This is a genomic window from Campylobacter sp. RM12637 (assembly GCF_020137645.1).
GTDB lineage: Bacteria > Campylobacterota > Campylobacteria > Campylobacterales > Campylobacteraceae > Campylobacter_E.
The window spans coordinates 1-41,064 of sequence record NZ_JACGAV010000015.1 but is presented as its reverse complement, the minus strand read 5'-3'; the positions used below and the strand labels follow the sequence as shown (position 1 = coordinate 41,064).

The following is a 41,064-nucleotide window of genomic DNA, read 5'->3' as shown; positions in this document are numbered from 1 at the left end:
AAAAAAAATAAATTTACATTGCTATTTTGTTTTTAGCAATGTAAATTAACTATTTTTAAATACTAGCTAGGCGTTTTGAAGTGCTAATAACGCTATCAGGATTAAGTGACATTGAGCTAATGCCTTTTTGTTTTAGCCAAACAGCTAAATCTATATGATCACTTGGACCTTGACCACAAATTCCTACATATTTATTTGCTTTTTTACAAGCTGTAATTGCTCTTTCTAACATAAATAAAACCGCTTCATCTCTTTCATCAAAATCAGCCACTAAAATATCCATTCCACTATCTCTATCAAGTCCTAAAGTAAGCTGGGTTAAATCATTGCTGCCTATACTAAAACCATCAAAATATTCTAAAAACTCATCGCATAAAATAGCATTACTAGGCACTTCACACATCATAATCACTCTTAAGCCATTTACACCACGCTTTAAGCCATTTTTCGCTAATAAATTTATAACTGAATTTGCTTGTGATAAAGTCCTTACAAAAGGCACCATAATTTCAATATTATTTAGCCCCATTTCATCTCTTGCTATTTTTAAAGCTTCACATTCAAGCTTAAAGCATTCCGCAAAACTAGGAGCTAAATATCTACTTGCACCACGAAATCCTAGCATAGGGTTTTCTTCGTGCATTTCGTAAAATTCTCCACCTAATAATTTTCTATATTCATTAGTCTTAAAATCACTAAGCCTAATAATCACAGGCTTAGGATAAAAAGCAGCTGCAATTGTAGCTATACCTTCGGCTAATTTTGATACAAAAAATTCTCTTGCATTAGCATAGCCTTTGCTAGCTTCATTTATTTTATTTCTTAAATCATCATTTATATTTTCGTAATCTAAAATAGCATTAGGATGAATGCCTATGTGATTATTTATAATAAACTCAAGTCTAGCAAGTCCTACACCATCATTTGGCATTTGTGCGAATTTGAATGCTAATGCAGGATTTCCCACATTCATCATTATTTTTACACCGCAATTTTGCATTTCAAATTCTTCATTTTCAATTACTTCGTATTTTAATGCCCCTTCATAAACCCTACCTTCATCTCCATGAACACAACTAACGCTTACTAAATCTCCATCTTTTAATATAGTTGTAGCATTACTAGTGCCAACTACTGCACCAATTCCTAGCTCTCTTGCAATAATTGCTGCATGACAAGTCCTACCACCCCTATTTGTAACTATTGCTGCGGCTTTTTTCATAACAGGCTCCCAGTTTGGATCTGTCATATCAGTAACTATTACATCTCCAGCATTTACACGAGAAATCTCATTAATATCATTTATAACCTTAACTACCCCAACGCTTATTTTTTGTCCTATTGCTCTACCTGTTATTAGGACTTTTGATTCTTCTTTTAATTTATAGCTTATATCTTTTTTCTTTTGAGATTGAACGGTTTCAGGTCTTGCTTGAAGTATATAAATCTTACCATCTAATCCATCTAATCCCCATTCTATATCCATAGGTCTTTTATAATGCTCTTCTATAATTAAAGCATATCTTGCAAGTTCGTTTATTTGCTCATCATTTAGGCTAAATTTATCTTGCATATTCTTAGCTACATCTACTACTTTTACAGCGTTTTCTCCTGCTTTTCTTTCTTCTTTAAATTCCATTTTAATTAGCTTTGAGCCGATTTTTCTTGAGATTATTGCTTTATTATTGTTTTTTAGGCAAGTTTTTGATACATAAAACTCATCAGGATTCACCGAGCCTTGAACCACACATTCGCCTAATCCATAAGATGAAGTGATAAATACAACATCTTTAAATCCACTTTCAGTATCAAGGCTAAACATAACCCCGCTACTTCCTTTATCGCTTCTTACCATACGCTGAATACCAGCACTAAGTGATACTTCAAAATGTGAAAAACCCTTATGCACTCTATAAGAAATCGCCCTATCATTATAAAGCGATGCAAAAACCAAACGGATTTTATCCAATATATCATCAATTCCACTAACATTCAAAAAAGTTTCTTGCTGACCAGCAAAAGAAGCATCAGGCAAGTCTTCTGCGGTAGCTGATGAACGAACAGCAAAAGTGCCTAACCCATCGCTATCTAATTCTTTATAAAACTTAATGATTTGCTCTAAAAATAAAGGCTGAAAATTAGCTTTAGTTATTAAGCTTCTAATTTTTGCACCACACTTAGCAAGTGCATCTAAATCATCAGGATTTAAATTCTTTAACTCATTAGTAATTATTTCATCTAAATTATTGTATTTTAAAAAATCTCTAAAAGCTTGTGCTGTAGTTGCAAAACCATCAGGCACTCTAACCCCACTACTAGCAAGATTTGAAATCATCTCGCCTAAACTAGCATTTTTACCACCAACTATTTCTACATCGCTCATTCTAAGTTTTGAAAAAGCTAAAACATATTCCATTTTCACACTCCTTTTTGATAGAATTATTTTATTTTAACAAGCAAGGATAACTTAAATGAAACAATTAAATAAAAAAATTGTGTTTTTTATAAGTGATGGAACAGGAATAACCGCTGAAACATTTGCTCACTCGGTATTAGCTCAATTTGAAGATGAATATGTTTTCACACAAATTAGAGAACCTTTTATAAATACTGAAGAAAAGGCGATTAAGGTTGCAAATAAAATTAATGAATTAGCAAAAACTGATATTCCACTAGCATTTAGCACTTTAATTAATGTAAATATTGCTAATCATATTAAGAATTCTAATTGTGTTTTTATAGATTTATTAGAGCCTTTTGTTAGCTTAATTTCAAATAAATTAAATGTAAAACCAAGCATAAAACAAGGTCTATCTCACTCAAACACTCATAATAAAAATTATCAAAATAGAATAGAAGCTATTAATTTTACTTTAGAACACGATGATGGGCAATTCATCTACGCACTTGATAATGCTCAAATAATTTTAATAGGGGTTTCAAGATCAGCAAAAACACCAACTAGCCTTTATCTTGCTATGCAATATGGAATTAAGGTAGCTAATTATCCACTAACTCCTGATGATTTTAAGGCTTGTGCTTTGCCTAATGCTTTAAAACCTTATAAAAACAAGCTTTTTGGTCTTAGCATAGACCCATATCGCCTAAGTGAAATACGTAACGAAAGGCTGCCTAATTCTGAATACGCAAGTATAATTAATTGTAAAAATGAAGTAAAAAATGCAGAATTTTTAATGAAGATAAACAATATCCCATTTTTAAATATCACAAATAAAAGCATAGAAGAAGTAACTTCTACTTTATTAGATATATTTGATATACATAATTAAATAAAATAATGATTTTTAGCTATAGACAATAAGCTAAAGGGATTTTAGAATTTGAAATATTAATTTCAAATTCTAATTATTTTAAGAGTTTATATATTTCATTAAAGTTACATAGCACAAATACGCCATAGCAATGGTAATTAACCAACCTATTAAAGCTAGTAATTTAGAGTGTTTATAATCTCCTACTATGTTTTTCTTATAAGCTGCAATTAATATCACACATAAAGCAATAGGCAATATAAAACCATTTAAAGTCCCTACTAAAATTAATACTGCAGTTGGTTTTCCTATAGTTGAAAATACTAAAGTAGAAAATATAATAAAAGCTATTATTATATTGTTTTCATTCTTTTTAAGCCAAGGACTAAAGCTTGATATAAAACTAACTGATGTATAAGCACAACCAACCACTGAAGTAATAGAAGCAGCCCAAATTACAATACCAAAAACAACACTACCAAAATTACCCAAAATATATTCAAAAGGAGTAAGAGCTGGATTGTTAGGATTTAAACTAACGCCTAAAGAAATAACCCCTAAAACTGCTAAAAATAAAAATACCCTAATAATACTAGCTATAATTATTCCTGAAACCGAACTTTTACTAACTTCTTTTAGATTTTCAACACCACAAATCCCCGCATCAAGTAAGCGATGAGCACCTGAAAAAGTAATATATCCGCCAACCGTTCCGCCTATTAAAGTAACTAAGCTTAAAGCATCAAATTTTGATGGAGCAAATGTCTCAATAGCCACTTCTTTTAAAGGTGGATTTGATTTAAACACAATATAAATTATTATAAGTATTAATATAGCACCTAAAATCTTAGCAAATCTATCCATATGTGCACCTGCGTCTTTATTAATGAAAATACCTATAGCAATTACTGCACTAATACAAGCTCCTAAAATAGGATTTATCCCAAAAATAGTCTCAAATCCAAGTCCAGCACCTGCAATATTACCTATATTAAATGCAAGTCCACCTAAAATTATCAAAAATGATAATAAATATCCTACACCTGGAAAGACCTTATTAGCAATATCTTGAGCTTTTAATTTACTAACTGCAATAATTCTCCATACATTAAATTGAACCCCAATATCCATTAAAACCGACATTAAAATAATAAAAGCAAAACTAGCCCCTAAGCTTTGCGTAAAAGTAGCAGTTTGAGTTAAAAATCCAGGTCCAACTGCTGAAGTAGCCATTAAAAATGCAGCACCTAATATAGCTTTATTATTTTTCATTAATTACTCCTTATGCTTATATTGTTTTCTTCTAAAGTTTTTTTGATTTTTTGTGCAAATAAAAGTGCTTTTTTGCTATCTCCATGAACACATAAACTATCAGCTTTTATATTGATTTTTTTACCATTTTCACTGATTACATATGAATGTTTTATCATATTTAATACTTGATTTATTGCTTCATCTTCATTTTCAATTAAAGCATTTTCTTTAGTTCTTGATACTAATAAACCATCATCTGTATATCTTCTATCAGCAAAAACTTCACTAATACTATTAATACCTACATCATTTGCTGCACTAATTAAACAAGAATTGCTAAGCCCCATTAATGCTATATCTTTGCCTAATTTTGCAACTTCTATTGCAATATTTTTTGCTAAGTCTAAATCAACACAAGCCATATTATATAAAGCTCCGTGTGGTTTAACATAGCTTAATTTTACACCTACCAATTCACACATTTGCTTAATCGCACCAAATTGATAAGCAAGTAGTGCTTGTAATAATTCTTTATTTAAATTCTCATTAGTTCTTCCAAAATTTGCCCTATCATTAAAGCTTGGGTGAGCTCCTATTCTTAGGTTATATTCTTTAGCTTTAATTAAGGTATTATATATTTCTTTATATCCGCCAGCGTGAAGCCCACAGCATACATTAACAGAGCTTATTAAAGCTAATATCTCATCATCATTTTGCATACCTTCAGCTAAATCTGAATTAAAATCAATTCTCACTTGCATACTCCTTTATTTGATTTATATGTGAAATTCTTTCTTTTTTTGCCATTAGAGCTTCTTCAATGCTTACTAATTCAAAACTAATCTTAGAATTAATTCTACTTTGAGCAAAAAGCCCTAAATCAGCTTCAATTACTTGAGCAATTTTTGGATAACCGCCTGTTGTTTGTGCGTCTTTTAATAAAACTATAGGCTCTCCACTACTTGGCACTTGAATAGTTCCTGCACTAACTCCGTGAGATGGCAAGCTTAATTCATTGATTAAATTAAGTTTAAAATCACTATTTAGCCTATATCCCATTCTATTGCTTGAACTTGATATATTAAATTCTTGATTTAATAAATTATGCTTTGCTTCATCGCTAAAAAGCTCCCATTCAGCACCTTTAATTATTCTTATTTTATCTCTTGGTTTTATCCTAGATACTGCTATTTGAGATAAATTCATTCTTGAACCTATGCTTAATTCATCGCCTATTTTTAATGCTCTACCATTAAATCCACCAAAAGATGCGCTAAGATTTGTAGAAGCTGAATTAAGAACAAAATCAGCACTAAAACCACCATAAGCACAAATATAAGCACACATTCCTGACATAGCTCTTATTAATCTAAGAGTTTTTCCTGCTTCAATTCTAATTCTATAATTATTATGAATTGGCTTTTCATCTATGAATGCTTCATAATTTGCCCCTGTGATACAAAAAGTCATTGCCTTATTACAATATATTTCTATCCCACCTAAAATCACTTCAATTGCAGGTGCATTTAAGTCATTTCCTAATAAAGCATTACCTAACATAAAGCTCCACTTATCTAAAGCCCCACTCTCATTTACCCCATAACTTTTATACGAAAACCTACCTAAATCTTGAATAGTTGCAATTGATGATATTTTTGTAATTTTCATAATCTCTCCTTAATGCTATTGATTACAAATTTTAATCTATCACCTGCTTTTAAAAGGCTCGGATTTTCGCTATTTACATCAAATAATTTTGCCTTTGTATTTCCTATGATATTCCATCCACCTGGACTTTGATAAGGATATATTCCTGTTTGAGCTCCACCTATACCAACCGAACCTGCTGGAATTTTAAGTCTTGGGGTGCTAAGCCTTGGAGTGTGTAAAATCTCATTTAATCCACCCAAATATGCAAATCCTGGTTGAAAACCTATAAAATAAACATCATAAATAGGCTCGGCGTGTAATTTAGCAAACTCACTCATACTCATACCTTTAGCCTTTGCAATTACCTTTAAATCAAGTCCTAAATCCCCACCATAATCAACAGGAATTTCAATCAATCTTCCTGATAGCTCTAGTGGTTTAGTGCTAGTAATTAACTCATTTAATTTACTTTGTAAATCTAATAAATCTTTATAATTTAAATCACTTGTTAAAACATAAAGAGTATTCATTCCGACCACTACTTCTTTTATATAAGGCATATCTTTAATTACTAAATTAAGTGCATAGCATAGGCGTTGTTTTTCTATGCTTATTGGAGGCTCAAGATATAAAAGCAATGAAGTTTCGCTTGTAATTTTAAATTTGTTATACATAATCATCCTTTAAATTTATTTTTTTAATACTAAAACACACTATATTCGCTATCTTTTCTATCCGTTACAAACATATATCCAGGAGAATGAGTTATCATAATATCAGGCTTACTAGTAAGTGCTATGCTTTGCGGAGTTACCCCACAAGCCCAAAATACGCATTCTTCATCAGGATAAATAGTAGATGCGTCTCCAAAATCAGGATTATTAATATCTTTAATACCTATTACACTAGGATTTCCTATATGAACAGGTGCTCCATGCACGCTAGGATAAAGAGCTGTTGCGGTTGTAGCTTTGATTAAATCTTTATGTTTAATTGGTCGCATCGAAACAACCATTTTTCCATAAAACTTACCAGCACTTACACAATCAATATTTGTAATATACATAGGCACATTATGATCTTCTTCAATATGTCTTAAAGGTATATTGTGATTTAATAAAGCTGCTTCAAATGAAAACGAACAACCTATTAAAAAACTCACATAATCATCTTTAAAATGATTAATAATATCACTTGTCTCTTCTACTAATTCGCCTTTTTTGTATATTCTATATTTAGGAATACTTGTTCTAATATCTGCATTATTTGCACTTGTTTTTGTAAGGTATTCTCCCGCATCTAAAACTTCAATTAAAGGGCAAGGTTTAGAGTTTCTTTGACAAAATAATAAAAAATCATAAGCATCACTTTTAGGCAAAATCGCAAGATTAGCTTGAACATAACCTTTACAAACCCCTGCTGTAGGTTTATTGAATTCATTTTTAGAAATTAAAGCTCTTAACTCTTCTGGTCTCATTTTTTCTCCTTTTTGAAATTGTAGTGTGAAAAAATGTGAAGAAAAGTAAAAATATAAAAAACTTAACTAAAATTGTTACAAAATTACACAATTAATTATATGTAAAATAAGTATTAAATATATTGATTATTTATATTAATAATTAAGAAATTATTACAATATAACAAATAATTATTGTAATATTTTATATATCTATTTCATAACTAATTTTAATTAGAATAATGATTTTAGGGGAGCGAAAGCTGAGAGTAGGCGTAATAGTCTTGACCCTTTGAACCTGTTTGGGTAATGCCAGCGTAGGGAGATGCAAAATTTTTCTAATCCTTTCTTAGCATTCCCATAAATTGATTTTATGGAGAGTTGTATGAGTAATTTTTTCTTGTGGCTTGGAGCTAGTATTTCGCTAGCTGAAATTGAAGCCGGTAGTTTATTTTCAGGTCTTATTTTAAGTGATTCTTTATTTGCTATATTTTTTGGATATTTTTTAGGTGGAATTTTATTTTTTGCTATGATGTATATTAGCACTAAACTAAAATGCAATGCTATGGGTAGTCTTAAATATTTTTACTCACAAAATGGCAAAATATTCTTTTCATTTTGCAATTTTCTAGCTTTAATTTGCTGGAGTGCAGTTATGATTATGAGTGCAGCAATACTACTAAATGGACTATATCCAAATACAAATTTTAACTTAGTAGCAATTTTATTATCATCACTTTTAATAATATGGCTATTCTTAAAACAAAATTTATTAATGTTAATAAATAATTTTATAGTTTGCATACTTTTTTTGATAGTAATTTATATTTTTTATAACTTAATTAATCTTAATTTAAACCAAATAGAAGTTAATAAAATAAACTTGATAAATGCTATTGAACTAAGTATTGCTATGCCAATTTCTTGGCTTGCATTAGTTGGTGATTATACAAAATATTTTAAAAATCCAATAAAAGATAGTTTAGTAGCTTCAGTTGCGTATTTTCTAGGAAGTTCGCTTATGTATATAATTGGATATTTAACTATGAAATACTATAGCGACCTTTCTAGTTTTTTAATCACTTTAAAATTATCAATGTTAATAATATTTTTGATTATTTTTTCAACAATAACAACAACATATTTAGACATTTTTTCAGCTAATGAAAGTATTAAAAACATAAATAATAAATTTGGTAATAAAATTACAATTTTATTAATAATCTTTATTGCTTTATTAATAGCTATTTTTATACCTTTTTCTTTATATGAAAATTTTTTATATACATTAAGTTCAGTATTTTTACCTATGGCATCGGTTATAGTATGTGTATATTGTTTTAAACTAAAAAATTCAGCTAAATTAAATTTTTTAATTTGGTTTATTGGATTTTTAATTTATCAAATACTGATTTATTTTGATTTTTTAGCATCAATTTTAACTTTTTTAATCATTTTAATTTTAACCTTAGGAGGAGAATATGTATCAAAACATTATGCAAAAAACAAGAAATCATAAAACTTTAGTAGAAAGTATTACAAATTATGTAACGATAAATGACTCAGCTAACGCTATTTTAGCTGTTGGTGGCTCACCTATTATGGGAGATTTTTATGAAGAAGTTGGCGAAATTGTTACAATTAGTAATGCGGTTTTGCTAAATATCGGGCAGTTAAACGAAAATCTAATAAAAGCCCATAAAAACGCAGCCTTAAAGGCAAATGAATTAAATATTCCTATTGTTTTTGACCCCGTTGCAGCAGGAGTTAGTAATGCAAGAAATAATTTATGTAAATATTTAATGCAAAATATAAAGTTTTGTGTAATTAAAGGCAATGCAAGCGAGATAAATTATCTAGTAAATAAGACATTAAATACAAGTGGCTGCGATAGTAGTGATGAAATAAATCAAAATGATTTAGAAAAATACATTGATTTTGCTAAAAAACATAAAACTATTTTGGTAATCACAGGTAAAAATGATTTTATTATCAGCAAAACAAATGTTTTTATGCTAAGCAATGGTTCGGCAATGCAGACAAAAATCACAGGTGCAGGTTGTATGCTAGGCAATATCTTAGCCGTTTTTGTAGGGGCAAATGATGATAAATTAAATTCTGTAATCACAGGTATAAGTGCATTTAACATAAGTGCTGAAATAGCCGAAACTAAAGCAAATGGCACTATGTCGTTTAAAATGCACTTAATTGATGAGTTAAGCAAAATTGATGGAACTACCATAAAAGAAAGGATAAAAATTGAAAAACTTAGATGAAATTTTAAGATTTTATGCAATTAGTGATGATATATACACTAAAGAAGATGAATTATTAGATATTTGTGAGATTTTATTTGCAAATTATGTAACTTGCTTTCAAGTAAGAAATAAAGCGAATAATTATAGCCTTAATACACTTTTAAAATTAAAAAATCTTTGTGAAATAAAAAAAGTAGCTTTAATAATAAACGATGATTTAGACCTTGCAATTAAGCTAAATGCTGATGGTATTCATCTAGGACAAAGCGATATAAACAAAAATCTAAAAATACCAAAAAATATATTTTTAGGAATAAGTGCAAGTAATTATGAAGAAGCGTTAAAAGGCTTACAATTAGGAGCGAATTATCTAGGCATTGGAGCAATTTATGAGAGCAATACTAAAAAAGATGCAAAAATGCTAAGCAAAAATGACCTAATAAAAATAGTGCAAGAAATAAACATTCCTAAAGTGGCAATAGGAGGATTAAATTATCAAAATATAGACAATTTAAAAGAATTTAAAATAAAAAATATAGCTTGTATAAGTGCGATTTATGAAAATCAAAATTATAAAGCAAATTGCGAAAAATTATGGAAAAAGATTTCTCTTTTATAATTGACCTTGATGGCGTAATCATTGATAGCGTTGGCTTTTGGCAAGAATTAGCTAATGGATATAATTTAGATGATTTAAGTTTTTATGATGGGCTTAAAAAAATTGATGAATTAAACAAAACTAAATTAAGTAAAAAAATCATTAAAACTTGCATTGATTTTTATAGTAAAGAAGCTAATTTATGTATAGGTGTAAATGAGTTTTTAGCCAAATTTAAAGCTTATAAAAAGTGTATTTATACAGCTAGTCCATTTGCAAAACTTGTTTTAAAAAGATTTGATATTTTAGATGAATTTGTTTTCATTCAAGATGAAAGAAAATATTTAAAAACTACTCAAATAGCTTTAAAAACTTGTATGAATAAGCTAAATACTAATAAATTTATTTTAATTGATGATAGCTTTAAAATAATTGATTTAGCTAATAAAAACGACATTTTTAGCGTTGGAATCAATTGCGAAAATGCAACAATAAATATTAAAAACATAGGAGAATTAAATGAAAAAGATATTAAGTATAGCTGGAAGTGACCCATCTGGTGGGGCTGGGTTGCAAGCTGATATAAAGACAATTCAAGCTCATAAAATGTATGCAATGAGTGTAATTACAGCTCTAACTGCTCAAAATACTAGCGGAGTTTTTGGCGTTTTAAGGGTTGATGCAGATTTTATAAAAGCTCAAATAAAAGCTTGTTTTGATGAATGCGAAATAGATTTTATAAAAATCGGAATGCTTTATGATGAAGAAATTATAAATTGTGTTAAAAATACTCTAAATGGATATAGTAAAATCGTATTAGATCCAGTAATGGTATCTACAAGTGGTGCAAGATTGCTTGATGAAAGGGCGATTAATGTTATAAAAGATTTTGCAAAAAATGTTTATTTGATTACTCCAAATTTATATGAAGCTGAAGTTTTGTTAGGCGAAAAAATCACAAATGAAAAAGATGCAATAAATGCAGCAAAAAGTTTAGAAAAAACTCTAAATTGTAAGGTTTTGTTAAAAGGTGGGCATTTAAATGCGAGTGATTTTTTAAGCGAAAATGGTGAAATTACTATTTTTAAAGGCGAAAAAATAAAAAATATTGTAACTCACGGCACGGGTTGTACTCTAAGCTCTGCAATTGCTTGTAATTTAGCTTTAAACGAAAATATTAAAACAGCTTGTAAAAATGCAAAAGATTATGTAAGTAATGCTTTAAAAAATAGCTTTAATTTTAATTACAAAGTAAAATTATTAAATCATTTTTAGCATTATAGTTTTAAGCTTTAATTTTAAAATATGTTTTTTGAAATTAAAGCTCTTAACTCTTCTGGTCTCATTTTTTCTCCTTTTTGAAAATGTAGTGTGAAAAAATGTGAAGAAAAGTAAAAATATAAAAACTTAACTAAAATTGTTACAAAATTACACAATTAATTATATGTAAAATAAGTATAAGGTTTTTATTATTAATTTATAAAAGATAAAAGTAGTAAATATGTAATATTTAAAGCTTTAAAAGAATTTGAAATTCCTTAAAACTTTAAATATATATAAAATTATTTAACTTTTTCTACTGCATCAAGTATTGTTTTTTGAGATTTTATATCGTTTATATCAGTTTTAAAATATAATTCAACTCTATTATTTTTGATAGATTCTAAACTATTATTATCAAATCTAGGATTGTTTGCTCCATAGCTTTTGATACTAAGTTTTGATGAATCAACCCCGCTTTTAATAAGTATCTCAAGGACTTCTCTAGCTCTTGCAGTTGCTAAATCAAAACTTGTTAAATAACTATCATCATTATCGCTAAATCCACGAATTTCAAGCTGAACCCCATCTCCTAAGCCTTGCATAATCATTTTAATTCTTTTAAGATATAAAATATCATCACTATTTGCAACTCTAGTTTCGTCTTTGTTAAAAAACAATATTGAAGGAAGTTCCATATAAAATTGGTTTTCTCTTTGATCTAAGATAGCCTTTAGTTTTTCTATACTTTCTTGCTGATTTATATTTTGAGCTTGTAAAGCACGAGATTCTTCGTTATTTGATGGACTATGTTTGCCATCTGTTTTACTCTCTTTTTCTACCACCTGCGTGCTTGGAAAATCAAAAATCTTTACAAATTCTTTAGTTAAAGCCTTTGCTTTATCAGTATTTACCGAAGCAATAGCGTAAAGTGCAATAAATAACGCTAGTAATAATGAGAAAAAGTCTGCTAAAGGAACAGCCCATTTCTCGCATGCTGGTATTGGTGGGCACTTTTTTTTCTTAGACATTATTATTCACCAAATTGTGATTTAGGTACTAAACCATGTGGGAAATATAAAAATAGCTTTTGCTCTAAATCTCTTGGATTTGCACCTTCTGCTATACCAACTACCCCAGCCATCATAAGCTCTTTTTCTACTATTAAATCATGTCCGTTACCTTTGATTTTGTTTCCCCAAGGCACAAACACTCCATAACAACAATAAATCCCTGTAACCGTAGCCGTAAATGCACCCGCAATACCCATCGCCATTGCTTGCGGATTATCAAGTAATTGAAGTGCTAGCATAAGACCGCACACCGCTCCAACAAGTCCAAATGTAGGACAAGACTCACCTACACGACAAAAGAATTCCCTACACTCATCATAATAAGTTTCTGAATGAGAAATATCAAGCTCCATACTTTCTTTTATTTCTTCAACATCTTTACCATCAACCATCATCATCATTGCTGATTTTAAGTAGTGATTATCTATTTCAGCTACTTTTGGTTCAAGTGCTAAAAGCCCATCTTTTCTAGCAATAGAAGCAAATTCTATTAACTGATCGGTTCTTGCTTGAAAATTAACCCCACTACCTTTAAAAACTATTTTAAGCTCTTTAAAAGCTCCTTTTATAAAATATTTATTCGTTCCAACCATAGTAGAGAAAAATGCTGTTGGTAAAACGATTAAAACCGATGAAATATGAATAAGGTGTAATGGGTTACCACCTTCTAAAATATCCCCTACGCAAATAGATGTAAGAGCTAAAACCATTCCTAAGACCGTTGTTAAATCCACATTTTTTCCTTTATTTAAATCTTAAAATATTACATTCATTTAGTTAAAATTTCTTCATTATATACTTTTATGCAATTTTTGCCAGCATTTTTAGCAGCATACACTGCTAAATCGGTTTTTTTCATAAAATCATTAGAATTTGTAATAGTAGTCGGCAAAATTGTAGCCACCCCTATACTAATACTACTTTTCCATCTATCATCTAACTTATTTCCTACTTGAATATTTAAACTTCTAGTAACATTTAAAAGTGTTTTTGCTAATAACATAGCACCATCAATATCTGTATTTGGTAATAAAACAAAAAACTCATCTCCACCAAGTCTTGCTAAAACATCATCAGTTCTAATAGTTTCTTTGATTGTTTGCGAAAACTCTCTTAATACCTTATCGCCCATTTCGTGTCCATAAGTGTCATTTACTTCTTTAAAATTATCTAAATCAATCATTAAACCACTTGTAATTAACGAATTTTCTTTAGCTTCATTTAAAATAACTTCTAAAACTTCAAATAAATGTCTTCTATTTGGTAAATTTGTTAATACATCTGTTAAAGCTATACTTCTTAAAGTTTGATTTGTTGCTGCTAATTCTCTTGTTTTCTCTTTCACTTTTAATTCAAGATTTCTTTTAAGTTCTAATAATTCGCTATTTTTCTTAACTACAACATTTAAAAGATTACTAAGAGCTTTTACTAAAGGTGCTGTTTGCTTATTTTCATTTTGAACTACTATCTCATAAGCTTCTTTAGCTTCAAGACCTTGATTAATTAATTCTATTTGTTTTGCCATATTTTGGTCAATCCCTAAAATATGAAAAGCAAGCCAAGAAATCAAAAACTCTAACAAACTCTTAACAGCTTCTTTATTAGTGCCATCTCCAACATCATCATATAATTGCTTAGTTTGTTCTATAAACATTTTATGACTTAATTTATGCTCTTGAAAAAAATCACTAAAAATATTTACATTTTGCATTAGCATTTCTTCTTCTGAAAAATGCTCTTTAGCATAGTTTAAAATACCATTAAAAGCTTCATCTAATTCGTTTTTATTTAAATTCTTTTCGCTTAATTTTAAAGCTAGTTCATTGATTAATTGCACTAAATAATAATGCTGCTTATCAACATTATCAATATTTGTTTCATAGTCTTTATTCCAAGCAAATATTATTTCCATAACCTTTCCCTTTATTTTAATTTATCCCAACTTTTCCCAACACTCAAACTCGTTTTTAATTTAACTTTTAAACCATAAGCATTTTCCATTATATTTTGAGCTATTTTTGAAAATTCTAATACATATTCATCTTTTACTTCAAAAATTAACTCATCGTGAATTTGCAATATTAATTTTGCATTTTCACTCAAATATGGATAAATCTTAATCATAGCTAATTTAATTAAATCTGCTGCCGAACCTTGCAAAATGCTATTTATACATTCTCTATCGTTTGCATTATTTATCTTAATATCATTTGTATATTTGAAAAATCTTTTCCTACCTAAAAGCGTTTTGATATAACCTAAGTCTTTTGTTTGTTTTTTTGTATTTTCAAAATATTCTTTAATAAAACTAAAAGAAGCAAAATATTTTTTAATATAATCACTTGCATCGCTATATGGTATTTTTAACTCTTCACTAAGTCTTCTAGCACCCATTCCATAAATTAGACCAAAATTTATGCTTTTTGCATAATTTCTTTTATCTTTATCGCTCGTGCCAAAAATCTCAATAGCAGTTCTTGTATGAATGTCTTCATCAAATAAAAATGCTTTTAATAAATTTTCATCTTGGCTAAAATGAGCCAACATTCTAAGCTCAATTTGAGAATAATCAAGACTAATAAACGAATAACCTTTTTGCGGGATAAAAGCTTCTTTTAGAAAACTTGCATATTTGCTTCTAGCAGGGATATTTTGTAGATTTGGATTATTTGAGCTAAGCCTTCCTGTTGCTGTGCCTGTTTGTAAAAAGTTTGAACGCACTTTGAAATTCTCTTGATTATCTACATTTAACTCAAGCAATGGTAAAACATAGGTGCTAAGGACTTTGCTAGCGGTTCTATATTCTAAAATCAATTCAGCAATAGGATGCTCTATGCTTTGCAAGGCTGCTTCATTGGTTGAGCCTTTATGATTATCAGGTAATTTTAATTTATCATATAAAATCTCTTTAAGTTGCTTTGGAGAATTTAAATTAAAGCTTAAGCCAACCATATTAAATATCTGATTTTCTAATTCTTTTAAATTAAGCTCTAATATATTTTGAAGATTTAATAATTTTTCTTTATTTAGTGTAATTCCATTATTTTCTAAAGAAATTAAAACTTTAATAAACTCACATTCAAAATCAAATTCTTTTTTACGTTCATCATCTAAGTTTTTAAAAGCGTGTTCATAAATTGCTTTAGTTATAAACGCATCTTCACTTGCATATTCACAAGCTAATTTGGTATCAATATCGCTAAAATTTTCGCCCTTTTTAACTACTTCTTCATAAGCTAAACAAGTATAATCAAAATACTCCTTAGCAAGATAATCAAGTGAGTATTTAGAACTTGAATCAAGTAGCCAAGCAGCTATCATACTATCTTTAAATTTCTTTGGATATGAAATACCTAAGTCATTTTTCAGCATTTTTAAATCAAATTTTAGATTATGACCTATTATTACTTTTTCAAATATCTTATTTATAGCTTTTATTGCATCTTCTTTAGCAATATTTTTTGCATTTTTATGTAGTATTGGAACATAATAGCTTTTATCTTGATTACAAAACGAAAATCCAACTATCTTATCATCATAATTAAGCCCTGTTGTTTCGGTATCAAATCCAACCTCATCACCTAAATTATCTATAATCTTAAATAATTCTTCTTTATCATCTAATAAGGTTTTTGTATATTTTAAGCTTACTTGTTTTTCTTCTTTTATCTCGTTTTGTTTATCTATAAATTTTAAGAATTTAAATAATTCAAATTCTCTTAATTCATCTTCAATATTATTAAATATATTAATACTTGGCTTACTAGCTTTGCTTAAAAAATCTCCTAAAGGCAAATCATCAACTAATTTTGCTAATTTTTTAGATAAAACTGCATCATCTTTATGTTCGGCTAATTTTTTTTGAGAACTTTTATTGCCTAATACATTTAGATTTTTATATACATTATCAAGGCTATCGTATTCGTTTAATAGTTTTTTAGCAGCAACTGGTCCAATACCAGGAATACCTTTAAAGTTATCAGCACTATCGCCTACTAAGGTTAAATAATCAAGCATTTGATAAGGCTTAACGCCAAATTTCTCAATACAAGCTAACTCGTTTATAATCTCATAATTCTTACCAATTAACTCGGTATTATTATCATCAAGCAATTGATAAAGGTCTTTATCGGTTGAATAAATGCTAGTAAATAAGCCTTGTTGCTTAGCAAACTTACTAACACTAGCAATAATATCATCAGCTTCATAATTAGGAATTTCTATTGATAAAAATCCTGATTTTTTAATAAGTTCAATACATACTGGAATTTGCTCTTTTAATTCAGGCTCTAATTCTTTTCTATTAGCCTTATAATCAGGCAAAAGCTCTTTTCTAAATGACCCGCCCGAGCTATCTAGTGCAAAAACTACATAATCACATTCAATTTCTTCAACAATTTTTAACATAAAATTTAATAAACCAAATATCATTCCTATTGGTTTTTCATCTTTTGCACTTTTTAAATTCCTCATCGCATAATAAGAGCGAAATAGCACATTTAAAGTATCTACTACTATTATTTTTTTCATATTTTCTACCTTTGATTTTGCCTTTATGTTATCAAAAGAATAATTAATAAAACTAATAAAAAACTAATTTTCATTTTTAATTTACTTTAAAGTTTAATTTAATAAATTTCGTGTTTTTTAAAGGAGATTTTATGAAAAAAATTAGCGATTTTATTTCAAAAAATTTAGCTATTTTGGTTTTAGTTTGCACTGCTTTTGCTTTGTTTTATCCAAGTATTTCTAATATCATTAAGACAAGTTATGTTAATTATTTGCTTGGAATTATTATGTTTGGAATGGGGCTTAGCGTTAGAGCTAGTGATTTTAAGGAGTTATTTTTAAGACCTAAAGATGTGATTATAGGTATTTTTGCACAATTTATAATAATGCCTTTTATAGCTTTTGTTTTGATTTTTGTTTTCAAACTTGATAGTGCTTTAGCAATAGGTGTTGCATTAGTTGGTGCTTGTCCTGGTGGCACTAGCTCAAATGTGATTAGTTACCTAGCAAAAGCTGATGTTGCTTTATCAGTTAGCATTACAAGCTGCACTACGATTTTAGCTCCGATAATTACTCCATTTATTACTTATTTATTAGTTGGAAAAAGCATTGATATTAACGCTATTTCAATGTTTATTAGCATTATTCAAGTGATTATTATTCCTATTTTATTAGGTGTTTTAGCTCATAAATTTTTACCTAAAATTACTGAAAAATTACAAGATATTTTGCCACTTATTTCAACCTTTGGAATTGTAGCTATAGTAATGAGTGTAGTTGGTGCAAATGCAACAAAAATCTTAGATAATTTAGGCATTATTTTAGTAGTTGTAATGCTTCATAATGTCTTAGGCTATCTTTTAGGCTTTTTTGCGGGAAAAATCTTTAAACTAGAATTAGCAAAACAAAAAACTCTAGCAATAGAAGTAGGAATGCAAAACTCAGGCTTAGCTGCTTCACTAGCAACTACTCATTTTGCTGCTTATCCTTTAGCTGCTGTTGTGGCTGCTTTATTTAGCGTGTGGCACAATATTTCAGGTGGGATTTTAGCAACAATTTTTAGAAGATTTTAATATTTGAAATTCCTATTTTAATTTTAAAATAGGAATTATTTTAAATTAACTTGTAAAACTAAACTAGCTTCTTTTAAATAATCAACAACTTTTTTTAATCGTTTTAAATTCTTCTTCGCTTTTTGGCTTTTCGCCTGTTTTTTCACATTCAGCTAAGTATTTTTCATAGCTTTGAGTTTTTGTTTTAAAAAATGCTTTAAGCTTTTTAAACATTGCTTGTCCTTAATCTTGTATAAGCAAACTTGCTTCTTAATTAACCTCAAGCACAATTAGAATTTAAACGCTCTTTCTCACGCTTTAAAAATTCTTCTTTGCTTAAAGGCTCTTCATTTGGGTATTTTTCCTTATGTTCTCTTAAATAAGCTTCATAATCAGGAATACCACAAGCTGCTTTGAGTTTATCAAAAAATCCCATAGCTTTCTCCTTAAGTTAAAATAAAATCTAAAGATAACATAAAAGATTTGCTAATCAATCTCTTTTATGCTCTAATCTAAATTCTCTTGGATTTTGTGGATTTTTACCTTGCCATAATCCTAATTTATTGGCTCTTGCGTATTTTTCATCATCTACATATTTTTTCGTATAGTTTTGATACGACCACGCACAACCATTTCTTACCATTGCTTTATTTATATCTTCGCCATTAGCATAGACAATACCTACAACCCGTCCATATTGATCTTTGTCTTTAATCTCTAACTTAATATCTTTATTTTTAAGAAAATCACTTAGCATATTTTTACAAAATTGCCCGTATTCTTGAGCGCTTTCAGGTGCGTCTATACCATAAAATCTCACTTTGATTTTTTCTCCTTTGCTAAGCAAAACTATAGTATCTCCATCACTTACTTTTTCTAGTGAATACTCTTTAGTAAAAGAAGTAAAATAAGAAAAATTTGCAACTACTAAAAAAACAATTAAAGCAATTATTTGATATTTAAATGGTAATTTTTTAATTAATTGCATTTGTGCTTTTGTTGGTTTTTTCATATTAATCCTTAAAATTATTTTTTCAAAAGGATTTTACAATGGTTTTTATAAACAAAAACCTATAAAAATACTTAGCTTATTAGTATTTTATGTTTGCTAATTCATCTTAAAAAAAGTTATAGTTTGATATTTATTTAAGTTTTTGATGATTTTAAATTCTAGTATTTAAAAAATTAGTCTAATCATAATTTTAATTTTTATTTATACATTAAGCTTTATTATAAAAATAACAGAGCTTAATGTTTTTATAACTTTAAGATAAAAATATTAAATCAGTTTTGTATTTTATTTTTATTCTTAGCTTTTTGCACAAAATATAATGCTATTAACGCTATTGCAAATCCTAAGATAAAAGTTAAACCATAAGAAGCATATAGTTCTAATGCCAAACGCTCTTGCGATATAAATTTATCAAATTCCCCTACACTTTTTACTAAGTTAATTGTTGCTTCAATATTTTTCAACGAGTTATAAGGGTTATTAGGATTCTTTAAATACAACATAAAAGCAAATACCTTAGTGCTAAATAAACTAGCAGCTATTAAACCTACAATAACACCAATACCGATATTTTTCTTTTTTTTCATTTTTTTCCTTTAATTTTATTTTCTTTATTTTTAAATTTAAAATGGATTAAAGGCAAAATATAGGCAAAATAACTTTGCAATATTTAATCTTACAAATTATTTAGCTTTTAATAATTCTGTTATATGCTATTATCTTTTGCACTAATTTTGCCGTTATTTGGTATTGACAACCAATTATTACTTAGCCTATAGCCTGTAAAATTTTTTGGTAATTACTTTGTTGAATTGCTTTATATACAAAATAAATATCTATTAAAACATAAATATATAAAGCCCATAAAATAAATATCCCTATAAAAAGAAGCATACTAATTAAGCCTATTAAAAATATTCCTAATTTTAAAAAACCTAAAGACCTATTACCTTGATAAAACCTATCAATACCTAATATCCCGAAGAAAAACCCTAAATTCATTGCCAATATAGGGTGTTTGTAATTAATACAAGAAAGATTTTTAAATTTTTCTTCACTTAAGCTGTCAAGTTTATTGCTTAGCATAAACTTTTGCTCGCTTGATATTTTATTATCAAGCAACATTAAATAAGAACTTTTGTCCATAATGACTCCTTTGATTAAATAAAAGAGCTATTGTAATACCCCCCCCCGCTAACAAGAAGTTAATGGATTAAAATTATTTAATAATTATTCAAGATTTTTAAAAATAAAATTATAAAAAAAGATAAAAATATTTGCTAATAAAGATAATTTGTATTAGCTAACTAGCTACTTATCTTTATCAGCATTTTGTTTTACGCTTGCTTGTTTGTTCTATGAAAAACTCCTTTTTAGTTAAAGGAGTTTTATCAGGGTGCATTTTCTTAAAATGCTCTAAATATTTTTCATAATCAGGTGCTCCAAGCATTGCGTAAAAAAACTCACGAAGCTGCTTTTTCATAAACCACTTCTTTAAGTGGAATGCTAAACCTATTAGAATAACTTTCTTTCCAAATTAGAACGAATTTAATTCCAACTATTATGGTAACTAATAAGAAGAAAATCGTTAAAATAGCATTTACCACATTAGAATGTGCTACTTGTTTAGCTTTATTAAATTCTTTTAAAGTCGCTTCACTATTATCTCCTGCATTAATTTTTACTAATAATTCATCAGCTTTAGCAAAATTAATTTGAGCTGTTGCTACGTGAGAAATTGAGTTTGCGATTTTGCTTTCACTTTGTGGTAATACCTTTGCAATACCTGCTGTAAATGTAGTTGAGATTACAAAAAGCGCAGGTAAAACAATAGCTAAGATATACTTTCTTTTTCCCATTTTAATAAATACAGAGCCACATAAAAACATAGCAACTACTGCTAAAAGTTGATTTGATACACCAAAAAGCGACCAAAGTGAATAAATTCCGCCAAGTGGGTCAATCGCACCACCATATAAGAACCAGCCCCATCCAGCAACACAAATTAAAGTAGCGAATATATTTGCTCCTAAATTACTTGTGTTTGCAAGTGGCTTATAAACATTTCCTAACATATCTTGAACCATAAATCTACAAGTTCTAGTTCCCGCATCAACTGCTGTTAAGATAAATAATGCTTCAAATAAAATAGCGAAGTGATACCAAAATGCCATCATTTCCTTTCCACCGATTAGCTCGTGAATAATTAATGATAAGCCTATTGCAAATGTAGGTGCTCCACCTGTTCTACTTAATATAGTGCTCTCGCCTATATCATTAGCAAGTGTTTGAATATCAGCAGGAGTTACGCTAAATCCCCAAGCACTAATAGCTGCACTCGCACTCTCAAGTGTCGTGCCTATAATTGCTGGTGCTGAATTTATTGCAAAATATACTCCAGGTTGAAGTATGCAAGCAGCAATTAAAGCCATAATAGCAACCGCACTCTCCATTAGCATTGAACCATAGCCTACCATTTTTGCTTGTGTTTCATTTTCTAGCATTTTTGGACTTGTTCCACTAGAAATTAATGCGTGAAAGCCTGAAATCGCCCCACAAGCAATATTTATGAATAAAAATGGAAATAATCCACCTGCAAACACAGGACCTGTGCCATCTATAAAATGTGTAACTTTTGCCATTTTAATTTCAGGAGAAACTAAAACAACACAAATAGCCATTATCAAAATTACACCGATTTTTAAAAATGTTGAAAGATAATCTCTTGGCGCAAGTAAAAACCAAACCGGTAAAATCGCAGCTATCATTCCATAGCCCATCATTATAAAGCTAAGTTCAAGAACGCTAAAATCAAAATGTCTTGCTAAATCAGGGTCGTTTGCTACAACTTTTCCTAAATATAAAGCTATCATAAGTAAAACAAAGCCAATTATACTAGCTTCTCCGACTGCACCTGGGCGAATAAATCTCATATAAATTCCCATAAAAATAGCAATAGGAATTGTTGAAGCTATTGTGAATGTCCCCCAAGGAGAATGCGCTAAAGCTTTTACAACAACCATAGCTAAAATAGCAATTATAATTAGCATAATAAGAAAAATTCCTATCATAGAAACAACACCAACGAAATTCCCCATCTCGTCTTTAATCATTTCACCAAGACTTTTTCCACCGCGTCTGCTTGATACAAAAAGCACAACAAAATCATGCACGCTACCAACTAAAACGCCACCAATTAATATCCATAATACACTAGGCAAATATCCCATTTGAGCTGCTAGGATTGGTCCAACAAGTGGTCCTGCACCTGCAATTGCAGCGAAGTGATGGCCAAATAAAACATATTTGTTTGTAGGAACAAAGTCTTTTCCATCATTAAGTGCTACAGCAGGAGTAATCTTAGTAGCATCAACGCCGCAAAGCTTAGTTTCTATAAACAAAGCATAAAATCTATAGCCGATTGTATAAATACAAACAGCAGCTACAACTATCCAAGCAGCATTTATTGTTTCGCCATTATTTAAAGCAATAACGCCCATACAAAATGCTCCAAGAATAGCAACAACTATCCATAAAAGCTTATTCATAGCTTCTCCTTAAAAATAAATTAATTTTTTAATCTAATTAAAAATGTGAGTAAGTATTATAATCTAAAATTATAATACTTATAAGAATTTTATATTAAAAGATAAAAATATAAAAAAATTACGAGTTAAATTATTAATATTTATTATAAATGTTTCCATAATACTCAATATTCTCTGCATTGCCTAAAGCATTTACTTTATCTGCTATTTTTTGAGCGTTAATTTCTAAATCAAATTCACTAGCTTCACTAAAAGCCATATTAACATCTATAACACTATCTAATCGCTTAATGGCATTAAAAGTTGCTAAAGTATTGTCAAAATCACTAGCTTCAATTAAAACGATAAATTTTTTATCAATTACTTGCTCTATGTTGGCATCTTTTATATTTTTTATTTCGTTTTCAAATTCTTCATTTGCAATAACTACTAAAGATGAAATCATTAAAAATCCTTTTTGTATAAAATTTTTGAATAAGCATTGAGCTTTAATGTATTTTTATCAAATAATATTGAATTAAGATATAAATTACCTATATTTATTTTATCCTTACCTATACAAATATTATTTTCTAAATCGCAAGAATAAGCAAAGTTTAAATTATCACTTAAAGCGCAATTATAAACTAAATTATCACTTTCTATATTAGTAATTTCATTTAATTTATCATCATTAATTATAACTTTTCTATCAGTTGAGCAAGAGATAATATTATCTTTTTTATAATCTACATTATAAATATTATCTTTATGAACTTCCTTGCTTATAAAATCATTAGAATTTAAATCATAAACAACTATTTTTCCACTTTCAAATCCTAAAGCAATTTTTGCCTTTTCTTTATTAATACTTGCAGCATTTATGCTTGCATTTGAAAAATGAACTTTTTTTATTAAGTTAAATGATAAATCTCTTATGATTAGTTCGCTTCCTAAAGAAGTAAGAATTATTTTATCTTTGTATAAAAATGCCTTATTAATATCGCTTGAGATTTTAAATTTCAATAATTTATTATCTTTATAAATGTTTAAAGTCTTTAACCCATCTTTTGAGCTAATTGCTAAAATGTTACTATCGTAATCATCAATAAAAATAATATTATCATCAAGGCTTAAAACCTTATCATTATTTTTATAAATATCATTGCCACACGCTACAAATTCATTATTGATATAATTTATATAGCAATCATATTCTAAATATTCTAATTCATTTAGGTTTAGCTCACTTGCTAAACCTAAACTAGCTATAAATAATAGCAATTTTTTCACTTTAATCCTTCATTTATTACATCAAGTAAATTTGAACGATGTTTGCCTAATTCATCATTTCTAAAATCAGGCTTAAATGTGTTTTTGATTCCACTATCAATATTTGCTTGTGGTGCGTGGCATTGAACGCAGTTATATCTTGCTTGAGATATAGAATCAAGTTTTTTCTCATTTCTTAAATCATAATAATGGCTTGCTGGCATAGGAGTTGCTTCTTCAATACTAAGCTTTACACGCTCATTATCAGCACCTAAATCATGACAGCTAAGACACATATTATTATCTTGAGTAATTGGTAAAAAATCTTCTACATTGTGTGGAATTTGTGGTGGAGCATTTAAATAAGCTCTTTCAAAACGCTCTGCTTCTCCAGCTTCTTTTTCAGAATATGTAAAATTCTTGATTTCTAATTTTGTTTCATCGTTTAGTGAATGTTTTCTTAAACCAATTTCAGTATCACTCACACTAGCAGCAATCAACAAACTACTAGCAGCTAAACTTAAAAATATTTTTTTCATTTTTTTCCTTTCAAAAAATTAATTAAATTAAAATTAAGTGCATCATCATCGCATACTTCAATACATCTAGCACACTTAATGCACTCACTATTGCTAACATTACCACTATATTTTGTAATAAGTGATAATACTTGAGCTTCTGGACAAATCATTTTGCATTTCATACATTTAGTGCATTTATTTAAATCATAACTTACTTTTAACATAGCAAATTTTGAAATTAAACTATAAAAAGCACCTAATGGACAAAGATGCGAACAAACTAAATTCCTTTGCACAAATAAATCAAGTAAAAATATAATAATTGCAACAAATATAGCCGAAGTTTGCATAAAAATTATTCCCCTAGTAATTATTCCTATATGAGAATATTTTTCAAATACTGGCTCATTTGCTATCAAACACAAAATCAAAATACTAAATAATATAAAATATCTAGTGTTTTGTTTAAAATTAGTCAGCTTAGAGCTTTTAAAACTTGTGTTTTGCTTGATAAAATCTGCTAAATTTGTAATCAAATTAACAGGACAAACAAAAGAACAAAATGCACGACCCAAAAACAAAGCATAAATAATAAAAACTAAAAATGCAGATATAAATAATCCCACATTAAGAGTAAAAGTTGCTAAAAATATTTGTAAATACGCAAAAGGGTCGCTTAAGCTAATACTATTAAATAATAGCGAAGAGCTAAGATTTCCTTTTAAAATAAAATCAGCACTAGGTAATATAAATAAAACTAAAAGTCCTAATTGGATAAATCTTCTTAAAATCAAATATTTATTTTTTAATATCTTCATTAAAATTCTCCATCATTTAGGTAATTTATAGCTTTTTTCTCATCGTGTTTTTTGCTAGTATCTATGTGTTTTAATCTTTCATCATCACCACTAACCCAGCCTTTAACATAATTATCATTTCTCTCACCCAATATAAAACTAGTAGGCAAAATAACAATAGCTGGCTTTTTAGTAATACAAACTTTTTCACATAAACCACAACCCACACAATAATCGTAATCAACCTTAGGCACTAACATTGCATGTTTTTTAGTTCGCTCATTTCTTTTATATTCAAGCTTTAAAGCTTTATCTATAAAAGGACACGCCCTATAGCAAGCATCACATTGAATTCCAAAATGAGCTACACAAGAGCTTTCATCTACTATTGCACGACCAATATTTACTAAAGAAATTTTATTAATACTTTTATCTAGCGCATCTGTCGGACAAGCCTTAATACAAGGCAAATCATCGCATAAATAGCAAGGAATTTCATTTGCACTAAATTTAGGAGTTCCTAAACTAGCAAATTCCCCTATCTTAGCTAAACTTAAAGTATTATAAGGGCAAGCTTTTACACATTTAGCACAACGAATGCAATTAGCCAAAAAATGTTTTTCACTAACAACTCCTGGTGGGCGTAAGAAAAAACCTTTCTTTAACTCAATTTTGCTTTCGCTCTTTGGTGTATCATTTAGCTTAAATATGCTAAAAGTTCCAACACCAACTGCTAAAATCTTTATAGTATTTGTAAAAAATTGCCTTCTCATAAATATTACGCCTTAGTTATTTTTACTGCACACTTTTTAAAATCAGTTTGTTTTGAAATTGGACAAGTTGCATCTAATGTAACTTTATTAATATAAACATTCTCATCAAACCAAGGAACATAAACAAGACCTCTTGGTGGTTTATTTCTTCCACGCATATCAATACGAGCTTTAACTTTTCCACGGCGAGATTCTATCCATACTAATTCTCTTTGCTCAACTCCTAAAGCTTTAGCATCTTCTGGATGAATATAGCACATAGCTTCAGGAACTGCACGGAATAATTCAGGAACTCTCATTGTCATTGTTCCACTATGCCAATGCTCTAAAACCCTACCAGTACATAACCAGAATGGATATTCTTCAGATGGTCTTTCAGGTGCTTTCATAAATGGTCTAAAGAAAATCTTAGCTTTATTTGTAATTGCTGTTGCTTCTTCACTTGTTGGTTTTACTAAATCACCACTTTTAATTGATTTATCAAAATCCCCATAGAATGCAAAATCACCTTCAGGATTTGCTTTTTTAGCATATACATCGTATTTTGTATTAAATCTCCATTGAGTTTCTTTACCATCAACAACAGGCCATCTTAAGCCCCTTACCTTATGATAAGTTTCAAAACTAGCTAAATCGTGTCCGTGACCAGCTCCGAATTTTCTATATTCTTCCCATAAATATTTTTGAATAAAGAAATTATAGCCTTTAAATACATTGCCATCACTACCTTTTACATTTCTACTATCGCCTTTAACTTCGCTATTTAACCAATCTTTTAAGCTTTCACTATCATCTAATGAAATTTCTTTACATTCTTTATTAGCAAATAAAACATCATATAAAGTATCATCTTCTTTATATCCCATTTCTTTAGCTTTTTCTAATACGCTTGGTAATGTTGTCTTTTCATCAATTTTTACTTCATTCCAAACTTCGCTTAATTTAAAGCGTTTGCTAAGCTCTAATAATTGCCATAAATCACTCATAGCTTCGCCAACTGGCAATACTTGTTGTCTCCAATGTTGAGTTCTTCTTTCTGCGTTTCCGTAAGCTCCCCATTTTTCATAAATCATAGCTGTAGGTAAAATTAAATCCGCAACTTTTGCACTAATTCCAGGATAGCAATCACTTACTACTATAAAATTATCTTTTTCTCTAGCAGCTTTTATCCAGTGATTTGCATTTGCAGTATTTTGCCAAGGATTATTTACCATAACCCATGCAAATTTTTGCTTTCCATCTTCAAGATTTCTCATCATTTGCATAAAGTGATTTCCTTGAACACCATTAATTGTTCCTTCAGGAACTTTCCAAAGTTCTTCACTTTTAGCTCTATGTTTAGGATTTGCTACAACCCAATCAGCAGGTAAGCGGTGTGCAAAAGTTCCAACTTCTCTTGCTGTTCCACAAGCACTTGGCTGACCTGTTAAAGAGAATGCTCCATCACCTGGTTTTGCTTGTTTTCCTACTAATAAATGCACAGTGTATGCAAGTTCATTTACCCAACTACCACGAGTATGTTGGTTAAAGCCCATAGTCCAAAAGCTTACTACCTTTCTACTTTTTTCAATATATAAATCAGCTAATGCTTTTAATTTTTTCTTAAATTCTTCTATATCTTCATCAGGATTTCCTTTAGCTACGCTTGCAACATAATCTAATGTATAAGGTTCAAGTGCTTTTTTGAAATCTTCAAATTGAATTTGCCAGTTAAGTGCTGCTTGAGCTTGATGTTTCATTTCAAATTTTTCGCCATCTTTTACACCTAAATGACTTAATGCTATTGCTTCATCTTTATCTAAAGTGATTGCATTTTCTTTAGCTACGGTATCTTTTTCAGCTTCGCTAAAGCTTGGATGATTTGGATTATTTCTCATTCCATATCCAATATCAGCAAATCCTGTTGTAAATACACAATGATTTTTTACAAATTCCCAATCAATTGCTTTTGGATTGTTATATACAATTTCTCTAGCAATATAATTCCATATTGCAATATCAGAACTTGGAGTAAATATAAGTTCCATATCAGCAATGTCGCTAGTTCTTGTTGTATAGGTTGAAAGATTTACAATTTTTACTTTTTCAGGGTCTCTTAATTTTCTATCACTTACACGGCTCCATAAAATTGGGTGCATTTCAGCCATATTTGAACCCCAACAAATAATAGTATCAGTAAGTTCAATATCATCATAGCAACCTGCAGGCTCATCAATACCAAATGTTTGCATAAAACCAATAACAGCACTTGCCATACAATGTCTAGCATTTGGGTCTATATTATTGCTTCTAAAACCAGCTTTAAATAATTTTGAAGCAGCATATCCTTCTTGAATAGTATGCTGACCACTTGCAAACATTCCTATACCATTTACACCTTGTTCTTTTAAAGCTTTTTTCATATGTTTTTCCATCTCATCAAAAGCTCTTTTCCAAGATACTGGAGCAAATTTTCCGTTCTTATCAAATTCACCCTTAGCATTTACTCTTAATAAAGGCGTTACAAGTCTATCTTCTCCATACATAATTTTTGCATTAAAATATCCTTTAATACAATTTAAACCACGATTTACAGGTGCTTCAGGGTCGCCCTTAGTAGCTACAATTTTGCCATTTTTAGTAGCAACCATAATACCACAGCCAGTTCCACAAAATCTACAAACTGCTTTATCCCAAGTCCATTCACTTGTTTCGTCTTTTGCTAAAGCAATAGTAGGATTTATGCAAGCTGCTGCACTTGCAACTGCTGTGCTCTTTAAAAAATCTCGTCTTTGCATTTATTCTCCTTATAATAATAATGTAAAAATAGATTAGATTATTTGCTTTAAAATCTTATTGATTAAGATTAATATTTTTTTTAAAGTAAAGCGCATAAATATTATCAACATTAAATTAACTTAAAATTCTTAATTCAATAAAAATTGAAAAAACATTCATAAAATAATATAAAATATTTAAAAATTAAATTAAATTTAAAAAAATATATTAATTACCATCAATTATTTTTAAGCTTTTTTATATTAAAGTAGTGTTTCAAATTTTCACAAGGTGTATAAATGAAAAAACCAACAAACAAACTTTTATTAGCCCTTTGCATAGTAATTGGGATTTTTATTGGTGGTGGAATTTATACTTTTATAATAGCAGATGGCTTTTTAATGATGACTTCTAAACCTGAAGCCTGTAGCAAATGTCATATTATGACAGATGTTTATGATAGCTGGGCAAAAGGTGAGCATTCAAGCAATGCAGGTTGCGTAGATTGTCATTTACCTCAAGGTGATGTGGTAGCTTATTGGACTAAAAAAGCTTATCACGGATTAAAACACGGCTATTATTTTACAGTAGGAGGAAATCCACCTAATTTAGAACCTACCGAAATGACACACGAAGATGTTAATCGCAATTGTGCGACTTGTCATAAAGACTACGCACATAATGCAATCAATGCAACGACAAAATTAAATAGCGAGCCACTTGATTGCCTTAGCTGTCATAGAACAATAGGTCATTTACATAATTAAAAGGAGAAAATATGTCAAAATCAGTTTATGTTGCGGCTATTGTGGTAGCTGCTTTAGGTGGTGCAGGCTTATTTGCACTTAATACAAACATTGCAGAACATAAAGGTGAAAGTAAAACTCAACCATTAAAAACTTTTGAAATTAGTGATGAAGAACCAGATTTTGCAAAATGGGGTAGAAATTTCCCAGCTCAATTAGATGGTTATTTACAAATGAAAGATGAATATATTGAAACACCATTTGGCGGAAGCTTACCTTATAGTAAAATTATTCGCTGGCCGGCTGCGACAACATTTTGGAATGGATATGCTTTTGCGGTTGATTATTCTAAACCAAGAACTCACTATTACTCACAAATTGACCAAATGGAAACAAAAAGAAACAATAAAGAATATCTAAATGCTCACGGATTACCTGCATTTAAAGGTCAGCCTGGTGCTTGTGTAAATTGCCATACTGGATTTTTAACTGCTATTTATAAAAGTGATAAATTAAGCCCAAGTTTTATGCTAGGTAAAACTGAAGTAATGGGTGCAAAGAAAATGGGATTTTTTGATGTATTTGGTGAAAAAGGCGAAGCTATGAAAGAAGCTTGGACAAATATGAATAAAATGCCTTATTTTGATGTTATGAAAAAAGTAGAAGAAAAATACGGAGATGGAATTCACGGCTCTCATATGGGATCAACCTGTGCGGATTGTCATAACCCAGATGATATGAGCCTTCGTGTAACTCGCCCTGCTTTTGTTAATGCTATGGTTTTAAGAGGCTATGAAGCAGACGCTAAAAGTGGTATCAAAGCTAGTAGAAAAGAAATGAGAAATTATGTTTGTATGCAATGCCATGTTGAGTATTATTTTGAAGGTAAAGATAGCACTTTAACATTCCCATGGACAAAATGGAAAAAAGATGAAGCATTTAAAATAGAGAATTTTGATGAATACTATGATGAAAAATTTGCAAATGGCGAATTCCCATATGATTACATTCAAAAAGATACAAAAACAAAAATAATTAAAATGCAACACCCAGAAGCTGAAATGTATTCAAGCTCTTTACATTATAGAAGTGGTGTAACTTGTGCAGATTGTCATATGCCATACAAAAGAGATGGAGCAAACAAAGTAACTAATCACAATATACTATCTCCATTAGCTGATATAAATGCAGCTTGCAAAACTTGCCATCCACAAAGCGAACAAGTATTAAAAGATAGAATTAGCTTTATTCAAAATCGCCACGCTTATGAGCTTAGAGGTTGTGAAAATAACTTATTAGCATTAATTGCTGATATAAAAACAGCTCGTGAAGAATTAGCAAAACTTCCTGAATTTGCAAATCTTGAAGATAAAGCAAGAGATGATGCTATTTCAAAAGTTATAGAAAAAGCACAATATGCTCATAGAAAAGCACATATTAGATGGGACGTATCATTTAGTGAAAATAGCTATGGCTTCCACTCACCACAAGAATTTATGAGAATTATAGGTCAATGTAAAGAAGTAGCTAGAGAAGGACAAGCAGAGTTAGCAAATGCGTTAGCTCCTTATGGAATTAAAATTGAATTAACAAAAACAGCAACAATTCCAGCAGCACCTCTAAAGCTAGATCACAAACCACCAACAGGTTCTCTACCAACAGAAACTATGAAAAAAGTTGATGAGGATGTAAAAAATCTAAACTTTAAATAAAAAATTGCGAGATTTTCTCGCAATTTACTCATTAATTAAAGCCCAATTTTAATAGCATAAAAATTAAAACATTATATAATTGAAAATAAGAATTTAGTTTAAATATATTTTAATTAGTGTTAAAGCTAACTAATTTAATTGCTAAAATAATGTAATCTTAAATTATCAAAAAAAGGCTTATATTATGCAAAATGATAAAGAAATAATTCTGATAGTAAATCTTAAAAAAAGCTTATTGTTTTCTATATATAAATCACTATTTTTATTATTTCCTAATGTTATTGTATGCTTGTTTATCATTTTAATTTTTGCTTGTTCTTTGTATTTTAATGATGGTTATTTAGTGATATTGCTATTTGTTTTATTTGCCCTTCCTCACCATTTTCGTTTTATGCTTTTTCCACTTATGATAAGAAAAATTATCTGTTATGATGAGTATTTTGAAATCATTAGGCTTTTTAGTAAAACAAGGATATATTATGATAATTTAAAAGAATATTATTTCGAATATTTAAAAACTAGATTTTCATCACACAAGATTTTGCATCTATCTTATAAAAACAAATTCTTTAGCAGCATTATAAACACCGAATTGCTTAATCCAGAAGATTTAGAAAAATTAATAGAATTATTAAACGCAAAGGGTATTAATAAAAAAGTTTCAATCATAGATGATAAAATATTTTATAATGTTTTTAGTATTGTAGATAAAATCTTTAAAATTTAAATCTAAGTTATTAAGAGTTTTAAAGGTATTACAACTAATAAAAGTAGCACAAATATAATCTGTATTAAAAATCAAATTCTCATTTTAAATTCTAAATTTTAAAACTAAACTTATTTGTAAAATCTAAAATATTAGAATTTAAAATATACACAATTAATAGTATTTTAAATAGCTTTTATTAGTAATTTTTCATATTAAATTATGAAATTTAAATTATAAATTTCAAATACAAATTCTTATTTTAAATTCCATAATATTTAACATCAAAATAAATGAAATAACAACTAGAATATAAAAACTGCTGTTAAGAAACCTACCTTGATTTTTATAAATATAAGTAAGTATAAAGGTTAGAAAAACCTAGATTATGTTAAAACAAAGATAATGACTAATTATGTAATAAGGATACGAGAATAACTAAATGAAGTTTGTATCCGTCCCCTTCTAAGTAAAAATAAATCAGAATAAGTTTTTGAATAGAAAAAATCTATTAATTTTTAAATTTATTAAATGAAAACAGAAAAAATTACAAAGCAAATATTTGCCTTGTAAATCCACATTCTCAACCATTGCAACATTTTAAAATTGTGATAATAAAAACTTACTATTAGCTTTAAATTATAGATAAAAATATTTAAAGCCAAGAATTTTTTTACTCGCTAAAGTTAGATGAATTTTTATGGAATATATTGCTTAAGCTTGACTTAATATTATTTTTGCGAAACTCAAACTGCATAAAATATCATTAAAATATGATTTTAAGGACTTAATAAGATTAATTTAATTTTACCTATTTTGTAAAATTTAATAACGATTATACATATTTTTCGTGCATTAGTTTTTATACTTTAAAAGCTCTTTAAATTCCATTATAAAACTTTAACGATATTACAATCAAGTATTTTAAAAATTCGCCACATTTTGTATATGATATATATATTTACTACTTACATTTTTTAATGTTATTTTTACAATTTTAATTATAATTTTATTTGCTTTGCTAATAAAAAACACTTAAAACTCTAATCTTTTATATTTTTAAAATTAGTTTAAAATTTAATAAAATATATATTAACTTAAAAACTATGGAATTTAAAATAAAAGTTTATTTTTTAAATCTAATTTTAGCCAAACTACTATTTTATACTCCAAATAAATATATCTATAAATACCATAAAATCTAAAAAATTGAAATAAGAATTTCAAAACTTAATATAAATTGTAAAGAATAAATAAGATACCAATTATAAACAAGTAAAATTATTGAAATTCTTTTGATAAGTTATTTATATTAGTTAGAAAAAATCATTTTAATCTTAAATTTTATTTTGACTTTCATAATTTAAATTAGTATTTGCAAATTCCAATTTGCTTAAGATATATTTAGCAAAATCTTCACTATCATTTGGACATTTACACACATTATAATCACCTTTATACTGATGTCTATATTCAATATCTAATTCTAAAATAGTTTCAGAACAATCAATACAAAATGATAGTGGATATATTAAAACACTTTTATTGCCTAATTTATCTAATTCATCACTAAGTGCAGGTTCTAACCATTTTACAGGTCCTAATTTTGACTGATAAGCTAATTTAATTTCTTTAAAATCGTTTTGCAATTTATCCTTTAATATAGCAAAATGTTCTTTTATATGCTCTTCGTAAATATCACCCTTTTCTATAGTTTTTATCGGTAAAGAATGTGCTGATATTATCAAGCAATCAATATTTTTATATTTTTGTATCTCATTTAAAATAATATTATTATAAAGCTCATCTTGGTAAAAATAAGGTATTTCTTTTATACTGATTTTTTTATCAAAATTTTTATAAAAATCTTGCAAAGATGATGTAGTAGTGGTTATAGAATGATGTGGATATAAAGGAAATAGTATTATTTCATCATTATCTTTAAAATCATATTTAGCTAAGACTTCTTTAGCAAAAGGCGGAACATAAGTTGATATAAAATCAAAATGAAAATCTTTTTGCAAAGAATTTAATTTATCACAAAGAGATTTTTGGATTTTAGTTAAAGGACTTTTACCACCTATTTTATTATAATTTTCTTTCATAGATTTAATACGAAATTTTCTTATCATAAATGCTACAAGACTTCTTAAAAAATCTGATTTTATTCCCAAAATATTTGGGTCATTAAACATATTTTTTAAAAATACTTCACATTCATCAATTTGATTTACACCACCCATATTGAGTAAAAAAACATATTTCATATACAAACCTAAAATTATCCAAGTAAGATACTTGGATAAATATTATTTGTCTTCATTAAAAGAACCCAATTTGAGAATTTTTTGCATTCTTTTTGCAACCAATTCATCAAGATTTAATGGTTTTAGTTCTTCTATTTTTTCTAAAACATAATTTTGTATATTATTTGCAGTAATCTCTTTGTTTCTATGAGCAATGCCTTCTTCTATAATATCATCTATTAATCCTTGCTCATATAAATCATCAGCACTTATTTTCATAGCCTTTGTTGCAGCTTCACTTTTACTTGGGTCATTCCATAATATAGCAGCACAACCTTCAGGAGATATTACAGAAAACACTGAATTTTTAAGCATAGCTAATTTATCAGCTACACCTAAAGCTAAAGCTCCGCCACTTCCGCCTTCTCCAATTACTATAGAAATAATTATTGTTTTTAAAGCGCTTAATTCATATAAATTTGTAGCAATTGCCTCACTTTGACCACGCTCTTCAGCTCCTACTCCAGGATAAGCACCTGGAGTATCTACTAAAAATACAATAGGTATTTTAAATTTTTCAGCCATTTTAGCAAATCTTAAAACCTTACGATAACCCTCTGGATGTGGCATACCGAAATTTCTATGTAATTTATATTTTGTTCCACGACCTTTTTGTTCGCCTATTAACATTACTTTTTGCTCGCCAATATAACCAGCAAAACAAACTATAGCAGGGTCATCTCTAAATGCTCTATCTCCATGTAATTCATGGGCATTTTTTAAAATTATTCTCACATAATCAAGAGAATATGGTCTATCAGGATGTCTTGCTAGCTGTAGCTTTTGAAAATCACTTAGGTTTTTATAGGTTTTTGTTAATTCTTTTTCTAAATTCTTTTTTAAAATCTTAACTGCTTCTATATCGCCTTTAATATTAGCATTAATAATATCTTCATCTAATTGTTGAATATTTTTCTCAAAATCTAAATAAGCTGCCATCTTAATTAATCCAATTTTCTAAAAATCACTGAAGCATTCGTTCCGCCAAAACCAAACGAATTACTCATAGCTGTTTTAATTGTATGCTTTCTAGCCACATTAGGCACATAATCTAAATCACAATCAGGGTCAGGGTTTTTATAATTTATTGTAGGTGGAACTATACTATCTCTCATAGCCATTAGACAAATTACTGCTTCAATAGCACCAGCAGCACCTAAACAATGTCCTGTTTGACCTTTTGTAGAACTTACTAAAGGCATATCATCTTTAAACAATTCTTTCATTGCTGCTGTTTCATTTTTATCATTAGCTGGAGTTGATGTTCCGTGTGCGTTAATATAATCAATTTTAATTTTATTAGCAGAGCAATCAAATCCCTTTGCCATACATAAAGCTTTTTTCATAGCTCTTAATGGACCATCTAAAGCTGGAGAAGTTATATGATTTGCATCTGCACTTTCACCAAACCCTATAACTTCAGCATATATTCTAGCACCTCTTTTTTTAGCATCTTCATAATCTTCTAAAACAAGAGCAGCTGCACCTTCTCCCATAACAAAGCCATCTCTACTAGCGTCAAATGGACTACTAGCTGTTTCTGGAGTATCATTTTTAGTAGATAAAGCTTTCATTGAAGCAAATCCACCTATACCTACTGCACAAATAGCTGATTCAGCTCCAATTACTAACATTTTATTTGCTTGATTGCAAACTATTGTTTTATAAGCTTCGCCAATTGCGTGAGTTCCTGCTGCGCAAGCAGTTACACAAGATAAATTTGGACCTTTCAATTTATAATCAATTGAAGCCATTCCCCCTAGCATATTAACTAGAGCTGAAGGTATGAAAAAAGGCGAAATCCTGCTTGCGCCCTTTTGCAAACATACATTAGAATTTTTCTCAATATTAGGTAAGCCACCAATTCCTGCTGCACTTACTACTCCAAATTCATCTAAATCAACTTCACTAATCACGCCATCAACCATTTTAAAATTAGCATCACTTATAGCTTCTTTTGCAGCGTGTAATCCAAGTTGAATAAATCTATCAGCTTTTTTAACATCTTTTGCATTTAATACTGTTAAAGGATCGAAATCCTTAACTTCTGCGGCAATTTTAACACTTAAATCACTGGTATCAAAAAGAGTAATTTCTCCAACACCGCTTTTTCCATCACAAATCGCCTTAAACGAACTTTCTTTATCAAGCCCAAGGGCATTTATCATTCCAATGCCAGTTACTACTACTCTTCTCAATTTAAATCCTTATTGTTTTTTTGCTTCTATGTATTTTACTATATCATTAACTGTTGCGATTTTTTGACCATCTTCATCAGGAATAGAAATATCAAATTTTTCTTCTAAAGCCATAATTAATTCAACTACATCAAGTGAATCTGCACCTAAATCTTCAATAATTTTAGCATCAGGTGTAATACTAGCTTCATCAGCTCCTAATTCTTCTACAATAACTTTTTTAACATCTTCAAAAATAGACATTTTTTTCTCCTAAAATAAAATTAAACTCGTATTCTTACAAAAAAGTGTAAATAAATTACACATACATTCCGCCATTAACTTTTAAAATCTCACCTGTAATATAACTAGAATAATCACTTAATAAAAACGCAACTGCATTTGCAACTTCGCTAGGTTTACCAAATCTAGCAAGTGGAATTGATTTATAATAAGTTTGTTTAATTTCATCGCTTAATACATCTGTCATATCACTTTCTATAAATCCTGGAGTAATTGCGTTATAACGAACTTCTCTACTAGCTGCTTCTTTAGCAAAAGACTTAGTCATAGCAATAACTCCACCTTTACTAGCAGAATAATTTACTTGACCTGCATTTCCCATCTCACCAACAACTGAACTAATATTTATAACACTACCAAAACGCTTTTTACTCATCACTTTAAATGCTTCTTTACAACCTATAAAAGTTGAATTTAAATTAGCCTTTATAACATCATCAAAATCAGCTTCGCTCATTCTTAAAACTAATTTGTCTTTTGTAATTCCTGCATTATTTACTAAATAACTTAATTCTCCATCGCAATCAATTATTGTTTTAATAGCATTTGTAAAATCACTTTCACAACTTGCATCAAAACAAATAATTGCTGCTTTACCACCGTTTTTTTCAATTTCTTGTTTTAAATTCTCTGCAAGTTCAGGTTTTGAACGATAATTAATCCATACTTTTAGACCAAATCCCGCTAAAACTCTAGCTATTTCAGCACCAATGCCTTTAGATGCACCTGTAATCAATACATTTTTTCCACTAAATTTCATATTTTCTCCTAGTCTTTAATGATAATATCCGAGTGATTTTTTTCTAAAAAATTATCTTCATAATCTTTTAAATCTTTTTTAAAATCTTTTGATTTTCTCATAACGAAGGCATAATACAATATTAAAGAAAACAAAATTATCCCCGCACATATTTCATAAATCCTAGAATGCCCGTAACTAGGCTCAATCAAACCTAACAAATAAGGACTAATACCCATTCCAACATCTAAAGCTATAAAAAATGTTGAATTTGCTAAGCCCATTTTCTCTTTAGGAGATAATTTTATAGCAAGTGATTGAAGACTTGAAGTAGCGTTTCCATATCCTAAAGCACAAAAAATAGCCGATAAATACATCATTAAAGAATTGTTTGTATAAGCTAAAATTATTAAACTTGCTACATAAAACAAAATAGAAGGAACTATTACATAATCCGCACCTATTTTATCAAATACTTTACCTGAAATTGGTCTTGAAAAAACACTAATACAAGCATAAAATACAAAAAATAATGAACCTGCTTCAATTAAATTAAGCTCTTTTGAATAAGAACTTATAAAAGCAATAATTGCTCCATAAACAAAACCCATACAAAATACGACATAAGCAACACCCAAAACCGATTTTTCAATGTAATTAAAAATTGAAAAAGATTTTTTAACGTGATTTATCTTATGTTTTCTAAATCTTTTAACTTTTATTACTACACTTGAAATTAATGCTATTAATATACTAATCAAAGAAATTATAAAACATAAATTAAAATTATTTTTACCCACTAAATATACTGCTAAAAATGGTCCAATAGCAGAACTTAATACAATACTAACTGCATAATATCCTATACCAATTCCTCTTTTATTGCTAGGCACTAGTCTAGCTACTGCAGCACCACAAGCACAAGAGCATGCACCATAGCACATACCAGCAAGCAATCTTGATAATATTAATTCAAAATTAGTTGATAAAAACAAGTAATATAAATTAGGTATAAAATACAAAACTAAACTAATAATCATAACTTTTTTTATGTTTATATTATCAATAATTGAGCCAAAATAAAGTCTTGATAATAGTGCTCCAATTACAAAAATACCATTAGCAAGACCTGCTATTGCTGTGCTAGATTGTAATATAGTTTTTGCAAAATCTGTAGAAGCAATCGTAGTGATAAAAAACACTAAACAAATAACAAAATTAATAATAAAAACACAAATAAAATTCTTATTCCAAATATTATACTTTTTGGATAATCCCATAAAAACTCCTTATAATTTTTTATTGATTTTATCAAGCATATTAATGAACAATCCAAATTCAGCATAATCTAAATCATCACAAATTTGCTTTTCGTAATTAGAAATTAAAATATTTGCATCAAAAAACAATTCCTTGCCTTTTAAACTAAGTGAAATGATTTTTTCTCTTTTATCATTTGAGCTTGAAATTTCTAAATAATTTGCTTTTTCTAGTTTCTTACAAATCCTAGACGCAATAGCCTTATCCATCTGATAAAACTCGCAAATCTCACTTAAACTAGCACTTTTTGTTGAGCTAAGATAATAAAACACTCTCCAATCAGTCGCATTAATATTAAATGGCTTTAAAATTTCATTTACTTTACTGATGATTTTTCTATTTGCATAGGTAATTTTTTTAAAAAACATGTTATTCCTAATAGTTGATAAAGTCAATTAAATTAGATTTTATAATTAAATTTGTAAATTGTCAATAAATTAGCTTTATTTTGCTAAGCTTAAAATAAAAAAAGGATACAAATGATTATATTTTTTGATTTAGATGGAACTTTAATCGATTCTACCCAGCCAATAATTACTAGTCTTAGAAAAGCCTTAGAAAGTTATAATTTTAATTTAAGTGATGAATATATAAAAACATTAATTGGAATGTCTACTGAAGGAATGTTTGAAACAATAGGAGTGCCAAAAGAGCAAGTTGCTGATATAGTTAAATTATATAGACAAAATTATAAAATATATTATAAAGACGGAACTAGTCTTTTAAATGGGGCAAAAGAAGCAGTAAAACTTGCTAGTAAAAATGCTAAAGTAGGATTAGTAACTACAAAATCTGTTTATTTTGCTAAAGAAATTTTAAAAGATTTTGATATTTTAGATGACTTTAGCGTAGTTGTGGGTGGTGATGAAGTAAAATACTGCAAACCAAATCCAGAACCAATTTATAAAGCACTAAGTCGTTTAAAAGGCTCTGAAATGCTTGAAATTAACGAACTTAAAAAAGAATTTGACTTTAGTAAAATTTATATGATAGGAGATACTTTAAACGATACAGAAGCTGCTAAAGCTGCCGGAGTGAATGCTTATGTAACTTTATTTGAATACACAGATATGAATACTCTCAAGCAAAGTTGCGATAAAATATTTACAACCCCACTTGAATGCGTTCAAGATATTTTAAAAAAATAAATATTATAAAGTAAAACTAATTTAATAAAAAAATTAGTTTTACATATATCAATAAATTAGAATGAAATTTGAAAAATTTATTTTAATTTTAGCTATATAAAATATTCATTATTACCACTTAATTAAACCTATTGTTTAATAAGGACTATTATATCTGTATAAAATATAATATTTTGATATTTATAATATATTTTAGTGCAATTAAGTATCCATACATACATTAAAAATACTATAAAAATTACTGCTATAATTAATTAAGATAATAATTACTAATTAAATTAATTTATATTAAAAATAAATTATTATACTCCTTGTCTATAAAACACACAATCTATTTAATACTTTTAATTAAAAAACATATAGAAATTATTGTCTTTTAAAAATTGCTTTAAAATTTTTATCACTTAATTGATAAGAATCAAGCAACTCAAGAGATTTTACCATATGCAATGTGCCTTTTTTATATTTTTGAAAATGTTCGGAATTAATATGTTTATTATAAGATTCTTGGTCTTTATAAATTTCTAAAATATTAATTATATTATTATTTTTTACAAGCATCATTGGATAAATAGATATTACACCCTTTTCTTTTTCAATTGAAGCTTCAGCAACTTCTTTTGCAATAACAAGGTATTCATCAAGATACTCTGGATAAACTTCAACAACAGAAATTCTAACCAACATTTTATTATTAATATTATCATCAGCATAAATATTAGAAGATAATCCAAATAACGATAAAATTAAAGCTAATATTTTTTTCATTTTTCAACCTTTCAATTTTTTAAACCAAACAATATACTATAAATACATAAACTATTCCCCACCATAAACCACTAATCCATTAAATACTAAAAACACCA

General features: G+C 28.4%; 41 protein-coding genes, 1 pseudogene and 1 riboswitch. Of the genes and pseudogenes, 11 read left to right on the top strand and 31 right to left on the bottom strand.

Features of this window, described 5'->3' with window-relative positions:
* Nucleotides 1–55: 55 nt before the first annotated feature.
* Entirely contained in the window at nt 56–2,416 is a 2,361-nt protein-coding gene (ppsA, locus tag AVBRAN12637_RS07745; protein WP_336615632.1) for a phosphoenolpyruvate synthase, read from the bottom strand.
* Between the two features lie 55 nt (nt 2,417–2,471).
* Between ppsA and ppsR the strand changes: the two genes are divergently transcribed.
* A complete protein-coding gene (gene ppsR / locus AVBRAN12637_RS07740) occupies nt 2,472–3,290 on the top strand; it encodes a posphoenolpyruvate synthetase regulatory kinase/phosphorylase PpsR (protein WP_214120410.1) in 819 nt (272 codons plus the stop codon).
* An 81-nt stretch (nt 3,291–3,371) separates the two neighbouring features.
* On the opposite strand, the gene AVBRAN12637_RS07735 is transcribed toward ppsR, so the two are convergent.
* The 5 genes and pseudogenes from AVBRAN12637_RS07735 to AVBRAN12637_RS07715 all read right to left on the bottom strand — a co-directional run.
* Nucleotides 3,372–4,544, bottom strand: a complete 1,173-nt coding sequence (locus AVBRAN12637_RS07735; protein WP_336615631.1) for an NRAMP family divalent metal transporter — start codon at nt 4,542–4,544, stop codon at nt 3,372–3,374.
* Nucleotides 4,544–5,281, bottom strand: coding sequence for a 5-oxoprolinase subunit PxpA (locus AVBRAN12637_RS07730; RefSeq protein ID WP_336609668.1), 738 nt, complete (start codon nt 5,279–5,281; stop codon nt 4,544–4,546). Before AVBRAN12637_RS07730 ends, AVBRAN12637_RS07735 begins: the two co-directional genes overlap by 1 nt.
* The gene (locus AVBRAN12637_RS07725) at nt 5,271–6,194 is read right to left on the bottom strand and encodes a biotin-dependent carboxyltransferase family protein (RefSeq protein ID WP_336615630.1); all 924 of its coding nucleotides are present in this window, start codon (nt 6,192–6,194) and stop codon (nt 5,271–5,273) included. The genes AVBRAN12637_RS07730 and AVBRAN12637_RS07725 overlap by 11 nt, the downstream gene beginning before the upstream one ends.
* Nucleotides 6,191–6,850, bottom strand: a complete 660-nt coding sequence (gene pxpB, locus AVBRAN12637_RS07720) for a 5-oxoprolinase subunit PxpB (protein WP_214120413.1) — start codon at nt 6,848–6,850, stop codon at nt 6,191–6,193. The genes AVBRAN12637_RS07725 and pxpB overlap by 4 nt, the downstream gene beginning before the upstream one ends.
* A gap of 29 nt (nt 6,851–6,879) precedes the next feature.
* Nucleotides 6,880–7,656: pseudogene (locus AVBRAN12637_RS07715) on the bottom strand (putative hydro-lyase); the annotation flags it as partial.
* A 216-nt stretch (nt 7,657–7,872) separates the two neighbouring features.
* Nucleotides 7,873–7,973, top strand: a riboswitch (TPP riboswitch).
* Nucleotides 7,974–8,017: 44 nt separating this feature from the next.
* Between AVBRAN12637_RS07715 and AVBRAN12637_RS07710 the strand changes: the two are divergent.
* Genes AVBRAN12637_RS07710 through thiD form a run of 5 tightly spaced genes read left to right on the top strand, consistent with a single transcriptional unit; the run spans nt 8,018 to nt 11,763 of the window.
* Complete coding sequence (locus AVBRAN12637_RS07710; RefSeq protein WP_336615629.1) at nt 8,018–9,151, top strand: cytosine permease; 1,134 nt, start codon at nt 8,018–8,020, stop codon at nt 9,149–9,151.
* The gene (gene thiM, locus AVBRAN12637_RS07705) at nt 9,114–9,908 is read left to right on the top strand and encodes a hydroxyethylthiazole kinase (protein ID WP_336615628.1); all 795 of its coding nucleotides are present in this window, start codon (nt 9,114–9,116) and stop codon (nt 9,906–9,908) included. The genes AVBRAN12637_RS07710 and thiM overlap by 38 nt, the downstream gene beginning before the upstream one ends.
* The gene (gene thiE, locus AVBRAN12637_RS07700) at nt 9,892–10,509 is read left to right on the top strand and encodes a thiamine phosphate synthase (RefSeq protein ID WP_336615627.1); all 618 of its coding nucleotides are present in this window, start codon (nt 9,892–9,894) and stop codon (nt 10,507–10,509) included. The genes thiM and thiE overlap by 17 nt, the downstream gene beginning before the upstream one ends.
* Nucleotides 10,485–11,039, top strand: coding sequence for a hypothetical protein (locus AVBRAN12637_RS07695; RefSeq protein WP_214150601.1), 555 nt, complete (start codon nt 10,485–10,487; stop codon nt 11,037–11,039). Before thiE ends, AVBRAN12637_RS07695 begins: the two co-directional genes overlap by 25 nt.
* Nucleotides 11,008–11,763 (top strand): bifunctional hydroxymethylpyrimidine kinase/phosphomethylpyrimidine kinase, encoded by a 756-nt coding sequence (gene thiD / locus AVBRAN12637_RS07690; RefSeq protein WP_336615626.1) that lies wholly within the window; start codon nt 11,008–11,010, stop codon nt 11,761–11,763. Before AVBRAN12637_RS07695 ends, thiD begins: the two co-directional genes overlap by 32 nt.
* A gap of 287 nt (nt 11,764–12,050) precedes the next feature.
* Here thiD and motB read toward each other — a convergent pair whose 3' ends face one another.
* Genes motB through polA form a run of 4 tightly spaced genes read right to left on the bottom strand, consistent with a single transcriptional unit; the run spans nt 12,051 to nt 17,351 of the window.
* Nucleotides 12,051–12,779, bottom strand: coding sequence for a flagellar motor protein MotB (motB, locus tag AVBRAN12637_RS07685; protein WP_336608794.1), 729 nt, complete (start codon nt 12,777–12,779; stop codon nt 12,051–12,053).
* Nucleotides 12,780–12,781: 2 nt separating this feature from the next.
* Nucleotides 12,782–13,555 carry a flagellar motor stator protein MotA gene (motA, locus tag AVBRAN12637_RS07680; RefSeq protein WP_214118320.1) on the bottom strand — a complete coding sequence of 258 codons (774 nt, stop codon included), beginning with the start codon at nt 13,553–13,555 and terminating at the stop codon, nt 12,782–12,784.
* Nucleotides 13,556–13,590: 35 nt separating this feature from the next.
* Nucleotides 13,591–14,733: a GGDEF domain-containing protein gene (locus AVBRAN12637_RS07675; protein ID WP_214118318.1), complete on the bottom strand. Its 1,143-nt coding sequence runs from the start codon at nt 14,731–14,733 to the stop codon at nt 13,591–13,593.
* 11 nt (nt 14,734–14,744) lie between these two features.
* Nucleotides 14,745–17,351 (bottom strand): DNA polymerase I, encoded by a 2,607-nt coding sequence (gene polA / locus AVBRAN12637_RS07670; protein ID WP_336615625.1) that lies wholly within the window; start codon nt 17,349–17,351, stop codon nt 14,745–14,747.
* Between the two features lie 131 nt (nt 17,352–17,482).
* Here polA and AVBRAN12637_RS07665 point away from each other — a divergent pair, with 131 nt between their 5' ends.
* On the top strand, nt 17,483–18,403 hold the full coding sequence (locus AVBRAN12637_RS07665; RefSeq protein WP_336615624.1) for a bile acid:sodium symporter family protein: 921 nt from the start codon (nt 17,483–17,485) through the stop codon (nt 18,401–18,403).
* 81 nt (nt 18,404–18,484) lie between these two features.
* Here AVBRAN12637_RS07665 and AVBRAN12637_RS07660 read toward each other — a convergent pair whose 3' ends face one another.
* The 13 genes from AVBRAN12637_RS07660 to napA form a co-directional block, all read right to left on the bottom strand.
* Entirely contained in the window at nt 18,485–18,616 is a 132-nt protein-coding gene (locus tag AVBRAN12637_RS07660; RefSeq protein ID WP_275591981.1) for a hypothetical protein, read from the bottom strand.
* Nucleotides 18,617–18,662: 46 nt separating this feature from the next.
* Entirely contained in the window at nt 18,663–18,818 is a 156-nt protein-coding gene (locus AVBRAN12637_RS07655; protein ID WP_214118312.1) for a CstA-like transporter-associated (seleno)protein, read from the bottom strand.
* 54 nt (nt 18,819–18,872) lie between these two features.
* Nucleotides 18,873–19,394: a thermonuclease family protein gene (locus AVBRAN12637_RS07650; protein WP_336615623.1), complete on the bottom strand. Its 522-nt coding sequence runs from the start codon at nt 19,392–19,394 to the stop codon at nt 18,873–18,875.
* A 272-nt stretch (nt 19,395–19,666) separates the two neighbouring features.
* Complete coding sequence (locus AVBRAN12637_RS07645) at nt 19,667–19,981, bottom strand: hypothetical protein (RefSeq protein WP_336612761.1); 315 nt, start codon at nt 19,979–19,981, stop codon at nt 19,667–19,669.
* Nucleotides 19,982–20,162: 181 nt separating this feature from the next.
* Nucleotides 20,163–20,540, bottom strand: coding sequence for a TM2 domain-containing protein (locus AVBRAN12637_RS07640; RefSeq protein ID WP_336607417.1), 378 nt, complete (start codon nt 20,538–20,540; stop codon nt 20,163–20,165).
* A gap of 178 nt (nt 20,541–20,718) precedes the next feature.
* Entirely contained in the window at nt 20,719–20,877 is a 159-nt protein-coding gene (locus AVBRAN12637_RS07635; protein WP_214118306.1) for a CstA-like transporter-associated (seleno)protein, read from the bottom strand.
* Nucleotides 20,858–22,942, bottom strand: coding sequence for a carbon starvation CstA family protein (locus AVBRAN12637_RS07630; protein ID WP_336608798.1), 2,085 nt, complete (start codon nt 22,940–22,942; stop codon nt 20,858–20,860). The genes AVBRAN12637_RS07635 and AVBRAN12637_RS07630 overlap by 20 nt, the downstream gene beginning before the upstream one ends.
* A gap of 133 nt (nt 22,943–23,075) precedes the next feature.
* On the bottom strand, nt 23,076–23,387 hold the full coding sequence (locus AVBRAN12637_RS07625) for a chaperone NapD (protein ID WP_214118302.1): 312 nt from the start codon (nt 23,385–23,387) through the stop codon (nt 23,076–23,078).
* The gene (locus AVBRAN12637_RS07620; protein WP_336608799.1) at nt 23,387–24,214 is read right to left on the bottom strand and encodes a hypothetical protein; all 828 of its coding nucleotides are present in this window, start codon (nt 24,212–24,214) and stop codon (nt 23,387–23,389) included. Before AVBRAN12637_RS07620 ends, AVBRAN12637_RS07625 begins: the two co-directional genes overlap by 1 nt.
* Nucleotides 24,211–24,732 (bottom strand): nitrate reductase cytochrome c-type subunit, encoded by a 522-nt coding sequence (locus AVBRAN12637_RS07615; RefSeq protein WP_214118292.1) that lies wholly within the window; start codon nt 24,730–24,732, stop codon nt 24,211–24,213. The genes AVBRAN12637_RS07620 and AVBRAN12637_RS07615 overlap by 4 nt, the downstream gene beginning before the upstream one ends.
* On the bottom strand, nt 24,729–25,532 hold the full coding sequence (napH, locus tag AVBRAN12637_RS07610) for a quinol dehydrogenase ferredoxin subunit NapH (protein WP_336615622.1): 804 nt from the start codon (nt 25,530–25,532) through the stop codon (nt 24,729–24,731). Before napH ends, AVBRAN12637_RS07615 begins: the two co-directional genes overlap by 4 nt.
* On the bottom strand, nt 25,532–26,284 hold the full coding sequence (gene napG, locus AVBRAN12637_RS07605; protein ID WP_336615621.1) for a ferredoxin-type protein NapG: 753 nt from the start codon (nt 26,282–26,284) through the stop codon (nt 25,532–25,534). The genes napH and napG overlap by 1 nt, the downstream gene beginning before the upstream one ends.
* A 5-nt stretch (nt 26,285–26,289) precedes the next feature.
* Nucleotides 26,290–29,061, bottom strand: a complete 2,772-nt coding sequence (gene napA / locus AVBRAN12637_RS07600) for a periplasmic nitrate reductase subunit alpha (protein WP_214118288.1) — start codon at nt 29,059–29,061, stop codon at nt 26,290–26,292.
* Nucleotides 29,062–29,340: 279 nt separating this feature from the next.
* Between napA and nrfH the strand changes: the two genes are divergently transcribed.
* The 3 genes from nrfH (at nt 29,341) to AVBRAN12637_RS07585 (ending at nt 32,226) form a co-directional block, all read left to right on the top strand.
* The gene (gene nrfH, locus AVBRAN12637_RS07595; protein WP_214118286.1) at nt 29,341–29,808 is read left to right on the top strand and encodes a cytochrome c nitrite reductase small subunit; all 468 of its coding nucleotides are present in this window, start codon (nt 29,341–29,343) and stop codon (nt 29,806–29,808) included.
* An 11-nt stretch (nt 29,809–29,819) separates the two neighbouring features.
* Nucleotides 29,820–31,499 (top strand): ammonia-forming cytochrome c nitrite reductase subunit c552, encoded by a 1,680-nt coding sequence (locus tag AVBRAN12637_RS07590; protein WP_336615620.1) that lies wholly within the window; start codon nt 29,820–29,822, stop codon nt 31,497–31,499.
* 184 nt (nt 31,500–31,683) lie between these two features.
* The gene (locus AVBRAN12637_RS07585) at nt 31,684–32,226 is read left to right on the top strand and encodes a hypothetical protein (protein ID WP_336609678.1); all 543 of its coding nucleotides are present in this window, start codon (nt 31,684–31,686) and stop codon (nt 32,224–32,226) included.
* Between the two features lie 1,316 nt (nt 32,227–33,542).
* Here AVBRAN12637_RS07585 and hemH read toward each other — a convergent pair.
* The 7 genes from hemH to AVBRAN12637_RS07550 are packed head-to-tail and all read right to left on the bottom strand — an operon-like array spanning nt 33,543 to nt 39,418.
* Complete coding sequence (hemH, locus tag AVBRAN12637_RS07580) at nt 33,543–34,472, bottom strand: ferrochelatase (protein WP_336608803.1); 930 nt, start codon at nt 34,470–34,472, stop codon at nt 33,543–33,545.
* 42 nt (nt 34,473–34,514) lie between these two features.
* Nucleotides 34,515–35,450: an acetyl-CoA carboxylase carboxyltransferase subunit alpha gene (locus AVBRAN12637_RS07575; protein WP_214118277.1), complete on the bottom strand. Its 936-nt coding sequence runs from the start codon at nt 35,448–35,450 to the stop codon at nt 34,515–34,517.
* Between the two features lie 5 nt (nt 35,451–35,455).
* Nucleotides 35,456–36,709 (bottom strand): beta-ketoacyl-ACP synthase II, encoded by a 1,254-nt coding sequence (locus AVBRAN12637_RS07570; protein WP_214118274.1) that lies wholly within the window; start codon nt 36,707–36,709, stop codon nt 35,456–35,458.
* Between the two features lie 9 nt (nt 36,710–36,718).
* Nucleotides 36,719–36,952: an acyl carrier protein gene (gene acpP / locus AVBRAN12637_RS07565; RefSeq protein ID WP_214118272.1), complete on the bottom strand. Its 234-nt coding sequence runs from the start codon at nt 36,950–36,952 to the stop codon at nt 36,719–36,721.
* A gap of 55 nt (nt 36,953–37,007) precedes the next feature.
* A complete protein-coding gene (gene fabG, locus AVBRAN12637_RS07560) occupies nt 37,008–37,751 on the bottom strand; it encodes a 3-oxoacyl-ACP reductase FabG (protein ID WP_336615619.1) in 744 nt (247 codons plus the stop codon).
* 8 nt (nt 37,752–37,759) lie between these two features.
* Nucleotides 37,760–39,010: an MFS transporter gene (locus AVBRAN12637_RS07555; RefSeq protein ID WP_336615618.1), complete on the bottom strand. Its 1,251-nt coding sequence runs from the start codon at nt 39,008–39,010 to the stop codon at nt 37,760–37,762.
* A 9-nt stretch (nt 39,011–39,019) separates the two neighbouring features.
* The gene (locus AVBRAN12637_RS07550) at nt 39,020–39,418 is read right to left on the bottom strand and encodes a MarR family winged helix-turn-helix transcriptional regulator (RefSeq protein ID WP_214118266.1); all 399 of its coding nucleotides are present in this window, start codon (nt 39,416–39,418) and stop codon (nt 39,020–39,022) included.
* A 111-nt stretch (nt 39,419–39,529) separates the two neighbouring features.
* Between AVBRAN12637_RS07550 and AVBRAN12637_RS07545 the strand changes: the two genes are divergently transcribed.
* Nucleotides 39,530–40,198: an HAD family hydrolase gene (locus tag AVBRAN12637_RS07545; protein WP_214120537.1), complete on the top strand. Its 669-nt coding sequence runs from the start codon at nt 39,530–39,532 to the stop codon at nt 40,196–40,198.
* Between the two features lie 366 nt (nt 40,199–40,564).
* Here AVBRAN12637_RS07545 and AVBRAN12637_RS07540 read toward each other — a convergent pair whose 3' ends face one another.
* Nucleotides 40,565–40,966 carry a putative quinol monooxygenase gene (locus AVBRAN12637_RS07540; RefSeq protein ID WP_214150678.1) on the bottom strand — a complete coding sequence of 134 codons (402 nt, stop codon included), beginning with the start codon at nt 40,964–40,966 and terminating at the stop codon, nt 40,565–40,567.
* Nucleotides 40,967–41,064: the final 98 nt, after the last annotated feature.

Bases quoted from the DNA above. Each gene is read 5' to 3' on its own strand.
- ppsA (WP_336615632.1), bottom strand. From the start codon at position 2,416: ATGGAATATGTTTTAGCTTTTTCAAAACTTAGAATGAGCGATGTAGAA.
- ppsR (WP_214120410.1), top strand. From the start codon at position 2,472: ATGAAACAATTAAATAAAAAAATTGTGTTTTTTATAAGTGATGGAACA.
- AVBRAN12637_RS07735 (WP_336615631.1), bottom strand. From the start codon at position 4,544: ATGAAAAATAATAAAGCTATATTAGGTGCTGCATTTTTAATGGCTACT.
- AVBRAN12637_RS07725 (WP_336615630.1), bottom strand. From the start codon at position 6,194: ATGAAAATTACAAAAATATCATCAATTGCAACTATTCAAGATTTAGGT.
- pxpB (WP_214120413.1), bottom strand. From the start codon at position 6,850: ATGTATAACAAATTTAAAATTACAAGCGAAACTTCATTGCTTTTATAT.
- AVBRAN12637_RS07710 (WP_336615629.1), top strand. From the start codon at position 8,018: ATGAGTAATTTTTTCTTGTGGCTTGGAGCTAGTATTTCGCTAGCTGAA.
- thiM (WP_336615628.1), top strand. From the start codon at position 9,114: ATGTATCAAAACATTATGCAAAAAACAAGAAATCATAAAACTTTAGTA.
- AVBRAN12637_RS07695 (WP_214150601.1), top strand. From the start codon at position 10,485: ATGGAAAAAGATTTCTCTTTTATAATTGACCTTGATGGCGTAATCATT.
- thiD (WP_336615626.1), top strand. From the start codon at position 11,008: ATGAAAAAGATATTAAGTATAGCTGGAAGTGACCCATCTGGTGGGGCT.
- motB (WP_336608794.1), bottom strand. From the start codon at position 12,779: ATGTCTAAGAAAAAAAAGTGCCCACCAATACCAGCATGCGAGAAATGG.
- AVBRAN12637_RS07675 (WP_214118318.1), bottom strand. From the start codon at position 14,733: ATGGAAATAATATTTGCTTGGAATAAAGACTATGAAACAAATATTGAT.
- polA (WP_336615625.1), bottom strand. From the start codon at position 17,351: ATGAAAAAAATAATAGTAGTAGATACTTTAAATGTGCTATTTCGCTCT.
- AVBRAN12637_RS07665 (WP_336615624.1), top strand. From the start codon at position 17,483: ATGAAAAAAATTAGCGATTTTATTTCAAAAAATTTAGCTATTTTGGTT.
- AVBRAN12637_RS07660 (WP_275591981.1), bottom strand. From the start codon at position 18,616: ATGTTTAAAAAGCTTAAAGCATTTTTTAAAACAAAAACTCAAAGCTAT.
- AVBRAN12637_RS07655 (WP_214118312.1), bottom strand. From the start codon at position 18,818: ATGGGATTTTTTGATAAACTCAAAGCAGCTTGTGGTATTCCTGATTAT.
- AVBRAN12637_RS07650 (WP_336615623.1), bottom strand. From the start codon at position 19,394: ATGAAAAAACCAACAAAAGCACAAATGCAATTAATTAAAAAATTACCA.
- AVBRAN12637_RS07645 (WP_336612761.1), bottom strand. From the start codon at position 19,981: ATGAAAAAAAAGAAAAATATCGGTATTGGTGTTATTGTAGGTTTAATA.
- AVBRAN12637_RS07640 (WP_336607417.1), bottom strand. From the start codon at position 20,540: ATGGACAAAAGTTCTTATTTAATGTTGCTTGATAATAAAATATCAAGC.
- AVBRAN12637_RS07635 (WP_214118306.1), bottom strand. From the start codon at position 20,877: ATGAAAAAGCAGCTTCGTGAGTTTTTTTACGCAATGCTTGGAGCACCT.
- AVBRAN12637_RS07630 (WP_336608798.1), bottom strand. From the start codon at position 22,942: ATGAATAAGCTTTTATGGATAGTTGTTGCTATTCTTGGAGCATTTTGT.
- AVBRAN12637_RS07625 (WP_214118302.1), bottom strand. From the start codon at position 23,387: ATGATTTCATCTTTAGTAGTTATTGCAAATGAAGAATTTGAAAACGAA.
- AVBRAN12637_RS07615 (WP_214118292.1), bottom strand. From the start codon at position 24,732: ATGAAAAAAATATTTTTAAGTTTAGCTGCTAGTAGTTTGTTGATTGCT.
- napH (WP_336615622.1), bottom strand. From the start codon at position 25,532: ATGAAGATATTAAAAAATAAATATTTGATTTTAAGAAGATTTATCCAA.
- napG (WP_336615621.1), bottom strand. From the start codon at position 26,284: ATGAGAAGGCAATTTTTTACAAATACTATAAAGATTTTAGCAGTTGGT.
- napA (WP_214118288.1), bottom strand. From the start codon at position 29,061: ATGCAAAGACGAGATTTTTTAAAGAGCACAGCAGTTGCAAGTGCAGCA.
- nrfH (WP_214118286.1), top strand. From the start codon at position 29,341: ATGAAAAAACCAACAAACAAACTTTTATTAGCCCTTTGCATAGTAATT.
- AVBRAN12637_RS07590 (WP_336615620.1), top strand. From the start codon at position 29,820: ATGTCAAAATCAGTTTATGTTGCGGCTATTGTGGTAGCTGCTTTAGGT.
- AVBRAN12637_RS07585 (WP_336609678.1), top strand. From the start codon at position 31,684: ATGCAAAATGATAAAGAAATAATTCTGATAGTAAATCTTAAAAAAAGC.
- hemH (WP_336608803.1), bottom strand. From the start codon at position 34,472: ATGAAATATGTTTTTTTACTCAATATGGGTGGTGTAAATCAAATTGAT.
- AVBRAN12637_RS07575 (WP_214118277.1), bottom strand. From the start codon at position 35,450: ATGGCAGCTTATTTAGATTTTGAGAAAAATATTCAACAATTAGATGAA.
- acpP (WP_214118272.1), bottom strand. From the start codon at position 36,952: ATGTCTATTTTTGAAGATGTTAAAAAAGTTATTGTAGAAGAATTAGGA.
- fabG (WP_336615619.1), bottom strand. From the start codon at position 37,751: ATGAAATTTAGTGGAAAAAATGTATTGATTACAGGTGCATCTAAAGGC.
- AVBRAN12637_RS07555 (WP_336615618.1), bottom strand. From the start codon at position 39,010: ATGGGATTATCCAAAAAGTATAATATTTGGAATAAGAATTTTATTTGT.
- AVBRAN12637_RS07550 (WP_214118266.1), bottom strand. From the start codon at position 39,418: ATGTTTTTTAAAAAAATTACCTATGCAAATAGAAAAATCATCAGTAAA.
- AVBRAN12637_RS07545 (WP_214120537.1), top strand. From the start codon at position 39,530: ATGATTATATTTTTTGATTTAGATGGAACTTTAATCGATTCTACCCAG.
- AVBRAN12637_RS07540 (WP_214150678.1), bottom strand. From the start codon at position 40,966: ATGAAAAAAATATTAGCTTTAATTTTATCGTTATTTGGATTATCTTCT.